The sequence below is a fragment of the Pseudomonas syringae group sp. 26L6 genome (genome assembly GCF_032587815.1).
Classification (GTDB): domain Bacteria; phylum Pseudomonadota; class Gammaproteobacteria; order Pseudomonadales; family Pseudomonadaceae; genus Aquipseudomonas; species Aquipseudomonas amygdali.
The window spans coordinates 170,105-213,539 of record NZ_JAWHPJ010000001.1 but is presented as its reverse complement, the minus strand read 5'-3'; the positions used below and the strand labels follow the sequence as shown (position 1 = coordinate 213,539).

Below are 43,435 nucleotides of genomic sequence, written 5' to 3'. Positions count from 1 at the left end.
TTTCTGGACGCTCCGCGTCCTCTTGACGACGCAGAGCGTCGAGAACTGCATTCCCACGCTGGAGCGTGCGGAACGATAATCGCAACTATCGTGCGACGCTCCGAGTCGTAAAGCCCAATGCTGGAGCGTAGCGATAACCGCTAGCGGTGTTCTGTCGTGCACGTACCGCTTTCTACACCTTCTTGTACAACTGGCTGCCTTCCTGCTTGAAGCGCTCGGCCTGCTCGGCCAGGCCTTTGGCGACATCGACGTCGACTGCTTCGATCCGCTGGTTGGCGGCGTACTCGCGTACTTCCTGAGTGATTTTCATTGAGCAGAATTTCGGCCCGCACATGGAACAGAAATGCGCGACCTTGGCCGAGTCCTTGGGCAGGGTTTCGTCGTGGTACGAGCGTGCGGTGTCCGGGTCCAGGCCAAGGTTGAACTGGTCTTCCCAGCGGAACTCGAAACGCGCCTTGCTCAAGGCGTTGTCACGGATCTGCGCCCCTGGATGGCCTTTGGCAAGGTCCGCTGCGTGGGCAGCGATCTTGTAGGTGATGATCCCGGTCTTCACGTCATCCTTGTTCGGCAGCCCCAGGTGCTCTTTGGGCGTGACGTAGCACAGCATGGCGCAACCGAACCAGCCAATCATCGCGGCACCGATGCCCGACGTGATGTGGTCATACCCCGGCGCAATATCGGTGGTCAGCGGGCCCAGAGTGTAAAACGGCGCTTCGTCGCAGCATTCCAGCTGCTTGTCCATGTTTTCCTTGATCAACTGCATCGGCACATGACCGGGGCCTTCAATCATGGTCTGCACGTCGTGCTTCCAGGCGATCTTGGTCAGTTCACCCAAGGTTTCCAGCTCACCGAACTGCGCCGCATCGTTGGCGTCGGCAATCGAGCCAGGACGCAAACCATCGCCCAGCGAGAAGCTGACGTCATAAGCCTTCATGATTTCGCAAATGTCTTCGAAATGGGTGTACAGGAAGTTTTCCTGATGATGCGCCAGGCACCACTTGGCCATGATTGAACCACCACGGCTGACAATCCCGGTCACACGCTTGGCGGTCAGCGGCACATAACGCAGCAACACACCGGCGTGGATGGTGAAGTAATCAACGCCCTGCTCGGCCTGCTCGATCAGTGTGTCGCGGAACAGCTCCCAGGTCAGGTCCTCGGCCGCACCGCCGACTTTTTCCAGAGCCTGATAGATCGGCACAGTGCCGATCGGCACCGGCGAGTTGCGGATGATCCATTCACGGGTTTCATGAATATGCTTGCCGGTAGACAGGTCCATGACCGTGTCAGAACCCCAGCGAATGCCCCAGGTCAGCTTGGCGACTTCTTCTTCGATGGAAGATCCCAGCGCGCTGTTACCGATGTTGCCGTTGATCTTCACCAGAAAGTTACGGCCGATAATCATCGGTTCCAGTTCGACGTGGTTGATGTTGGCCGGGATGATCGCGCGACCACGGGCGATCTCTTCGCGCACGAACTCGGCAGTAATTTCCTTCGGGATGCTCGCGCCGAAGCTGTGCCCCGCATGTTGCTGGGTCAGCAGGCCAGCGGCACGGGCTTCCTGAAGCTTCATGTTTTCGCGGATGGCGACGTATTCCATCTCGGCGGTAATGATGCCCTGACGCGCATAGTGCATCTGGCTGACGTTGGCCCCCGCCTTGGCCCGGCGCGGGTTGCGCACATGAGCAAAGCGCAGCGCAGTCAGTTCGGCGTCGCTCAGGCGTTGCTGGCCGAAGTTGGAACTCAAGCCCGCCAGGCGCTCGGTGTCGTTGCGCGAGTCGATCCACGGCGAGCGAACATCCGCCAGGCCTTTACGCACGTCGATGATCACGTTGGGGTCGGTGTACGGGCCGGAGGTGTCATAGACCGTGACCGGCGCGTTGATTTCACCGCCGAAGTCAGTCGGTGTGACGTCCAGGGTGATTTCGCGCATCGGCACGCGGATGTCCGGGCGCGAGCCCTGAACGTAGATTTTCTGCGAACGGGTAAACGGCTGTACCGATCCGGAATCGACTTGTGCCGACTCGCTCAAATGGGCTGCATTTTTTAGTGTTGTACTCATCACGGGCTCTCCAGACATCCGGTTGCGGATTTATTGTCGGAGTGACCTGACGTGACGGACGGGTGCACCAGTGCTGGTGCTGAGTATCGAAAGGAGGCGTACGCTGTTCATTTTTTGAACAATCGACCCCGGACGATACTCAAGAGGACTCGCCGGGAGACGAGAAATCTTGTTCCCTACGCAGGCGCTAACCTGATCAGGTTCAACGGGATCCGGTTTAACCGATCTCAGCCTCATAGCAAGGCACCCCGACAAGAACGCGATCAGTCTATGCCGGGGCGCGGTCGCAATGCCAGCCTATTTGCACAGGGCTCGATAAATGGCGCAAATCGCCGATTGTTGCTAAAAGAGTCTGGCTCTACACTCGCTAACCCGGTTTCGCTTAAAACCGTGATTACTTTCTTCATGAACAGGGAATGCCTCATGCTGCGCAAACTTTCGTTGGTTGTGGCCGTTTCGTTTGCGTCCAGCGGCCTGACGTGGGCAGCCGATATGCCACTGCCGACCCAGACAGGTCTGCTGAATGTCTATCAGCAGGCGGTGGACAACAATGCCGACCTTGCGGCATCCCGCGCCGATTACGATGCCCGCAAGGAAGCCGTACCGCAGGCCCGCGCCGGTTTGCTGCCGAACATTTCCGGCAGCGCACAAAGCAACAATACCCGCACCAGTATCGACCAGCCCAGAGCCGTGGCCACCCGTAGCGGTAACGTCTATCAAGCCACCCTGAGCCAGCCGATCTTCCGTGCCGACCGCTGGTTCCAGTTGCAGGCCGCCGAGGCGAGCAACGAGCAGGCGGCACTCGAGCTGTCGGCTACCGAGCAGAACCTGATCCTGCAAGCGGCACAAAGCTATTTCAGCGTGCTGCGCGCCCAGGACAATCTGGCCTCGACCAAGGCCGAGGAGGCAGCGTTCAAACGCCAGCTCGATCAGGCCAACGAGCGTTTCGATGTCGGCCTGTCGGACAAGACCGACGTGTTGCAGGCGCAGGCCAGCTACGACACCTCGCGTGCCAGCAGGATTCTAGCCAAGCGCCAGGTGGATGATGCGTTTCAAGCCCTGGTGACGCTGACCAATCGGGAATACAACTCCATCGAAGGCATCGTGCATACCTTGCCTGTGCTGGCGCCAACGCCAAACGATGCCAAGGCCTGGGTCGACACCGCAGCACAACAGAACCTCAACCTGCTGGCCAGTAACTACGCCGTCAGTGCTGCCGAGGAGACCCTGCGTCAGCGCAAGGCCGGGCATGCCCCAACACTTGATGCCGTGGCGACTTATCAGCGTGGCGACAACGACGCACTGGGTTTCAGCAACCCTAACTACACCGGACGCAATTATGGCGGCGACGTCGAGCAGCGCAGTATTGGCGTGCAGTTGAATATCCCGATCTACAGCGGTGGCCTGACCAGTTCACAGGTACGCGAAGCCTATGCGCGCCTGAGCCAGAGCGAGCAACGCCGTGAAAGCCTGCGTCGTCAGGTGGTGGAAAATACGCGCAACCTGCACCGTGCGGTGAATACCGATGTCGAGCAGGTCCAGGCCCGCAAACAGTCGATCATCTCCAACCAGAGCGCGCTGGAAGCCACCGAAATCGGTTATCAGGTGGGCACCCGCAACATCGTCGACGTGCTGGATGCGCAGCGCCAGTTGTATGCCTCGGTGCGTGACTACAACAACACGCGCTATGACTACATCCTCGACAACCTGCGCCTCAAGCAGGCAGCCGGCACACTGAGCCCGGGCGACCTGCAGGATCTGTCACGCTACCTGAAGGCTGACTACAACCCGGACAAGGACTTCCTTCCGCCCGACCTGGCAACCGCCGCGCAGAAGAACTTCGAGCGACCTGCAAAGCGCTGAGATTGCTGACCGATCTGGATGCTCTGCGCCCGACTTCAAGTCATGCAGCGCGACGCAGATTTGTGACGCGGAGCGTCACCCAAGGCATTCCCACGCTGGAGCGTGAGGAACGATAGGCGTCTGGACGAGCTCAACTATCGTGCCGACGCTCTGCGTCGGCATGCAGTTCTGGACGCTCCGCGTCCTCCGACTCAGCGCCTGCCCATCAACCGCCCGATCCCGTCGAGCAGGCGTTGCAGCGCGCCCTGATTGGCCTTCATCACAGCCAGCCCTGCATCGGCCATGCTGCGAGCCTGCTGTGGCTGGTCGAAAAGCCCCTGCACGGCGGCGGCCAGCGTGGTCGCATCGCTGATTTCTTGCAACGCACCGGCAGTGCGCAGCATGGCGGCAATCTCGAGGAAGTTGAACAGGTGCGGGCCGCTGAGCACCGGTTTGGCCAGCGCAGCAGGCTCCAGCAGGTTGTGACCGCCGTTAGGCACCAGGCTGCCGCCCACAAAAGCGATATCTGCCAGCGCATAGAGAAACAGCAATTCGCCCATGGTATCGCCCATCAGCACCGAGACGTCCGGCGTGACAGCCTGCGCGGATGAGCGCCGAACCGTCGCAAAACCCTGCTGCTGACACAGCGCATGCACGCTGTCGAAACGCTCGGGATGACGCGGCACCAGGATCAGCAGCGCATCAGGATGGCTCGTCAATAACGTGCGATGAGCTGAAAGAACGCTTTCATCCTCGCCTGCATGGGTGCTGGCGGCGATCCATACCGGACGCTGCGTCGCCTGCCATTGCTCACGCAAGTGCGCGGCACGTTCCAGCAATTGCGGGTCGATACTCAGGTCGAACTTGATCGAACCGGTCACTGCAACGCACTCGGGACGCGCGCCCAGATCACGAAAGCGCTGCGCCTCGACTTCTGTCTGCACCGCGAACCAGGCCATTTGCGCCAGCATCGGCCGGGCAAGCTTGGCAAAACGTGCGTAGCCCCTCGCCGAGCGCTCCGAAAGCCGCGCATTGGCGAGCACCACGGGGATCCCGCGCAGGGCGCATTGGTGGATGTGGTTGGGCCACAGCTCGGTTTCCATGATGATGCCCAGCCGGGGCTGCACATGATCGAGAAAACGCCCTGCCGCCCAAGGCAAGTCATACGGCAGGTAGCAATGCTGAATGCGCGGTTCGCTGGCGAACAGCGCCTTGATTCGTTCCGAACCTGTGGGCGTCATGCAAGTCACAGTGATCGGCAGTTGGGGGTATTGCAGCAGCAGCGCGCGAATCATCGGCGCGGCCGCGATGCTTTCGCCCACTGACACCGCATGCACCCAGATACCACCGCGCTGCATGGCAGGCAGGCCGCTGGCGAACCGCTCGCCGATGCGCTGGCGATACGCCGGAGCCTTGCGCGCACGTAACCACAGGCGCAGGGCAACCAGTGGCAGGCCGAGATGAAACAGTAGGGTATAAAGGGTTCTATTCATGGGCGCGGAGTTTATCAGCCCGCCATCACAAGTCGCTAGAATGCGCAGCCTGACGAAAAGGAATGCACCATGAACGCTTATTATCTGCTGGCTATCGCCGTCTGCGCAGAAGTCATCGCCACTACTTCCATGAAAGCCGTGAAAGGGTTCAGCACTCCCCTGCCGCTGTTGCTGCTGATCACTGGTTATGCGATTGCATTCTGGATGCTGATTCTGGTGATGCGCACGATCCCGGTCGGCATCACCTACGCCATCTGGTCGGGCATGGGCATTGTCATGGTGAGCATTGCGGCGTTCTTCATCTACGGCCAGAAACTCGACCTGCCCGCGTTGTTGGGCATGGGCATGATTGTGGCTGGCGTAGCCGTCATCCAGCTGTTCTCGAAAACCGCCGGGCATTGAAAAGCCGATCCTTTATAATGCTCGTACTTTTTGCTCACTGAGGTGCTCATGCCATCGGTTATTTCCACTGACGTGCTGATTGTCGGGGCTGGCGTAGCCGGTCTATGGCTCAACGCCCGGTTGCGTCGTCAAGGGTTCTCGACAGTGCTGGTAGAAAGCGCCAGCCTGGGTGGCGGGCAAAGCCTCAAGTCTCAGGGGATCATCCACGGCGGTGCCAAGTACGCGCTGCACGGTGCGCTTTCCGGTGCCTCCGAGGCCATCGCCGACATGCCGCGCCGCTGGCGTGAAGCTCTCGATGGCAAAGGCGAGCTGGACCTGTCCGGTGTACGCCTGCTGTCCGAGGCCCACTACTTGTGGTCGCCGGGCACCATCGCCGGCAACCTCACCAGCTTCTTCGCCAGCAAGGCGGTGCGCGGCCGTGTGGATCAGGTCAAGGGCGAGCAACTGCCACCTGCACTGCAAAACCCCAAATTCAAGGGCAAGGTCTATCGCCTCGCGGAACTGGTGGTCGATGTACCGAGCCTGATCGGGCGACTCGCCGAGCTGGCCGGTGACAGCCTGATGGCCGGTCAGAGCATCGAGCCGCTGTACGAGGGTGATGAGCTGATCGGGCTGCGCGTCGATGGGCGCGATATTCATGCCCAGCGCATCGTACTCAGTGCCGGCGGCGGCAATGCCGATCTGCTCAATGCACTTGGCGTGTCGCAACCGCAGATGCAGCGCCGCCCCTTGCACATGGTGCTGGTCAAGGGCCCGACCCTGAAACCGCTGTTCGCCCACTGCCTGGGTGGCGGTCCCAAGCCGCGCATCACGGTCACCACCCACCCTGCGGCTGACGGCCAGTGTGTGTGGTATCTGGGCGGCGATCTGGCTGAGGCCGAGGGTGTGTCGCGCGAGCCGGACGCGCAGATCGCCGTCGCCCGCAAGGAGCTTGAAGCCCTGCTGCCGTGGGTCGACCTGAGTCAGGCGCAATGGGCGACCCTGCGCGTGGACCGCGCCGAGCCTGCCCAGTCGGGGCTGGTGCGGCCAGACAACGCCTTTCTCGACAGCCAGCGTCGCCTGATGGTTGGCTGGCCGACCAAACTGGCACTGGCTCCGGACTTCGCTGACCGGGTTCTGTCGCAGCTTTCGAGAGATGGCATTCACCCGACACCGCAGTCACCGCTGGTTGATGTGCCACGGCCGCCGATGGCCATACCTGTCTGGGATGAGCTGCTGCCATGAGCCTGAAAACCCTGCACGACCTGCATCGCCCGCTCGGCAATAGCGGCCTGAGCGTATCGCCCCTTGGCCTGGGTACGGTCAAACTGGGCCGCGACCAGGGCGTCAAATACCCCAGTGGCTTCAAGATTCCCGATGACCAGCAGGCGCAGATGCTGCTGCGCATGGCCCGCGACATGGGCATCAACCTGATCGACACTGCACCCGCCTATGGCACCAGCGAAGAGCGCCTGGGACCGCTGCTGCGCGGTCAGCGCCAGGACTGGGTGATTGTCAGCAAGGTCGGCGAAGAATTCGACAACGGTCAGTCGAGCCATGACTTCAGCGCTGAGCACACCCGCAAATCGGTCGAGCGCAGCCTGAAACGACTTGAAACCGATTTTCTCGATCTGGTGCTGGTGCATTCGGACGGCAACGACCTGGCGATCCTCAACGAGGCCGAGGTGTATCAGACCCTCGCCGACCTCAAGCGCGAAGGCAAGATCCGCGGCTTCGGCTTTTCCGGCAAGACGGTCGAAGGCGGCCTGTTGGCATTGCGCGAGGGGGATTGTGCGATGGTCACCTACAACCTCAACGAGCAAGGCGAGAAACCGGTGCTGGATTACGCTGCCGCCCACGGCAAAGGCATCCTGGTGAAGAAAGCGCTGGCCAGTGGTCATGTCTGTCTGACGCCGGGCACAGACCCGGTGCAGGCCAGTTTTCAGCTACTGTTTAAACATCCGGCGGTAGCCAGTGCTATTGTCGGCACCATCAATCCGTTGCACCTGGCGCACAACGTTGCAACTGCCGCTGCCGTGATTTGCCGTCAAGCCTGATTGAGGCGGCCGACCCCAACGCAAGAAGGAGCCGTTATGCCGCGAACACTGATCCGCAAGAACCCCAGCAACTTCAAGACCCTGCCGCTGTTTGTCGAGGCCACGCCGGAAGGCCTGAGCTACCAGAGCATCGGCATGCCGATGAACTTCGCGCAGACCTTGCAGCGGCGGCGCAAGATCGACGTGCCAGACACCGAACGTTTCTCCACCGAGCTTGCCAATCTGGGGGTGTCCGTTCGCCTTACCGTCAGCTGGCAGAATCGCGATTACTGGGTGCTGGTTCGCCAGCGTCGCCAGGACCGTGGCGACGTCGTACTCAAGCTGATCTCGGGTTATGTGCCGGCCCACGAACTGACCCTGCCACTGCATACCGCCATTCAGGAAGTGGCCGAAGAGTGCATGATCGAAACGCCTCAGGGCTGGCTGAGTGGACTGTTCAAAGAGACCTGGCTGCCTGCGCCATATGCCGCTGCGCTGCATTATCGCGAGGCCATGCCCTTTCGTCTGAGCCCGCTCTCCGGCGCAGCGCGGCCGGTGCGAAGCGGTAGCCTGACACTGCTGGAACGCCCACGGGCTTATGTGCATTTACCCACCGCGTCCTTGCAGCTGATTTACGACATGCGCCTGGAAATCCCCAAGGAAGCGCGCCCGGTCAGCCTTTTCCATGTCGATGAAGTGCTTGAAAACGATCAACTGGTCGCCCGCCTTAACCGCAGCAAACCCGACCTGTACCTGATGCCGTTGGAAAATGGAGTGCCGCTGCCCGAGCTGTACACGCTCAAGCGCGACAAACTGATCCCGGCTGGCACCCGAGGGCTGTACCTGGCCGAAAGTTTCGCCGCGCAGGATGGCTGGATCGTGCGTGAGGAACGAATTCGCTGGAAAGACTGGCTACGCCAGCAGGGCATGGCCCCACCGGCGAAGAAGTCAGGACTGAAACGCCTGACCGGAAAAGCCCGTGAGCTGCTGCACGCCATGAGCGGCAAGCTATGAGCCTCAAGCCTTTTGATTTGCCTTGGCTTACGGCTTGCAGCTAAAAACTATCCCTGCCCGCGGATCTTCTCGACAATTGCCGTAGTCGAGCTGTTTTCCACCAGCCCCAACACACGCACATCGCCACCGTACGCCTGGACGATATCGGCACCGACCACTTGGTCAACGCCGTAATCACCGCCCTTTACCAGTACGTCCGGTTTGACGTGACTCAGCAGATTTTCAGGGGTGCCTTCAGGGAAGCTGATCACCCAGTCCACTGCACCCAACCCTGCCAGCACGGCCATACGCCGGTCGACACTGTTGATCGGACGGCCCGGCCCTTTCAGGCGGCTGACAGACGCATCATCGTTGACGGCAACGATCAGACGATCACCCTGCGCGCGCGCCTGCTCCAGGTAGGTCACATGACCTGCGTGGAGGATGTCGAAGCAGCCATTGGTGAAGACGATTTTCTCTTTGTGCGCGCGCGCATCATCGACCGCCAGCAATAGTTGCTCCAGCCCCAGCACGCCGCGCTCGGAACCTTCCTCACGCTGAATGGCGCGGCGCAGTTCCGGGGCGCTGATGGCTGCTGTACCCAGCTTGCCGACCACAATGCCTGCTGCCAGATTGGCCAGCGCCACCGCATGCGGCAGTTCCTCGCCCGCAGCAATCGCTGCTGCGAGAGTGGAAATTACCGTGTCACCGGCGCCGGTCACATCGAACACTTCGCGAGCGCGGGCTGGCAGATGCAGCGCCTGCTGATCAGGACGTAGCAGGGTCATGCCATGTTCACCACGGGTCACCAGCAGAGCGCCCAGGTCAAGCTCCTGCATCAGCTGCGCGCCTTTGGTGACCAGCTGTGCCTCGTCTTCACAGTGCCCTACGATCGCTTCGAATTCGCTGAGGTTCGGCGTAATCAGGCTGGCACCGCGATAAATCGTGAAATCCTTGCCCTTGGGATCAGCCAACACCGGGATACCGCGTTTGCGGGCAGCCTGAATCAGTGCCTGATGGTTTCTCAGCGCGCCCTTGCCGTAATCGGACAGGACCAGCACCTTGATGCCATCCAGCAGGCTGTAGACCTCTGCACTCAGTGCCAGCGGGTCAGTATTGAACGCCTCTTCGAAGTCGATACGCAGTAGCTGCTGATGGCGACTGATAACACGCAGCTTGACGATAGTGGGCTGATTGGCAATGCGCTGAAAACGCGCCAGCACACCCGCTGCTTTCAGGCTGTTGGCCAGACTTTCTGCGGCCTCGTCGTCACCCGTCACACCGACCAGCGAAGCCGGTGCGCCCAGTGCAGCGATGTTCAGGGCCACGTTGGCAGCGCCGCCCGGACGATCTTCGATTTGATCGACCTTGACCACAGGCACCGGCGCTTCAGGGGAAATACGCGAGGTGCCGCCATGCCAGTATCTGTCGAGCATCACATCGCCAACCACCAGGACAGGGGCCTGATCAAAGCGCGGCATGGATAACTTCATGGAACTACCCGTACTTTAAAAATAGACAGGGGCGGAATCTTAGCACAGGGGTTTATAACCGACAGGCTGTTGAATCACACCGCCCGAAGGCAGGCAGGCCGCAGGGGCCCGCCCGGTGAGAGCGAGGTCAGACTGCGCCGACAGGTGCCGGCTCGTCCAGACCCATGGCATGCAGACGGGCGTAATAGCCGTTCTGTGCCAACAGCTCGGTATGCGTGCCGCGCTCGACGATCTGCCCGGCGTCCATGACCAGAATCATGTCGGCCTTTTCGATGGTCGAAAGGCGGTGAGCGATGACTAGCGTGGTTCGGCCCTTCATGACGTGATCCAGGGCCGCCTGGATGTGGCGTTCGGACTCGGTGTCGAGCGCCGACGTAGCTTCGTCGAGGATCAGCAGCGGTGCGTTTTTAAGCAGTGCGCGAGCAATGGCCAGACGCTGCCGCTGACCACCGGACAGCAGCACGCCGTTTTCGCCCACCTGAGTATCGAACCCCTGCGGCAACTGGTCGATGAACTCTTTGGCATAGGCATCGGCGGCGGCCGCTTCGATGTCGGCACGCGGAGCACCTGCCAGATCGCCATAGGCAATGTTGTTGGCGATCGTGTCGTTGAACAGCGTGACGTTCTGGTTGACCTGGGCTATGTGCCTGCGCAGGTTGCGCAGGCGGTAATCATTGATTTCAACGCCATCGAGCAGGATGTTGCCCATCTCGTGCCCGTAAAAACGCGGTATCAGATTGGCCAGGGTCGATTTACCGCTGCCGGAACGGCCTACCAGCGCAATCATCTGCCCAGGCGCTGCGGAGAAACTGATGTCGTTCAACACCTGACGCTCGGTCTGCGGGTAGAAGAAGCTGAGGTTCTTCACCTCAAGGTGGCCGGTCACGCGATCACGCTCGATGGTGCCGGTATCGACTTCTTCTTCCACGTCCAGTTGTTCGAAGATGCTCTCGGCCCCAGCGACGCCTTTCTGGATCGTCGAACTGACTTCCGACAGCTGGCGAATCGGCTTGGGCAGCAGACCGGCCGCTGTGATATAGGCAACCAGATCGCCCGCGGTGGCATCGCCTCGCAGGAACAGCACCAGAAACATCAGCACCGCCATGGCGCTGTAGATCACCAGTTGCAGCATCGGCGTATAGATGGCACCGGTTTTGGTCATGCGCAGTTGTTTGCGTGTGTTGCTGTCACTGGCCTGAGCGAAGCGGTTCTGTTCGTAGGACTCGCCACCGAAGCTGCGTACCACGCGATAGCCCTGAATGGTTTCCGAGGCAACGTGCGTAACATCGCCCATCGCTACCTGAATCTTCTTGCTCTGCTTGCGGAATTTCTTGCTTGCGCTGCCGACCATGACGGCAATCAGCGGCAGGATGGCGAGCATGACCAGAGTCAGCTTCCAGTTCATCATCAACAGATAGATGAACAGGAACACCACGGTCAGACCTTCACGAATCACCACTTTGATGGCATCGGTGGCGGCACCGGTGACCATCGTGACGTTGAACGTGATACGCGAGATCAGGTGGCCGGAGTTGGTGGTATCGAAGTAACGATTGGGCAGTACCAGCAGCTTGTTGAACAGCTCCACCCGCAGGTCATGGACCAACCCGAGAGACACCTTGGCCAGGAAGTAGTTACCCAGGAAAGAGCCAAGCCCCTGCCATGCGGCGATCAGAACGATCAGCAACGGCACTGCCTGCAACAGTTGCAGCTCACGCAGATAAGGCACATTGGGGAACAGCACGGCTTCAGGGTTGGTCAGGCCATCGACGAAGTATTTCAGGATGCCGGCAAGCATTGGCTGGGTCGAGGCGAAGATCACGAAACCAATGATGCTGAGCAGGAAGATGCCCACATACGGACGCACATAAGACAACAAACGGAAATAGATTTTCACGCTGGAAGTCGAGGACGATTCGGTGGTTGTCATGAGAATCCGTCGTATTAAAAAGAGGCCGAATTGTATCACAGCAGTTTTCGCGGCTGCCTGCTGCGGTAACATAGGCGGCTCGTCCATTCCCAAGGGTTTCTGACCGCTGCTTGAAGCCTGCAAATCCGGCTTCTGTATGACGACCAGTAGCCCTTGGGGCGTAAAAACCGGAGTATCGATGCAAGCGCTTGACCACGCCCATTACCTTGATCTGGTTCAAGGTGCCGAAGTGCTTGAAGCCGATGGCACGGGCGACAAAGTACTACGTCTGCGTGACGGCTCCATGTTGAAATTGTTTCGCCGCAAACGCCTTGTCAGCTCGGCAGCCTGGTATCCCTATGCCCAACGCTTCGCAGACAACTGTGAAACGCTGATCAAACGCGGCATTCCCTGCCCGCGCATACGCTCGGTAAGCCGCATCGCCGAAATCGAGCGCGATGCAGTGCATTATGATCCGCTGGCAGGCTTCACCCTGCGCCAGCTATTGGGCAGTGCGGTGGCCGACGACAAGCTGCGCAGGCAACTGGGAAGCTTCATTGCTCACCTGCATGAAAAGGGCATCTACTTTCGCTCGGCCCATCTTGGCAACGTTATCCTCACACCGGAAGGCAGCCTCGGCCTGATCGACATTGCCGACATGAAAACCTATCGCCGCGCATTGCGCAAAAGCCTTCGCTTGCGCAACTTCAAACACATGTTGCGCTATCAGGAAGATCGCCAATGGCTGCTGGATAACGGCAACCCGGCGTTTCTGGATGGCTATATGAGCGCTCAGAGCCTGTGCGACACCAGCGAACTGGTCCAGGCTATTCAGTAACGCTTTCACTAAAAGAATGGCCGCTTTCGAAGCGGCCATTTTTTATCTTACTGCTGCTGCCTGAGCCGATGCGCCTGCACAATACGGCCCAGCACCATCGTTGCCGGTAACAACACCAGCACCCAGAGCTCATCCGGGTTACCGACCAACTGGCCACCGTCAAAGTTGAGCATCAACAGCGCACAGGCCAGGTAAAGGCCCCAGGCATCACCGTTGCGCAAGGCGTTCCACAGCGTCATCGCCATCACGACCAGAAACATCACCAGCGAAGCCGCGCCGGTGTACAGCCCCAGCGACACGAAAATGTTGTGCGGATGCTGAATGGGCATACCGCCCGTCAGAGTCTGGGTGGTATAAAAATCGACACCACAACCCAGCACCCAGCCGCAGCGACGCCATTCACCGGTCATGATTTCAAACAGCTCGACGCGATAGGAGTCACCTCTGACCATCAGCAGAGCGACCCACTGCTCATCCTTCACAAGCCAGAAACCTATGGCAGCCACAACGCCCGCCACCAGCAAGGCCACGGCAGTGCGCAGTGGAAAGCGGTAAAGCGAATATGCTGTGCAGATGGCAAACAGGAAGGCTGCGCCCACCAGCGCGGTGCGGGTCTGGACGACGAAAGCCGTTAACACCAGAGTAACAAGAACTGCAGACACCGCTTCAATCCAGCGCCGCTCTCTGGCCCATAGCGGCAGTGCCAGGGCGAGGCTGCAAACCAGCCATGCGCTGGTGTAGATCACATTCTCCATACGCCCCGGAAGAATGGCCACACGCTGACCGAACTCGAATTTCCCGGTTACCCAGCTGTAAATGCTGCTGAGCAGAATGTACAGGCAGATGGCCCAGAACATGCCGCGCACGAACAAACCGCGCCGGAAGAAACCGTTTTCCGTAATACCGGCCACGACAAAGACAAACAGGCTGACGTAGACAATATGCTTGTAATACTGGAACTCCTGCGCTTGCAGCGCCGGCACCAGAAAACACGCCATGAATACAGCCCAGGCTATGCCCAGCGGCTCTGCAAACACCCCGGCGCCGCGGTACTTGATCAAGAAGAACAAGCCCGGCAAGGCGGTGAATGCGTAAAACAGATTGTTGGTGATCTTGGCTGACGGGTTAAGAATGAAACTCAGCAGGAAGACAACAATCGCTACGGTGAAATACGTCTGTACTTTGTTGCTGGGGATTGTGATTCGGTCAACTGACATTATTGAGCAACCAACCTGTTACCAGACCAGCAAGCACAGCGATGATCAGCTTGACGCGATCACGACGCTTGCGACGCTGTTTGTCGAGCCGCTCCTGCGGCACCACCACATGCTCACCGAACCCGGTGTGCAATACGGCATCATTTTCCAGAATCAGAGCGTAACGGTTTTGCGACGCGAATAATTGTGAAAGTTTCTTCTCGCCACCATGCTCGGCATACGGTGCATGCTGCTGGTAATCAGCCAGGCGGCGCAGCCCGGGATTGAAGGAAAAACCCTGCCACTCCGGCTTGTGCGAGCCCAGTTTGTAAAACGGGATACCCTCGACCACTTCACGCTCGTTCAGGTAAACGTAAGGGCTGTGGATACGCAGATCATGATTGTAGCTGCGCAACCAGACCTGCAAGGCTTGAGGGTCGTGTTCCAGCAGCGTCATCGACTCTTCGATGAAGTGCGGGCGGTAGAAATCCCAGTCGTCTTCGCAATGGAACACCCAGGACGTTTCGATCAGCGAATAGGCCGCATCGACAGAGCGCATCTGCCCCAGCTTGGGGTTGTTGATGATGAAGCGCGTATGCGGGTGCCAGTGCTCGGGAATGCACGCCTGGACCCGGGCATCGCCGGAGTCTTCGGTAATCAGCACATGGCGTATGGGCGCAGTGTTGAAATGGTCGAACGTTTCCAGAGTGCGCTTCAACAGGTCGAACCGACCACAACTGGTGACAACCAGCGTAATGTCGCTGTTTTCGCTGAATACCATCATTCGTTCCCAATCATTGAATATTCATAATTCCCTACCATCCCAATCGTGACCGCAGGCGGTCGAGCCAGCTCATCGCCGGCATGCTGCGCAGCGGCGAATGCATTGCGTCCACGATGGCTTTTCCAAGGGCATGGAATGTAAAGCGTTCTTCGACCAAAGTCTGCCCATTACAGGATATTTCGCTGGCCAGCACGGTGTTCTCGCGCAACATCGCCAGCTTTTCACGAAGCTGGGGAATGTCGCGATAGAGCACGATGTTGTGCATGTCGACAAAGCCCAGCGCGCGATTTTCTTCAGCGCCCTGATCAAAGGCCAGTAGCACGCAACCGCAGGCCATGGCCTCGAAATTCTTGATCATGTACTCGCCCATGCCGACATCGGCACTGACGAAAAAGCGGATGCGGTTAAGGGTGTCGCAATACTCTTCCCCGGACTTGGTACGCGTGACGAGCAGATTCTCGACCTGCCCCAACTCATCCAGCAACGCCTTGCGGCCGCTGTAGGCCACACTGTTGGTGCTGCCCACGAACGCCAGTTCGATGTCACGCTCACGCGCCTGAAATTGCAACAGGCTCTGGTCATAGCCCTTGGGCACGAACACCGCGTCGAAGCCTTCCTGGCGCAGGCGCTCGCTGACCATGAACCCCGAGCAGATCACCCGCGCCCAAGGCAGCTTGCGATAGTGCGCACTGAACTTACCGGTGTATTTGCAAGGAATGTAGTTCTGGTAGGCATCGTGTTCAAGGATGACCAGGTTGGGAATCGTGCGGATGAAGCCGACCTGACGCACTTCCTGCTTGAAGCGCAGGAAAAACACGATCCGGTCATAACGGCTGACGTCCACTTCGCGGCGGAAATAGCCACGCAGGTTGCGTTGCTCCGCGGAACTCAGCCAGCGCACATCGCATTCGCAGTGTGCCGCGATGCCGTCATAGAGACGGTCCAGAATCGCACGCTGCTCTTTCTGGACCAGAAGTAGAACTTTCATGGTTTTCCTTGCAGTACTGCGCCTGCTGAATCAGATGTCACGGCTGCGCCAGAACAACTCGTGTCGTCGCACAGCTTTGCGGAAGAATTCGTTTTCGCCTTCGGCCGGCCAGTGGCGACCGGCCAGAACGCGTTGCAACGTACGGCGCACACGGCGTTTGAACGGCATCGGCGGCAACAGGTCATGCATCATACCCAGCGCCATTGCCTTGTCGCGTTGGGCCGCAACCGATAAGTGCAGGCTGTACGGTACCAGCGGCAGACTGGCATCGAATACCGGCGGCAGGCTGATGCCACTGTAGGCATCGCCCATTGGCCAACGGTCGTTGTCGTGCAAGTGGTTGGCGTAACCGAGCACCACGTCTGGCTGCCATTCAAGACCGGCCAGCGCTTCACGCACGGCTGCCTGGGCACAGATATGGTCGGGATGCGGATCGATGGCCGGGTGCGGCATGACAATAACCTGCGGCCTGGCCTTGAGGACCAGTGCACGCAGGTCGGCGAGCAGGTTATTCCAGGTTGGCAGGCCGTCATCGCCGGGCAATGGCAGCGTATTGAACTGGCGAAACAACCGCGTATCGGTCAGATCCGCCTCACGCGAGGCGACCGGCGTATCCGGCGCAGCCTGCATGGCGGGCAGTTGCAGGCAGAAATAGCCCAATTGCACACACTGCGACTCGGGCACCCCGCCCCAGCGCGCCACGGCGATACTGTCCCAGGCCCGCAAGCGGCCCTTCATGCGCGCAGCTTCGGCGCGCTGCATGCCCATCTGGCGATAATGTTCAGCCTCGATCTCACCGGCGGTCAGCGTGACAATCCAGGCTTCCTCGGCCTGGCTGTAAAGCCCGAACGCGGCGAGCTCGGCATCGTCGGCATGCGGCGCGATGACCATGACACGCTGCTTTCGCGCATCCGCCTGACGAAACAGCCAGAGGCGCGGCGTACCGGCAAGACGACAGAAACGTCCGCGCAGTTGCAGGGCACCCGCAGCCAGCGGCTCGCCAAGACCGGTCAGGTTCAGATAACGCACGCCGCAAACGCCACGCTCGAAGGCCTGCCGGTCACTCAAGGCCTGCCCCTGCAACTCCACCACCGGGTCGAGAAAACGTCCCAGCCAGGTGCTTTTTACTGTCAGTGCCAGTATCAATGTTTCGTCGCCGTTCAGTTGCACGGCGGGGTCGATCAGCAACGTGCCACCGTCCAGACGGACGCCTGGTACTTCGCTGTCGGCCGGAAAACTGTACTGATAGTCGTCGGTGGGTGAATAAAACAGATGATCGGCAAACCAGGCTTCATGGGCGACCCATGCGCAAACAGCCACGAGCGGCACCAGCCACCAGACCGTCAACACGCCGATGGCAATCAACAGCAGCAGGCCACCCAGTAACGCCAGCCGCTTGTTACGGCGATGGCGCTTGAGCAACTGTTGCTTGCGACTCAAATCTGGAACACCGGAACGGGGTTGCACCATCGGTCCTTGTACTCGCGGTCGGCACGACCAAAGGAAAAACGCAGTGATTTGCCCAAGGCGCGGGCGTTCTCCCAGGCGGACTGGGTATTGACGAAACTCAGCACGCTGCCTGGGCTGAAGTCCCGGGTTTCGGGATCGACACCGCCGTTGACGTACTCGATGCTGACCCACTGCGGCGCTTCGACGCGATACACCAGTTGAATGGCAATCGGCGCATCGTTGAGAAACACCACCGAACCGATCAGCAGTTCACGCAGCAATTCGATGACCTCGGCCTTGTGCCGGGCACCGGTGGCCTCAAAGCCCCAGCGACGCTGAAACAGATCGCAATACATACTCGCCAGCTCGGCGCTGCTGAACTCGCTGACAGGTCTTACCGTACCGCCAGCCTCCTCCAGCAAGCGAAGTTCACGACGCTGGTTGTAACGAAATTTCTTGGACAGTTCTTCGGGCGTACGCGCCATCGCCAGCGATTCGGTCTGCGGCCTGAAGGTGCTGATGCGCCCCTCGTTGAGCGCAGACACATAGCGGGCACGATGGCGGACCGGGACCTGAATATCGTCGGCCACCGGCAAAATCAGTTCGGCGTTGCCCAGATCGAACAGGCCTTTCTTGCCGTGACGCTTGAGTTCGTCCTTGGACAGCGCCAGCGAACGCCCCCAGGTGGCAATCGCTGCCTTTACTTCGCCGCCCTGCTCCCAGGCCAGATAACGCACAGCAATACCGGAAAATTCCGACAGGCGCGCAACGACCAGCGGATGAGTGGCTACGCTGCCACCCAACCGTTGCCATGCCTGCTCGTAAGCAGCCGCGTCGATCTGCACCCAGCCACGCTCGCGCCAGCCTTTGAATCGATTGAGCATCAGGCCCCCGCCGTCAGGCTGGAGACTTGCGGCAGCCGCCAGAAGACATCGCGCACAGCATGATCGGAAAAGCGTTCGCGCAAACGCAGCAACATGCGCTCGGCGCAGTCCTGACGCTGCTCGGCGTCAAGACCGGCCATGTGTACCAGGCCGTGCGCCAGGCTGTGAACATCACCCAGCGGGAACAGCAGACCCACGTCTTCGACCACTTCCTTCGCGCCGCCGCAGGACGTTGCAACCAGTGGCACACCGGCCACCATCGCCTCCAGAAGGACCATACCGAACGGCTCGTGGTCAGAGCTCAGGGCGAATACATCGAACGCCTTGAAGTAGCGGCGGGCGTCAGGCACCTGCCCAAGAAACAGCACGTGCGGACCAATGCCCAGCTCCAGCGCAAGCGCCTTGAGGTTTTCTTCCAGGCGGCCCTTGCCGAGAATCACCAGCTGGCTGTTCTCGGGAAGATTGGGCAGCGCTTCGGCAAAGCCGCGCAACAGCGTGGCCTGATCCTTGTCCGGATGCAGGCGACCGACGTTGGCGACGATCCAGGCCGAGGCAGACAGACCCAGCTCTGCGCGGGCATCTTCAGCGGAAAACTGACTGCCCTGCAGTTGCTCGACGTCGATCCGGTTGTACAACGTCTGAATGCGCTCGGCCGGCCACTTGGGCAGGCTGCTGCGCATGTCGTCGCGGACCGCATCGGAAACACCGAGTAGGCTCAGGCGCTTGCGAAACAGGTTGGCGAACAGCTTGCGACTGCGCCGGTGGTAATCGCCGAACGCATGATGCACACCGATCACCGGTAACTTCGTCGCCAACAGGGCGATGTACACCGGCTTGAAGCGGTGCGCGATGCAAAAGCTGAACGAGCGCGTCGCGGCAATTTTGCGCAGGTCACGGATGGCACCCAGCTTCAGGCCACGAATGGCGCTGGAGCTGTATTCCATGAACAGCACTTCGTCCGAGCCGCAGTCGGCGACTACGTCGGGGTCGGCGGCGCCGGTCAGAAACACCGTCGTCACCCGATAGCCCTTGCCGGCAAACAGACTGGCGTATTGCCGTGCGCAGTCCAGAAACGGCCCATCATAGCCGTGACAGAACTGCAGTACGTGACGTTCAGCCGAGCGTGTCATAAGCCTCGACGCCCTCTTTGACCACCAGGATGTCTTCCATGATCAGGTACTCGAGGTCCGAGCCGAAGAACATGTTCAGCGCATCGGTCGGCGAGCAGATCATCGGTTCGCCACGGCGGTTGAGCGAGGTGTTCAGGGAAACGCCATTGCCGGTCAGTTCTTCCAGCGCCTTCATCATGTCGTAGTAGCGCGGGTTGTATTCGCGCTTGAGCACCTGGGCACGGGAAGTGCCGTCTTCATGGACGACTTCCGGAACACGGGTTTTCCACTCTTCCGCCACTTCGAAGGTGAAGGTCATGAACGGTGCCGGGTGATCGATCTTGATCATCTGCGGCGCGACGGTGTCGAGCATCGACGGGCAGAAAGGCCTCCAGCGCTCGCGGAACTTGATCTGATGGTTGATACGGTCGGCTACCCCGGTAACGCTCGGGCAACCGATGATCGAGCGACCACCCAGCGCACGCGGACCGAACTCCATGCGTCCCTGGAACCAGGCAACCGGGTTGCCCTTGACCATGATTTCGGCAATCCGCTGTGGCGTATTGTCGATCTGACGCCAGACCGGCTTGCTCGGGTGCCGAGCACAGGCCGCGATCACGTCTTCGTTGCTGTACGCCGGGCCAAGGTAGACGTGTTCCATCTTCTCGACCGGCACACCGCGAGCGTGGGACACATAAGCCGCGGCACCAACCGCCGTACCGGCATCGCCGGACGCAGGCTGCACGAACAGTTCCTTGACTTCAGGACGGGCAATGATGCGCTGGTTGAGTTTGACGTTAAGCGCACAGCCACCGGCGAAAGCGATCTTGCCGGTCTCCTTGAGGATGTCACCCAGGTAGTGATCCATCATCTGCAACGCGAGCTTTTCGAACAGTGCCTGCATGCTCGCGGCATAGTGAATGTAGGGCTCGTCGGCTACGTCGCCAACGCGTTTCGGGCCGAGCCACTCGATCAGCTTCGGCGAGAAGTAGAAGCCCTTGCCGTTCTCTTTATAGCGACGCAGGCCAATGACATTGGCCAGCTCGGTATTGATGATCAGCTCGCCGTTCTCGAACGTGGCCAGACGCGAAAAATCATACTTGCTGGCATCGCCGTACGGTGCCATGCCCATCACCTTGAATTCGCCGTCGAGCATCTCGAAACCGAGGAATTCGGTGATAGCGCCATACAGGCCGCCCAGCGAGTCCGGATCGAAGAATTCCTTGATCTTATGGATCTTGCCGTTTTCGCCATAGCCGAAGAAGGTCGTGGCGTACTCACCCTTGCCGTCGATGCCCATGATCGCGGTTTTCTCGGTGAAACCGGAGCAGTGGTAGGCGCTGGATGCGTGGGCCAGGTGATGCTCGACCGGCTCGATCTTGATCTTTTTCGGATCGAAGCCCAGTTGCTCGAGGCACCAGACGATCTTGTTGCGGTAGCGCTTATAGCGGCGGTTGCCCATCAGCAACGCATCAAGGGCGCGATCCGGCGCGTACCAGTAGCGCTTGGCGTAGTGCCAGCGGGCCTTGCCGAACAGGCTGATGGGGGCGAACGGAATTGCAACCACGTCGACGTCCGAAGGCTTGATGCCTGCCTGTTCCAGACAGAACTTCGCCGACTCGTAGGGCATGCGGTTCTTCGCGTGTTTGTCACGAACGAAGCGCTCTTCTTCAGCCGCTGCTATCAGCTTGCCGTCGATATAAAGCGCTGCGGAAGGATCATGGCTAAGGGCGCCGGACAGGCCAAGGATCGTCAATGCCACTAGGGTCTAGCCTCTTTAGTCTGCATGCAGGCGCATTGCGCCCGAGAAAAGGTGTGCCCCCGCACAGCGGGCTGAGGGCAGCTAAAGGGCGGGATTATAACGTAATGACCAAGGATTGGCTCGACGCGCTGAAATGTCATCGGGGATGCCCGCCAGACGGCGTAGGAAACATCTCTTTCTCAGCATCAATAACTATCTACGACCTGACGCCCGTTGCTTCTGATTAATTGAGGCCCATCGTCGCCGGCCCGACGGCCGTCGCTCAAACCTCAGCGCCTGAAGCGCGCAATGGAACGCCTGTCATGACACAAACACTGTCCTCTTTGGCTATAACGCCTACACCACTGAAACCTGCCGATACCTGGCCTGCCGCCTCCGCCGCACTGAAAAGGCTCGATGAACTGCGCACACTTCTGGCCATCGAGCTGAAGGCCCAGCCTGGCCCGGGCGAAGCGCTGTTGACTGCGCTTGGCGGTTCCGATGTTTCTGAACGGGAACTGGAAATATTCAGCCTGCTGCAACAGACCGATGACTACTGGACAGACCCTGGCAAAAACGCTGAAAGCCGCCGCGACCGGCTTGTACCTGCCTTGCAGCGAGCCTTGCGTGATGAAGCCAGCGTCAGGATTCACGAGCGTGATCTGGAGAGTGGCTATCTTGTCTGCCTGCCGGACTCGCCCGATCAAAGCCCGGCGCTCACTTACGCCTCGCTGCATGTGCAACTGCACGATGACGAACACGTTGAAATGGCAGGCGCGCTGGCGATATCCGAGGAACAGGGACGCACGCTGCTGATGTTACCCGGGCTCGGTATCATGGGCTTTGCCACGCAGGCCCTGATGCTCGCAACCCTGACGCGCTGGCTCAACACAGCGACGTTGCAGGATGCTCTTCTGAACACGATGGAAAGGCGTCATCAAGATCAGCTTTTCAAGATCATCCAGGACGCCGACCTTTACCTTGAGCCATTCAAGGCTGAAGACCTGCAACTACAGCCGGTCACCACCCCCCCCTTCATGCATGCCCTGGATCGCCTGCTGAACAAGCAGCGCAATGACATTCGCCATGCGTGCGAACGACCTGATACTGAAGACCGGGCAACACGTCAGGCGCTGATTCAGGCAGCCATCGACATGCGCCGCCTGCTTGGCCCTGCCTACATGCTCGAACTGCGCGAACTGACCAACAGGCAACGTCAGTATCATCGAAGCCTGCCGGACTGGATGAAGATAGCCAGCGAAGCCGACCTGCAGACCTATGCCTGGCACTTGCGACACTACGATGAGGCGCATGCAGCGATGCTCAGCGTACTGGGCATCGCGGCCTCTCCAGAACATTTTGCCGAAGCACGTTTGCGCACCCGGCTGGCCGATGACCTGGGCCATGACCTGGACCCACGCGCATTGACCATCGACACGCGGCGCACGCTGCCATCCACGAGCGAGACCTACCGCGTGACATGCTCACTGGTCGAGCTGGCACTCTATGGCCTGCACCCGGAAGACGAGAGTGCAGGCTCGGACTTTATCGATCACACCGTTATCACTCTTGATGGCAAACCGCTTGATGCAGCCTGCTCGGCATTGAATCCGGCTTACCTTGCCGGAGTGATCGATGAGCTCGATCTGCGGGCGGAGTTTGGCGAGTTTCAACGCAAGGCTTACCAGCAAGAGCACAACCGGCAAATGCTCTGCGCACTGGCGCGAACCCGACTGACCGCGCAGGGTTGGGCGGCGAAGATGCAGGGGCATATCCAGCCCGGTGATTTCGCCATGGTCGCGGCACTGACCGGCCCGGCAGCGCGCGCATCCGATCCAGCATTGCGTGTACAACAGATCAAACTCAACAACCGCAACGTGATGGCCAGATTGCTGGTGTTTCGCAAGCAGGGTGCCGAGGGGCGTACGCAGCGGCTGATCATGGTCGCCACCGATGCACCCGGGCAGCAGTACTTCAAAGCCTTCGACACTGAAACCCAACTGCTGCACGAGGTGGTCGGCTGGACTGCTTCGCCATCAATGGTCAACTACCTGCTCGATCAGGTGGAAGTGGATGCCCGTGCGGCACTGGCAGAGCAACTGACGGCACTGGCACTCAAACCCCAGCCTTCGAAAGACTTCATTCAGTTTATTGATCATGCGGACTGCGAGTCGGCCTTGCGCCGCTTTACCGACGAACAGACCCGCATATTGCTTTCCGAACAGGCCAGGCATACGCCGGACTGGTACCTGCGCGCCAGTCGCGCCCAGCGCCGGGAACTGTTGGCCCTTGAACAGGCCATTGGCGGAGCGCTCGACAACTATCAGGCGCAGCCACACACGGGAGTCAAGCCATTCCAGGATTACGTACACCAACGTGCCAGCCAGCAAATCGGCAAGCTGCTGAACGTACCAGCCGGCACGGTAGACCCCGACCTGATCGTAATTACTACCGAGCGCGAAACACTGACCTACACCGACATGCTGCTCAATGGCTATGACGACAGCATTGACCCCTTGCGTGCTTCCGCAGCAACCAACGCGACGTTCAGCGGCCCGGAAGGCATCGACGTGAGCGCGCTGTCAGCTGCTGCCGTTGCAGGTTCGGTGCGCGGTCAGTGGCTGGCGGACGAGTACATTGCCTTGATCAGAAACACCCTGCTGAACAGCGAAAGCGAAGGCTATGCCTATCGTCGCCAGTTCAGCGTGATGATCACGCAACTGCAGATGCAGGCAGCGGCATTGCGCAGCGTGCTGAAAGGTCATATCGAAGCAGCGCACTATGCGTGGTTGAAACAATCTCTGGATAACGCCCACCTTGACGACACCGCCTCCCGCGAGCGATATCCCCTCTACCCGCTGCAAGTGCATGTGGACAAACCGTTTATCGCCTCGGGGCTGACCGGCGTCGATCAACTGGTCATCCCCAGCACGCTGCTCACCCACGTCGAAACCGTGCAGGGCTGCCTGGTGATCCTGCCGACACAGACTCGCCATGCTGCGCTGCTCTACACGCCACAGGCGCCTGACGGTATCGAGTTTCGTCTGTTCAGCGACTTTGTGCGCTCGCTCGTTAGCGAAGGCATGATCGATTACTACAAGGATCGCTGCCGGATCAAGACGCGCCGAACCTTGTCGTTCTTGCTCCGCGACATGCAGCAGGGTAAGGCCAACAAACCTCCGGTCATTCCCAAGGCATTCATTTCAGACTTCGCCGATACCTGTTTCAACAGGCCGCTGGAGCGCAGGTTGCGTGATGTGGAAGAGACCACCACCGGCCGCAACGACATGCTCGTCCGGCTGATCCGGGTCAGCGTCGAGATAATTGCTACCGCCTTGACCCTGCCGTTCCCACCGGCAAGCTTTGCGGTTGGCAGCCTGCTTTCATTGCATGACAGCGGGCAGGCAGTTGCCGCCTTGACTGAAGGCGACCAGCAACGCGCTGCAACATACATGCTCTCGGCACTCTTCAACGGCATCGGCGCAGGCAGCGACTTGTTGGTTGGCATTAAGGGCTTCGGCGGCGTATTGCATCAGCTTGAGCACGGTCATCAATCAGCGCCGGTCCTGCGCTCGTTCCAGCGCCAGTCCTCGCTGCCGCGTTACGAGGACCTGTACCCGGTTGAACTGCAGGAGCAGGTTTTTCTGATCGGCAAGCCCAACGCCCATGGTCACGCTGCAGTTTTCCATGCACCCCACGTCGCCTCGGCGCCCCCGATGGCAACCGGTCAGTTCGCCCTGCGAGAAGCCGCTGGTGCCTGGCAGCCACTCCTGCCACCGCCCAACGCCTTGGCGCGCGCGCCTTCCGGGCTGCGCACCGACCTGGCAGTCGACGTTTCGCTGGATAACGTGCCACGTATCACCGACGGCCACGCGAAAGGCGTGTACGCACTCAACGGAAAAAATTACATCAGGTTGTCAGGCAACACCTTTCAGGTTCAATACGATGCGCATCTGCGCTGCTGGCAGATCATCGATCCGGCCAATCCATTCGCATTCTTCGGCAAACAGCCGGTTCGCCTGAATGAACAGGGCCAGTGGCTGGTCGTCGACCGGCGCTTGCGCGGCGGCGGGCTGGACGGTCCGGGGAACTATAGGCCACTGCCTGAAGATGCCGCCGCAGGCTCGCTCAACACGTTGATCGACTATGAGATGCCAAGCACCATGAGAGCGCATCTGGACATCGTCATCAGCAAGGAAGTCTTTGACCCGACCGGCGCAGGTCTGGAAATCTATTTCGAGACCTATTTCACGGAAATACGCCAGACCTTTACAGCGTTTCGGGAAAAGCTCTACCAGGACGCTCAGGCATTTTTTGCCCGATTTTCTCCGCCGCCCAGGCCGACACTGCCCGCTTATGGCCTGCCCGGTAGAGTCGAGACGCTGATCGAGCACATCTTCACGCACAGCAACGGGTTGGTTTTCAGCGAGGCCCCAAAGTCGGTAGCCAGCAAGCGCCTGCTCCTGCTTAACATGCCTTTGCTGGCAGAACAGCGTGTCGAGGTCCTGTACATCGAACACCTGCTCACCGACAAACACCTGCTTAAACTAAACAGATATCGCCATCTGGGCAAAAAGAGTCGCTCTGGCTCTCATGAGCTCAAGTACTACCTGCACGACGTCAATCGCGGCGCCTTGAACAACTCGAGCAGCGAATACGACTACTACCACCTGATCAAGGAAGCCCACCGTCACGGCATCGAAGTGCGCCCGTTCAGCTCGTCGATAAGCTACCCGTTTTTCGGCCATTCGGTGCTGGCCGCCGCTGATGATCCGGCAGCGGCCAGCAAAATGAGCAACTTCTTCGGGCACAGGCTCATCAGCCAGGACATCGCACCCGGCTCTTCCAAACGCTGGGTCGCACTGCTCGACCAGAAACTTGCCACGACGCATGATCAGGCGCCCGGCATTGCCGAGATGCAAGGAGTCGTCAGTGTGCATGTTCAGGACATACCGGCAGGACGCCCGACCCGCATAAGTGAAGGTACCAACGGGCCGCATCAAAACACGCCGACTCGCTGTGACTTCACCATTGCGTTTGCCGACCCTGCACTGCCGGGCGTTCCGCTGCCCCCCGCCACCCCTGTGGATGACATGCTGATCCGCGAGCTGAGGGGCTCCGTTGCCGAGGGCGAGCATTGGGCGGGCCAGTACGGGTTTGTCCACGGCGAAAACACTACCTGGCTACGCGTACCACCCGAAGAGTGGACTGCCGACAGCCCGATGACAGCGATCCAGCAATCCTTGGCCGACGCGACCTATGAGATGCCGCTTGATACCAGAACGACGCTTCATACATTGGCGAACTTCGAAAGGAAAGGGCTCGACATGGAGTATTTCTTTGAAGACACAAAACTCGACACTGTTCGCAATACGTTCGCCCAGCGCCGCAAAAATCTGCAAAAGGACGCCGCCACGATCAGATCAGCCCAACTGCCACCTCGCCCGACATTGCCAGCCATCGAGCCACAGACGAGCACGGCGGGGCTGCTTGAAACCCTGTACCGTCACACGGAAGGCATCGTTATCGGCGAGTCGCATTTTTCTGTTTCGAGCAAGAAACTGATCATCGACAACCTGCCATTGCTGGCGCGGCAAAACGTCAAGACGTTGTACATGGAGCACCTGCTGACCGACCTGCATCAGGCGGACCTGGATCGTTTCTTCGAAACCGGCCAGATGAGCAAAACGTTGCTGCATGACCTGAAAATCCTGGACCGTGGGCATCACACCGACCCGGACAAGGTCTATAACTTCGAACAACTGATCATCAAGGCGCGGCAGTACGGCCTGGAGGTCCGCGCTATCGACTGCGCAAGCAGCTATCACCTCAAAGGTATTGCCAGGGAAGAGTCCATCACCCGCCAGCAGATGATGAATTACTTTGCGTCGCGCACAATCCGCAGGCATCAGGACGTGATGGGTTCCCACAAATGGATCGCGCTGGTGGGCAACAGCCATTCCAATACCTACCAGGGCGTGGTACCCGGTATTGCAGAACTGCAAGGAGGGATCGGTCTGCGGGTTATCGATGTGGCACCAGGGAAATCGACCGGCGTAGTACCGGATCCGGGAGAGCTTGTTACGGGAGGCATAACCAATGAACAGGTCTACATCAAGGGCGATTACCGAGTGGCTATGGAAGTGTCGCGCCCAGAGTCAGCCAGGCTCTTAAGCATTGACCAACGCCTCTTCAAGCCGGGAATGTTTCTGGTGCAACAGGGCGAAGGCGATTTGCAGACCATCGTCCATCGTGCTCGTGACACATGGATTCATCGCACACCGGTGCAGCGCAATGCCGAGGGCAAACTGTATCTGGAGCGTGTGCGTTGGCCGCGTATCCACCTCAAACCCTTCGACGACATGGACGCGCTGGTGACGGCCCTCGAGGCGATGAACCTCACCCGCATTGCCTGAGAGGCCAGGCTCAGTCTGGCGTGATCTTCGGCAAGCGCTGCTCCAGTATCTGGTGCAGCGCACTCTGCACCGGCCAGTTGCGCATAAACCGCGCCCGGTCACGCGCGTAGGCTGCTGCAAAGGACGATTGAGAACTGTGCTGCTGCATGGCATCCAGGTCGATCATCGCCCAGCGATCGGTGTGCCAGAACAGGTTATGCCCCTTGAAATCACCATGACTGATACGCGCCTGGATAAGCTGTGCGAACAGCGTGTCCAGCGCCAGCAGTTCGGCCTCTGGTGCATCACCGGTTGCCACATGGGGAGCGAAGCGCTCGATGATGTCCGGTCCCTCGATAAACTCGGTCACCAGCCAGGCTTTGCTGCGCAAGCCGAGAAAACGCTTTTCCTGAACTGCCAGCGGTTTTGGCGTGGCGATGCCGAGAAACATCAGGCGGTTACCTTCGCGCCATGAATGCCAGGCCCGGCTGGGACGCCAGAAGCGCTTGAGCCAGTGACTGAAATTCTTGATGTTGTAACGCTTGATGACCAGCGTACGACCACTGATTTCGACACGGCATACGCTCGCAGCGCCACCGGTCTTGTACAGATGCCCCTTGTCGAGCAGGGCATCAGCCTGATCAAGTACCGGCAGCATCGCGGGTTCTTCCTCGCGACGAACAGCACGGAACACCGAAGCGCTGTCCTCGACGCTGAACAGACTGCAATCGCGCACGGTCTTGCCCATGAAGTCCTTGAGCCGCCAGCTGCGAACCTTGTCGATCTGCTTTTGCAGCGCCTCCATCGGCAAACCATGTTCGGCGTTGCTCAACAGGTAATGCACCAGCAACTCTTCAGTGAAGGGCTCGAAAGACCTGGGCAACTGGGCGAAGAACACGCCGAGGTTTTCCAGCACCTTTTGCCGGGACAACGGTTTGCCGGCCTGCTCGGCGCGAATGCCGGCACCATCAATCAGGTACAGCCGGCCTTGGTGGCGCAGCAGATTGTCCAGATGCAGATCTTCCTGCCACAAGCCTTTGGCGTGCTGTTGAGCGATGGCGCTCAGCGCCTCGCCGAGCACGGCTTGCTGCTCATCCGCCAGCGGTGGCAGGTCCTGGACAGCATTCCAGGCATCGCCCAGGCTTGACGCCTGCTCCAGAAACTCGAACAACAGCCAGCCACCCTCGCCATCCTGCAAACCGTCGGCCAGCAGCAGCGGAGTGGTCAGCCCCTGTTCGGCAAGCAGACGCACCCCGGCCAGCTCACGCTGAAAGTGCCGGGCCGCCTTGTCGCCCACCAGCAGTTTTGCCAGCACCGTTCGGCCTCGCCAAACGCCTGCGCCCACATAGCGCTGCCCCGGCAATACGCGCAGCAGGGTCAACAATTGCAGTTCAGCCGAACCGGCAGCATCGGCCAGCGTCAGACTCATCGGCAACTCGGGGGTACGTCCGGCATTCTTGAGTTCAGACAAGCGCATCAACGGGTCTCTTTATCATCGCGGTGTTGAAGGTCTCGTTTGTGAGCGCTGCGCTTGCCCAAACGCGCATTCCAGGCATCGACCAGCAAGCTGTCCGGAGTGGCTTGCAGGTATGCCGCCAACAGCTCGCGGCGCTCGGCTTCATGCCACATCGGCGCACGGCGCAGCAGCGGTTCCAGGTCACGGGCAAGATCACGCTTGCCGAAGATCACCGGACGGGTTTTCTCCAGGTCGATCAGTTGCGCCTGATAGCCCTTTCCCACCGCCTGCAGAAAAATATGCTTGGGATAAAAGCAGCCATGAACCTGCCCGGCACCGTGCAGTGTGCGGGCCAATTGGCCGCAGGCGTGAAGTACCGCCAGACGCTGCACGCTCTCCATCTGGTTCCACTGCTGCAACAGTTCGTCGAGATCGGTCCAGCCGTCCAGCGCACGCGTCATGAGGATCGCCCGGCGCTCCCCGTCGACCTTGCGCTCGCCATAAAACACCGCTTGCAGCGCGGGAATGCCCAGCTTGCGATAGCGACTGATATTACGAAACTCACGAGAGAAGGACGGCTCGCCAAACGGATGATGCAACGTGCGAGTCAGGTAATTGCTCTGGCGCTTGAGGTAAAAACCCTGACCCTCCAGGTCGAGGCGGAACACACTGCTCCAGCCGCCGCGCCCGGTATTGGGCTCGTCGACCGCATCGAGCCTGATGTTCCAAAGCGATTCAAAATCAGCCAGGTTGTGACGCGCCAGTAACGGCAGGTCGGCACTGGCAATAAAAACGCTCATTCACGGCCCTCGAAAAAGCTGACGATATGTCGGATACGTTTTTTGTCGGAGGCGTTCAACCGCGTTCGCTGACGGTACTGCAGGTAGAAGCGCAGGCGCTGGGTGGCCGACAAGTGATACTTCGCGACCTTGTCCAGGCACGCCAGATCCTTGGTGATCCGATAGCGCAGCATGAAGCTCCACCAGAATGCGCCATTAGGGCAATCGATGAAAAACAGCCGACCTTCGTCATCAACCAACAGGTTGCGCCATTTCAAATCATTATGTGTGAAATGGTTGTCGTGCATGGTCCGGGTACAGGCAGCCAGCTGGTGACTTACAGCGTCGACCCATTGCTGGTCGGCCAGTCGCGGATCCTTGCGTTGCGCCAGCGCAGACAAGTCTTCGGTATTGGGCAAGCCGCGAGTGATCAGTGCGCCGCGATCATACGCTGCGCCGTTGCGCTCCAGCCCCCAGGCCACCACTTCTGCCGTGGGAATGCCCCATTTGGCAAAACGCTTGAGGTTCTGCCACTCGGACTTGACCCTGGGCTTGCCGATGTAACGGCGCAGGCCTTTGCCCGCACCTACGTAGCGTTTGACGTAGTAGTAAACCCCGGCACGCTCGACGCGGATGACGTCGGACAGCGGGTCGCGGGTCAACTGCTGGCCTTGCAAGGCAAACACGGAATCCAGACTGCCGAAATCCTGCTGCAGAAAAGCGTACTCGGGCTCAAGCTTCCAGCCCGCCATCAGAGTGCATCCCCGTAGCGCACTTTGCGCTGATAAAGCTTCTCGGCCTTCTTCTCCAGCCAAGTCAGCAGCGGCGCCTCCTTGAGCAGTATTTCGCGCAGCGGTTTCTGGAAATAACCCTTGAGAAAACGCAGCTTGTCGCGTCGCGTGAGACCAATGTCCAGCGCTGAAAAGTACAGCGCGGCCAGGTCCTTGTTGCGCCAGCGTGGTGTTATTGCCCGACGCGTCTGGGCACGGTGCAGGTCGATGACCGACAATCTGAAATCGTCAGCGGTGACCGGTGTGTCGGTGTGCAACAGAAAATGACAGATGTAACAGTCGCGATGGTTCACGCCGGCGCGGTGCATCATACCGACCAAACGGGCAACTTCGGCGATAAACGCTCTTTTCAGACGGGGCTCCGGCGGCTCGTTGCGCCAGTTGATACTGACGTCTTCCAGGCTGGTAGTCGGGGCCAGCTCTTCAGTGACAATAAACGAATGCTGCGCGGCAGGGTTGCTGCCACGTTCACCATAGGCCACGGCCGTCATGGTCGGGACGCCGACTTCATGCAGACGCTCGATGGCGTCCCACTCCTTGCCAGCGCCCAGCACTGGCAACTTGGCAGTTGCCAGGTTCTTGGCGATTTCACCCCAGCCGATACCACGGTGGATCTTGACGAAATAACCACGCCCGTCGACCTCGGTGCGCAGCGTGCGGCGTCCTTCAAGCTCGCGGTAGACCTCGCCGCTCAGGCCCTCTACCTCGACGAACGCATCGCGTCCGGCCCACAGGCTCTTGAACGGTTCAGCCAGGAACAGCTTCATCAATAGTGCTCCGCCAGAATCACATCCGCAGCGTGTTGCGGCATGCTGTAAAGGTCCGCTGTGTCAGCAAAGGCCAGGCCATTGCGACCCCAGGCGCTGCGCGCGTCATCATCCTCAAGCATGTCCGACAGGTAGCGATTGAGTTGCACCTGATCGAACGGCTCGTCCAGAACCCGCCCACAGTCAGCTTCGGCTATGTAATGGGCGTACCCGCAGACTGCACTGACCAGAACCGGCAAACCGGCGACCAGTGCTTCAAGCAATACGGTGCCAGTATTCTCGTTGTAAGCCGGATGAATCAGCAGGTCGGCGCCCAGCAGAAAACGCGGAATATCGCTGCGCCCTTTCATGAACGTCACCTGGTCGCCCAGGCCCAGCGCCGCGCTTTGCAACTGGAATACTTTGGGGTCGTCCTGGCCGATTACAAACAGGCGGGTACGCTTTTTGAGCTCGGCAGGCAACGCCGCCAGCGCCTTCAGGCTGCGATCGACGCCCTTTGTCTTGAAACCGGAGCCGATCTGCACCAATAACAGGTCTTCGTCGGCAAGCCCGAATTCCTTGCGAAAGCCAGCACGGATGTCTGGTGCGTCCGGCGGTGCGCGGCGATCCTGGGAAATGCCCGGTGGCAACAAATGAAAGCGCGACGGCGGGGTGTCGTAATGCTTGATGAACAGCGGCTGCTGTACTTCGGAAATCATCAACACCTGAGTTTTCGAGTCTTTAGCAAACACCGCGCGCTCGTAGTCAGCAAAGTGGCGATAACGGCCCCACTTGCGATACAGCGGGCTGCGCAGGTTCTGCGCCTTGTCCTCGAAGCAGCCGTCGGCGGCGTAATACACATCCAGACCGGGCATCTTGTTGAAACCGATCAGACGGTCCACCGGGCGCCTGGCCAGGTCTGCTTCCATCCACGCCGTGAGCTTTTCATTGCGTCGATGATTGAAGAACGCCTTGACCGGCGCTACCAGCACTTCAAAACCGGGCGGCACATCGCCTTCCCAGATCAGGGTGTAGACGCGGATCTGGTGGCCGCGCTGCTGGCACTCCAGCGCAATGCGCATGAAATCGCGTTGCAGGCCGCCAAACGGAAAGTATTTGTAGAGTACAAAAGCCAGTTGCATCAGCCAGGTTCCTTTGCCAGCAACAGCGCGCCCAGTTGGCTCGCTACTCGCTCGGGATTCAAACGAGTGAAGCACATCGGCCACTCGCGTTTAAGGTCGAACCGGCGCTGATCATCGGCGGTCGGTTGGTACGTGCATTTCTTTTGCAGGCAAGGTGTGCAGCCCGGATAGTCGCTGGCCAGATGCACCTGCGACTTGCCATACGCTCCGGTCAGGCCCGGGTTGGTCGGGCCGAACAGGGAAATGGTCGGCACGTCCAGTGCGGCGGCCAGGTGTCCGATTCCGGTATCCACCGCAACGCAGGCCTGTGCGCTGGCCAATACCCGCGCTACACCCGCCAGATTCAATTTCGGCAGCACGTGTGCGCTGTCCAGACCGTCGGCAATGCGCTCGGCGCGTGCCTTTTCTGCCGGGTTGCCCCATGGCAATTGCACCTGCAAGCCGCGAGCCGCCATCAGTTCGGCCAGTTGTCGCCAGTACAACTCGGGCCAGTGCTTGGTGTCCCAGGTTGTGCCATGCAGGAACAGCACGAACGGAGCCTGCAACGTGTCATCCAGAGTCGCCAGCGGCTTGAGGCCGTAGTCGCCCATACCGGACGGCTGTGGATAACCCAATGCCTGAGCGAACAACTGACGCAGTCGTTCGACCGCATGCTGCCCGCGTGGCACTGCAAAAGCGCGGTCATAAAAGCGACTGGCGACCGGTTCGCGTGCCGAGTCGCGGTCCAGCCCCGCCACCGGCGCATCGACATAACGTGTCAGCCAGGCACTTTTGAACAAGCCCTGAGCATCAATCACCAGATCGTAGCGCTGTTCGCGCACCTGCTGTTTGAAGCGCCGCCACTCCCCCGACCTGAAGGTCTGCCAAAGGTGCTTGCGCCAGCGGCGGATCGCCACCGGGATCACCTTGTCGACCGCCGGGTGCCAGGCGGGAATTTCGGCGAAACCCTCTTCCACTACCCAGTCAAAGCGGATGCCGGGCAGCGCTCGCTGCGCATCGGTCAGTGCGGGCAAGGCATGGATCACATCGCCCAGCGAAGAAGTCTTGATCAGCAGTACCCGCAAAATCAGGCGACCTCCACCGGCGTGCTGTTCAGGCGGCTCAGCGCCTGAATCACGGCGTCCGGTTCAAGCAGACGCATACAGTTGTAATGGCCGAAACGGCAGGTACGCTCAAAGCACGGGCTGCACTCGATACCCAGGCGCACCACTTCCACTGCGTCGGCCAGCGGTGGCGTGAAGCCCGGCGAGGTCGAACCGTAGACGGCCACCAGCGGGCGGTTCAGCGCTGCGGCCACATGCATCAGGCCGGAATCGTTGGACACCACCGCGTCGGCACACGAGAGCAGGTCGATGGCTTCGGCCAGCGAGGTTTCACCACTGAGGTTGACCGACTCCTCACGCAGACCGGGAATCAGTTCCTGGCGAATACTCTCGCCGACCGGGTGATCCTTTTTCGAGCCGAACAGCCAGACTTGCCAGCCTTCGCGAATGCTGGCGTCGGCGACTTGTGCGTAATGCTCGGCAGGCCAGCGCTTGGACTCGCCGAACTCTGCACCTGGGCATAGTGCCAGCACCGGACGATCGAGGGTCAGCCCGAACTTGCTCAATGCCGCATCGCGAGTCGCGGTGTCGATGCGCAGGCTGGGCTTGGGATAAGGACGCGGCAACTCGGTGCTCTTGTCGAATGCCAAAGCCATGAAACGCTCGATCATCAGCGGATAGCGCTGTTTGTCGAGGGTGCGCACGTCATTGAGCAGGCCATAGCGGAATTCACCGCGCCAGCCGGTACGCTTCGGTATACCGGCAAAAAAGGGCACCAAAGCGGATTTCAGCGAGTTGGGCAGCAGGATAGCCTGATCGTATTGGCCAGCCAGGGACTTGCCGATCCGGCGACGGGTCGCCAGCTCGAGGGCGCCGTGACCCAGCGGGAAACTGAGCGCAGCACGAACCTGCGGCATGCGTTCCAGTATCGGACGGCTCCATTCAGGGGCCAGCACGTCGATTTCGCACTCGGGATGACGCTGTTTCAGACACTGGAACAGCGTTTGTGCCATCACCATGTCACCGACCCAGCTAGGCCCAACGATCAGAATTTTCATGTTCTATCCAAAAACGACCAGAAACGATCAGGGAGGCCGATCAGACTGCGTGACATTCCCACACAACCTGTCGCCTCCCTGTCATAGCTTTATATAGTGTTGCAGCGGAATATGGCGTTGCCGCGCGGCTCAGCTCAACCCCATCTGCGTCCAGATCCGCATCACCTCACGCCGCTGGGCATGAAACTGATCGCCGCTGACCACGCCCGCCTGCTTCTGCAAAGCCTGACGATGCGCTGCCGAGCGGTACGCCTTGTAGGCTTCGCGCAACAGGCCGGCGTCCGTGTCAGGCAACAGTCCGGCGTCCTCAAGCCCTTCGAGAATCCGTATGTTGTCGGTGTATTGCAGCAGCGCAGGATGCTCTCTGGACCACGCCAAGGCGGCGTATTGCACCATAAATTCGATATCGACGATACCTCCGGCGTCCTGCTTGAGGTCGAACGGCACCGACGCCTCGAAGGCATTGGCCGCCCTTCCGGCTGCTGTCACGCGGGTGCCGAGGTTGTCGCGCATCTTGCCGCGCATCTCGCTGACCTCTGCGCGCAGCTTGCCCAGATCACGCTCGCGCCCCAGCACATCGGCACGGACTTTTTCGAACTGCTCGCCAACATCGCGACTGCCGGTCATAACCCGCGCACGCACCAGCGCCTGATGCTCCCAGGTCCAGGCTTCATTGGCCTGATAACGGGCGAAGGCCCCCAGCGAACTGACCAGCAGGCCGGATGCACCCGACGGCCGCAGGCGCATGTCGACGTCATACAACTGACCGGAGTTGGTTTGCGTGGTCAGCAAATGGATCACCCGCTGCCCCAGACGAGTGAAGAACTGCGCGGTGTCGATCGGTTTGGCACCGTCGGTCTCGGCCTCCAGATCGCCATCATGAATGAACACCAGATCCAGATCGGAGCCGTGCCCCAGCTCGATGCCGCCGACCTTGCCGTAGCCGACGATCACGAAGCCCGGATCGCACAACGTGCCGTCCGGACGTAAAGGCGTACCGTGCCGGGCCACGCTGTAGCGCCAAGCCAGAGCGAGCACCTGATCGAGAATCGCCTCGGCCAGCCAGGTCAGGTAATCACTGACTTTCATCAATGGCAGGCTGCCGGATATCTCGGACGCCGCAACGCGCAGACTGTGCGCCAGCTTGAAATGCCGCAAGGCTTCCATCTGCTGCTCAAGGTCGTCCTCCGGGATACGAATCAGTCGTTCACGAAGCTCGGCCGCCAGCTCTGGTGCCAACGGCGGATTGAACAGGCGACCTTCATTGAGCAGCTCATCGAGCAGCAGCGGGAAGCGTGCGATCTGCTCCGCAATCCATGGGCTGGCAGCGCACAGGGTCAACAGTTGTCGTAATGCATCGGGGTTTTCGGTCAGCAACACCAGATACGCCGAGCGCCGGGCGACCGCTTCTACCAGCGGCAGCACACGCTCCAGCACCAGGTCGGGCTTCTCATGCTCTACCGCCTGAGCCAGCAACCGAGGGATGAACGCATCCAGCCGCTCACGACTCAGACGCTGCATCGAACGCAGGTTGGGACTGCTGCGCAGGCTGGCCAGATTCTTCAGTGCCTTTTCGGCATCGACGAAACCGGCCTGCAACAGCTGGCGACCCGCGGCTTCCTCGTCCTGGGACTCTTCCCACAGGGGCAGCCACTCGCCACCCACCGCGACTTCACTGTCGTCCTGCTGCTCGTCGTCGGGATCCGAATCGGGGTCGGCGATGACCTGACGGAAATGCCAGGACACCCGACTGCGCCAGTACATAAGGCGCTCGTGAAAACTGACCCAGTCGGCAAAGCCCATGATCAGGGCAATGCGTGCCTGATCCTGATCGTTGTCCGGCAACATTTGCGTCTGACGGTCGGCAATCGCCTGAATGGCGTGCTCGGTGTAACGCAAAAACTCATAACCCTCGCGCAGCTCTTCAGTCACCGCCGAAGGCAGATAACCCTGCCCTTCAAGGGTTTTCAGCACTTTGAACAGCGGGCGCTGTTGCAGGCTCAGGTCGCGGCCACCGTGGATCAGCTGGAACGCCTGGGCGATAAACTCGACTTCGCGAATCCCCCCCGCACCGAGCTTGATGTTTTCCGCCATGCCCTTGCGCTTCACTTCCTGCTGAATCAGCTGCTTCATGGTGCGCAGCGCTTCAATGGCCGAGAAGTCCAGGTAACGGCGATACACAAACGGGCGCAACATATCCAGCAGCTCGGCACCTGCGGTCTGATCGCCGCCGACCACTCGTGCCTTGATCATCGCGTAACGTTCCCAGTCCCGGCCCTGATCCTGGTAATACTGCTCCAGCGCGTTGAAGCTGAGCACCAGCGCCCCGGAAGAACCGTAGGGCCGCAGGCGCATGTCGACCCGGAACACGAAACCATCGACGGTTACCGGGTCCAGAGCCTTGATCAGCCGCTGCCCCAGGCGAATGAAAAACTCCTGGTTATCCAGCGCACGCTTGGTGCCCAGCGTCTCGCCACCCTCCGGGTAGGCAAAGATCAGGTCAATGTCCGACGAAAGGTTCAGTTCGACCGCGCCGAGTTTGCCCATGCCCAGAATGACCATGTGCTGCGGCTGCCCAGAGTGACGACCGGTCGGTGTGCCGAACTGCTCGCAGTGCCGTGGATACAGCCATTGGTAGGCCAGGTCGATCGAAGCATCGGCCATTTCCGATAGATCACGGCAGGTTTCGATCAGATCTGCCTGACGGGTCAGATCGCGCCAGATGATTCGCACTTGCTGGCGTGCGCGCTGCCGACGTAGATTACGCCCCAGCTCGTCATCACTGGTGGCGCTCGACAGGGCATCGGCAATCTGACCGCGCAATTGGCCGGCAGAGAGGCTACGCTCCAGCTCGCCCGAATCGGCCAGTTGCAGGAGCATCTGTGGGTCACGGCAAACTTGCTCGGTGACAAAATCACTGGCGGCGCAAACCCGGTCGAACGCCTTGCGGCGCGCTTCCGGCCAGGCCTCGAAAGACGCCAGCGCGTCCTCCGACAAAGCAGTGAGCGCGGCCTGGAAAGTCTGGCGGGCACGGGTAATCAATGGCAGCAGAATGGCCGGAAATTCAGCCAGTAAAGGTAGGCTCATGGTCTATCCTTGATCGGCGTGCAAACGCCCGTCTGTCATGACGGCAAGACACGTCTGCCAGCACCGCTTGTCGAACAAAGGTTATAAATTGCTGGAAAAATCAAATTAGAAGCATAAAAATCCGCTTTTTCCCTGCAAGATATTCAATAGCAATCAACAGTAACGTTTTAAGTTACAAGACAACAGGAGCGATTGAGTCGCTTCTCTGTAGTTTTACTACTGGGTCCGATACTCGGAGGGCTGAAATCGTCGTCGATTTGTAGTAAAACTACACGCCGCCGGATCCCACCCTCCGGTAATCCAAGAATTTATGTCGTCTGCCCACAAGGCCAGTCGCAAACTCAGGCAACCGATTCTGGAAGCCTTTCCGCCCTGGAGCAAGCCATGCAAGACCTCGATCCCGTCGAAACCCAGGAATGGCTGGACGCCCTGGAATCGGTTCTCGACAAAGAAGGCGAAGACCGCGCTCACTACCTGATGACCCGTTTGGGCGAGCTGGCCACCCGTAGTGGTTCGCAGCTGCCGTACGCCATCACTACGCCATACCGCAACACGATTCCTGTCACCCACGAAGCACGCATGCCTGGCGACCTGTTCATGGAACGCCGCATTCGCTCGCTGGTGCGCTGGAACGCATTGGCAATGGTCGTCAAAACCAACCTGAACGACCCGGATCTGGGCGGCCACATCTCCAGCTTCGCCTCCAGCGCCACGCTGTACGACATCGGCTTCAACTACTTCTTCCAGGCCCCGACCGACGAACACGGCGGCGACCTGATCTACTTCCAGGGTCACGCATCGCCAGGCGTCTATGCCCGTGCGTTCCTCGAAGGCCGTATCACCGAAGACCAGATGAACAACTTCCGCCAGGAAGTCGACGGCAATGGCCTGTCGTCTTACCCACACCCGTGGCTGATGAAGGATTTCTGGCAGTTCCCGACTGTATCGATGGGCCTTGGCCCGATCCAGGCGATCTACCAGGCACGCTTCATGAAGTACCTGGAACACCGCGGTTACATCCCGGAAGGCAAGCAGAAAGTCTGGTGCTTCCTGGGTGACGGCGAGACCGACGAGCCGGAATCCCTGGGCGCCATCGCTCTGGCCGGTCGCGAGAAGCTCGACAACCTGATCTTCGTCGTCAACTGCAACCTGCAGCGCCTCGACGGTCCGGTTCGCGGCAACGCCAAGATCATCCAGGAACTCGAAGGCGTGTTCCGTGGTGCTCAGTGGAACGTCACCAAAGTCATCTGGGGCCGTTTCTGGGACCCGCTGCTGGCCAAGGACGTCGACGGTATCCTGCAACGTCGTATGGACGAAGTCATCGACGGCGAATACCAGAACTACAAGGCCAAGGACGGCGCGTTCGTCCGCGAGCACTTCTTCAACTCGCCTGAACTCAAGGCAATGGTTGCCGATCTGTCCGACGACGAGATCTGGAAACTCAACCGTGGTGGCCACGATCCGTACAAGGTTTATGCGGCCTACCACGAAGCCGTCAACCACAAGGGTCAACCAACCGTGGTTCTGGCCAAGACCATCAAAGGTTATGGCACCGGCGCCGGCGAAGCGAAAAACACTGCACACAACACCAAGAAGGTTGATGTCGACAGCCTGCGTCACTTCCGTGACCGTTTCGACATCCCGGTCAAGGACTCCGAACTCGAAGCCCTGCCGTTCTACAAGCCGGAAGAAGGCAGCGCCGAAGCCCGTTACCTGAGCGAGCGTCGTGCTGCGCTGGGTGGCTTCGTACCTCAGCGCCGCGCGCAGAGCTTCAGCCTGCCGACGCCGCCACTCGATACCCTCAAGGCCATCCTTGACGGTTCGGGCGATCGTGAAATTTCCACCACCATGGCTTTCGTGCGCATCCTGGCGCAGCTGGTCAAGGACAAGGAAGTCGGTCAGCGCATCGTGCCGATCATCCCGGACGAAGCCCGTACCTTCGGTATGGAAGGCATGTTCCGCCAGCTGGGCATCTACTCGTCGGTCGGCCAGCTCTACGAGCCAGTCGATAAAGAACAGGTAATGTTCTATCGCGAAGACAAGAAAGGCCAGATTCTCGAAGAAGGCATCAACGAAGCGGGCGCCATGTCCTCCTTCATCGCTGCCGGTACTTCGTATTCCAGCCACAACCAGCCGATGATTCCGTTCTACATCTTCTACTCGATGTTCGGTTTCCAGCGTATCGGCGACCTGGCATGGGCTGCTGGCGACAGCCGCACCCGTGGTTTCCTGATCGGCGGCACCGCCGGCCGTACCACGCTGAACGGCGAAGGCCTGCAGCACGAAGACGGTCACAGCCACATTCTGGCGTCGACCATCCCGAACTGCCGCACCTTCGACCCGACTTACGGTTACGAACTGGCAGTGATCATCCAGGACGGCATGCGCCGGATGTTCGAAGAGCAGCAGGACGTTTTCTACTACCTGACCGTGATGAACGAGTCCTACACCCAGCCAGCCATGCCGGCCGGTGCGGAAGAAGGCATCGTCAAGGGCATGTACCTGCTCGAAGAAGACACCAGGGAAGCGGCGCACCACGTCCAGTTGCTGGGCTCGGGCACCATCCTGCGTGAAGTTCGCGAAGCGGCGAAGATTCTCCGTGACGAGTTCAACATCGGCGCTGACGTCTGGAGCGTTACCAGCTTCAACGAACTGCGTCGCGACGGTCTGGCGGTAGAGCGTAACAACCGCCTGCACCCTGGCCAGAAGCCGGAACTGAGCTATGTTGAGCAGTGCCTCAACGGTCGCAAAGGCCCGGTCATTGCATCGACGGATTACATGAAGCTGTTCGCTGACCAGATTCGTCAGTGGGTTCCAACCAAGGAGTATAAAGTCCTGGGCACCGACGGTTTCGGCCGTAGCGACAGCCGCAAGAAGCTGCGTCACTTCTTTGAAGTCGATCGTCACTTCGTTGTGCTGGCAGCCCTGGAAGCTTTGGCGGATCGTGGCGATATCGAACCTAAAGTGGTGGCGGAAGCCATCGCCAAGTTCGGCATCGATCCTGAAAAACGCAATCCACTGGACTGCTAAGAGTCTGCTTCAAGAGCGCTGATCAGAGCGTAAACAGCCGAGGATGCGGAATTTACCTACCGTAAATGAGCATCCAACGCTGTTTCGTTGTAACTGAACCAGCGTATTGGTGAGTGAACAGGTTCTCCTAAGGAGAGACATAGTGAGTGAGTTAATTCGTGTACCCGACATCGGCAACGGTGAAGGCGAAGTCATTGAATTGATGGTCAAGGTCGGTGATCGCATCGAAGCCGACCAGAGCATTCTGACGCTGGAATCAGACAAGGCGAGCATGGAAATCCCTGCTCCCAAGGCTGGCGTCATCAAGGCCATGAAGGTCAAGCTGGGCGACCGCCTGAAAGAAGGCGACGAGCTGTTCGAGCTGGAAGTGGAAGGCGAAGCGGCTGCCGCTCCTGCCCCCGCAGCCGAACCTGCCGCGGCCCCAGCTGCTGCCGAAAAACCGGCTGAAGCTGCACCGGCACCTGCCGCTGCGCCTGCTCCGGCAGCCAGCGCCAGCGTTCAGGACATCCACGTGCCGGACATCGGCTCGTCGGGCAAGGCCAAAATCATCGAGCTGATGGTCAAGGTTGGTGACTCCATTCAGGCTGATCAGTCGTTGATCACCCTGGAATCCGACAAGGCCAGCATGGAGATCCCATCTCCGGCAGCAGGCGTTGTCGAGAGCATCGAAGTCAAGCTGGACCAGGAAGTCGGTACCGGCGACCTGATCCTCAAACTGAAAGTCGAAGGCGCAGCGCCCGCCGCAGCTGCGGCACCTGCTGCCAGCGCACCGGCTGCCGCTCCTGCCAAGGCTGAAGCGGCTGCACCGGCCGCTGCTCCAGCGCCGAAAGCCGAAGCAGCACCTGCTCCGGCTGCACCGGCCAAAGACGGCGCCAAGGTTCACGCAGGCCCGGCTGTTCGTCAGCTGGCACGCGAGTTCGGCGTCGAGCTGAGCGCGGTCAGCGCCACCGGCCCACACGGCCGCGTGCTGAAAGAAGACGTTCAGGTTTACGTCAAGACCATGATGCAGAAGGCCAAGGACGCTCCGGCTGGCGGCGCAAGCGGCGGCTCGGGCATTCCGCCGATCCCGGAAGTCGATTTCAGCCGTTTCGGCGAGATCGAAGAAGTACCGATGACGCGCCTGATGCAACTCGGCGCTTCGGGTCTGCACCGCAGCTGGCTGAACATTCCGCACGTCACGCAATTCGACCAGGCCGACATTACCGACCTGGAAGCTTTCCGTGTTGCGCAGAAAGGCGCTGCCGAGAAGGCTGGCGTCAAGCTGACCGTTCTGCCTCTGCTGCTCAAGTCCTGCGCCCACTTGCTCAAGGAGCTGCCGGACTTCAACGCCTCGCTGGCACCAAGCGGCAAGGCTGTGATCCGCAAGAAGTACGTGCACATCGGCTTTGCCGTGGACACCCCGGATGGCCTGCTGGTACCGGTTATCCGCGACGTCGATCAGAAGAGCCTGTTGCAGCTGGCCGCTGAAGCCGCAGCACTGGCTGAAAAGGCACGTAACAAAAAGCTGACTGCAAACGACATGCAGGGCGCGTGCTTCACCATCTCCAGCCTCGGCCACATTGGCGGCACCGGCTTCACGCCGATCGTCAACGCGCCGGAAGTGGCAATCCTCGGAGTTTCCAAGGCCACCATCCAGCCAGTCTGGGACGGCAAAGCCTTCCAGCCAAAACTGATGCTGCCGCTGTCGCTGTCCTACGATCACCGCGTGATCAACGGTGCAGCTGCCGCCCGCTTCACCAAGCGCTTGAGCGAATTGCTGGCGGATATCCGCACAATCCTGCTGTAAGCCAGGCAGGCCCGTCCCCGGACGGGCCTTGCTATACATCTTTGCGAGCTGCCACGCTCGAACCTCAACCCCGCCTTCCAGCGGGGATTTTTTTGCCTGACTCTCGCGCCCACGCTCCGCGCTCATTGCTGGATTCTGTGGGAGTGACCGGGGCGGCGATCCGCATTGCTCACGACCCATCTTCGGGGCTTGTACGGGCCCCTTCGCGAGCAAGCTCGCTCCCACGACCTTTATCGCGGTGCCAGGTCTGACTGGCGGGTGATACACTACGCGACATTTTTGTTTTGCAGGTTCACCGTCGTGACTAACACCGCTTTCAATTCTCTGCCCCTGTCTGCTGCCATGCTGGCTAACCTGGAGTCGCTTGGTTACGCCGAAATGACACCGATTCAGGCGCAGAGCCTGCCGGTGATCCTCAAGGGCATGGACCTGATCGCGCAAGCCAAGACCGGCAGCGGCAAGACCGCTGCGTTCGGTATCGGCCTGCTCAACCCGATCAACCCGCGGTTCTTCGGTTGCCAGGCACTGGTCATGTGCCCGACCCGCGAACTGGCGGATCAGGTGGCCAAGGAAATCCGCCGCCTGGCGCGCTCGGAAGACAACATCAAGGTGCTGACCCTCTGCGGCGGCGTGTCTTTCGGCCCGCAGATCGGCTCGCTGGAGCACGGCGCGCATATCATCGTCGGTACGCCTGGGCGTATTCAGCAACATTTGCGCAAGGGTTCGCTGGTGCTGGACGGCCTGAACACGCTGATTCTCGATGAAGCCGACCGCATGCTGGACATGGGTTTCTACGACGCCATCGCCGACATCATCGAGCAGACCCCGCAACGCCGTCAGACCCTGCTGTTCTCCGCGACCTACCCGGTCGGCATCAAGCAGCTGTCGTCGAAATTCATGCGTGACCCACAGACCGTAAAAGTC

Annotated in this window: 29 protein-coding genes and 1 riboswitch (1 of these 30 only partly in view); of the genes, 10 read left to right on the top strand and 19 right to left on the bottom strand. The window is 59.9% G+C overall.

What is annotated here, in order from left to right:
* Window positions 1-172: 172 nt before the first annotated feature.
* Window positions 173-2,062 carry a phosphomethylpyrimidine synthase ThiC gene (gene thiC / locus RYA97_RS00850; RefSeq protein ID WP_005743016.1) on the bottom strand — a complete coding sequence of 630 codons (1,890 nt, stop codon included), beginning with the start codon at window positions 2,060-2,062 and terminating at the stop codon, window positions 173-175.
* A gap of 156 nt (window positions 2,063-2,218) precedes the next feature.
* A riboswitch (TPP riboswitch) is annotated at window positions 2,219-2,323 on the bottom strand.
* A gap of 162 nt (window positions 2,324-2,485) precedes the next feature.
* Between thiC and RYA97_RS00845 the strand changes: the two genes are divergently transcribed.
* Window positions 2,486-3,925, top strand: coding sequence for a TolC family outer membrane protein (locus RYA97_RS00845; protein ID WP_004654543.1), 1,440 nt, complete (start codon window positions 2,486-2,488; stop codon window positions 3,923-3,925).
* A 191-nt stretch (window positions 3,926-4,116) separates the two neighbouring features.
* On the opposite strand, the gene waaA is transcribed toward RYA97_RS00845, so the two are convergent.
* Window positions 4,117-5,397 carry a lipid IV(A) 3-deoxy-D-manno-octulosonic acid transferase gene (waaA, locus tag RYA97_RS00840; RefSeq protein ID WP_005743018.1) on the bottom strand — a complete coding sequence of 427 codons (1,281 nt, stop codon included), beginning with the start codon at window positions 5,395-5,397 and terminating at the stop codon, window positions 4,117-4,119.
* Window positions 5,398-5,466: 69 nt separating this feature from the next.
* Between waaA and RYA97_RS00835 the strand changes: the two genes are divergently transcribed.
* Genes RYA97_RS00835 through RYA97_RS00820 form a run of 4 tightly spaced genes read left to right on the top strand, consistent with a single transcriptional unit; the run spans window position 5,467 to window position 8,828 of the window.
* Window positions 5,467-5,799 carry an SMR family transporter gene (locus RYA97_RS00835; RefSeq protein WP_002551789.1) on the top strand — a complete coding sequence of 111 codons (333 nt, stop codon included), beginning with the start codon at window positions 5,467-5,469 and terminating at the stop codon, window positions 5,797-5,799.
* Between the two features lie 48 nt (window positions 5,800-5,847).
* Window positions 5,848-7,023: an NAD(P)/FAD-dependent oxidoreductase gene (locus RYA97_RS00830; protein ID WP_117140132.1), complete on the top strand. Its 1,176-nt coding sequence runs from the start codon at window positions 5,848-5,850 to the stop codon at window positions 7,021-7,023.
* The gene (locus tag RYA97_RS00825) at window positions 7,020-7,835 is read left to right on the top strand and encodes an aldo/keto reductase (protein WP_005743020.1); all 816 of its coding nucleotides are present in this window, start codon (window positions 7,020-7,022) and stop codon (window positions 7,833-7,835) included. Before RYA97_RS00830 ends, RYA97_RS00825 begins: the two co-directional genes overlap by 4 nt.
* A gap of 36 nt (window positions 7,836-7,871) precedes the next feature.
* On the top strand, window positions 7,872-8,828 hold the full coding sequence (locus tag RYA97_RS00820; protein WP_002551786.1) for a hypothetical protein: 957 nt from the start codon (window positions 7,872-7,874) through the stop codon (window positions 8,826-8,828).
* Window positions 8,829-8,875: 47 nt separating this feature from the next.
* Here the strand turns inward: RYA97_RS00820 and hldE are convergent, their stop codons facing one another.
* Both hldE and msbA read right to left on the bottom strand, forming a co-directional pair.
* The gene (gene hldE, locus RYA97_RS00815; protein WP_002551785.1) at window positions 8,876-10,300 is read right to left on the bottom strand and encodes a bifunctional D-glycero-beta-D-manno-heptose-7-phosphate kinase/D-glycero-beta-D-manno-heptose 1-phosphate adenylyltransferase HldE; all 1,425 of its coding nucleotides are present in this window, start codon (window positions 10,298-10,300) and stop codon (window positions 8,876-8,878) included.
* A 127-nt stretch (window positions 10,301-10,427) separates the two neighbouring features.
* The gene (gene msbA, locus RYA97_RS00810) at window positions 10,428-12,230 is read right to left on the bottom strand and encodes a lipid A export permease/ATP-binding protein MsbA (protein ID WP_117140131.1); all 1,803 of its coding nucleotides are present in this window, start codon (window positions 12,228-12,230) and stop codon (window positions 10,428-10,430) included.
* A 178-nt stretch (window positions 12,231-12,408) separates the two neighbouring features.
* On the opposite strand from msbA, the gene RYA97_RS00805 reads away from it, so the two are divergent.
* Window positions 12,409-13,047 carry a toluene tolerance protein gene (locus RYA97_RS00805; RefSeq protein ID WP_005778844.1) on the top strand — a complete coding sequence of 213 codons (639 nt, stop codon included), beginning with the start codon at window positions 12,409-12,411 and terminating at the stop codon, window positions 13,045-13,047.
* 47 nt (window positions 13,048-13,094) lie between these two features.
* Here RYA97_RS00805 and RYA97_RS00800 read toward each other — a convergent pair whose 3' ends face one another.
* The 7 genes from RYA97_RS00800 to RYA97_RS00770 are packed head-to-tail and all read right to left on the bottom strand — an operon-like array spanning window position 13,095 to window position 21,219.
* On the bottom strand, window positions 13,095-14,264 hold the full coding sequence (locus tag RYA97_RS00800) for an O-antigen ligase family protein (RefSeq protein WP_054994580.1): 1,170 nt from the start codon (window positions 14,262-14,264) through the stop codon (window positions 13,095-13,097).
* Window positions 14,254-15,027 (bottom strand): glycosyltransferase family 2 protein, encoded by a 774-nt coding sequence (locus tag RYA97_RS00795; protein ID WP_005778841.1) that lies wholly within the window; start codon window positions 15,025-15,027, stop codon window positions 14,254-14,256. Before RYA97_RS00795 ends, RYA97_RS00800 begins: the two co-directional genes overlap by 11 nt.
* A 31-nt stretch (window positions 15,028-15,058) precedes the next feature.
* The gene (locus RYA97_RS00790; protein ID WP_117140130.1) at window positions 15,059-16,015 is read right to left on the bottom strand and encodes a glycosyltransferase; all 957 of its coding nucleotides are present in this window, start codon (window positions 16,013-16,015) and stop codon (window positions 15,059-15,061) included.
* Window positions 16,016-16,045: 30 nt separating this feature from the next.
* A complete protein-coding gene (locus RYA97_RS00785) occupies window positions 16,046-17,455 on the bottom strand; it encodes a PIG-L family deacetylase (protein ID WP_010206905.1) in 1,410 nt (469 codons plus the stop codon).
* A complete protein-coding gene (locus tag RYA97_RS00780) occupies window positions 17,452-18,348 on the bottom strand; it encodes an antimicrobial resistance protein Mig-14 (protein ID WP_005731093.1) in 897 nt (298 codons plus the stop codon). The genes RYA97_RS00785 and RYA97_RS00780 overlap by 4 nt, the downstream gene beginning before the upstream one ends.
* Window positions 18,348-19,478, bottom strand: a complete 1,131-nt coding sequence (locus RYA97_RS00775) for a glycosyltransferase (RefSeq protein WP_005778837.1) — start codon at window positions 19,476-19,478, stop codon at window positions 18,348-18,350. The genes RYA97_RS00780 and RYA97_RS00775 overlap by 1 nt, the downstream gene beginning before the upstream one ends.
* Entirely contained in the window at window positions 19,462-21,219 is a 1,758-nt protein-coding gene (locus RYA97_RS00770) for a carbamoyltransferase (RefSeq protein WP_002551776.1), read from the bottom strand. Before RYA97_RS00770 ends, RYA97_RS00775 begins: the two co-directional genes overlap by 17 nt.
* A gap of 302 nt (window positions 21,220-21,521) precedes the next feature.
* Here RYA97_RS00770 and RYA97_RS00765 point away from each other — a divergent pair, with 302 nt between their 5' ends.
* Window positions 21,522-27,614 carry a membrane-targeted effector domain-containing toxin gene (locus RYA97_RS00765; protein ID WP_057413660.1) on the top strand — a complete coding sequence of 2,031 codons (6,093 nt, stop codon included), beginning with the start codon at window positions 21,522-21,524 and terminating at the stop codon, window positions 27,612-27,614.
* Window positions 27,615-27,624: 10 nt separating this feature from the next.
* Here RYA97_RS00765 and RYA97_RS00760 read toward each other — a convergent pair whose 3' ends face one another.
* From RYA97_RS00760 to glnE, 8 genes are all read right to left on the bottom strand, one after another.
* The gene (locus RYA97_RS00760) at window positions 27,625-29,070 is read right to left on the bottom strand and encodes a lipopolysaccharide kinase InaA family protein (RefSeq protein WP_117140129.1); all 1,446 of its coding nucleotides are present in this window, start codon (window positions 29,068-29,070) and stop codon (window positions 27,625-27,627) included.
* Window positions 29,070-29,849, bottom strand: a complete 780-nt coding sequence (locus RYA97_RS00755; RefSeq protein WP_005743032.1) for a lipopolysaccharide kinase InaA family protein — start codon at window positions 29,847-29,849, stop codon at window positions 29,070-29,072. The genes RYA97_RS00760 and RYA97_RS00755 overlap by 1 nt, the downstream gene beginning before the upstream one ends.
* Entirely contained in the window at window positions 29,846-30,580 is a 735-nt protein-coding gene (locus RYA97_RS00750; protein ID WP_005743033.1) for a lipopolysaccharide kinase InaA family protein, read from the bottom strand. Before RYA97_RS00750 ends, RYA97_RS00755 begins: the two co-directional genes overlap by 4 nt.
* The gene (gene rfaP / locus RYA97_RS00745) at window positions 30,580-31,386 is read right to left on the bottom strand and encodes a lipopolysaccharide core heptose(I) kinase RfaP (RefSeq protein WP_005743035.1); all 807 of its coding nucleotides are present in this window, start codon (window positions 31,384-31,386) and stop codon (window positions 30,580-30,582) included. Before rfaP ends, RYA97_RS00750 begins: the two co-directional genes overlap by 1 nt.
* The gene (locus RYA97_RS00740; RefSeq protein WP_002551770.1) at window positions 31,386-32,507 is read right to left on the bottom strand and encodes a glycosyltransferase family 4 protein; all 1,122 of its coding nucleotides are present in this window, start codon (window positions 32,505-32,507) and stop codon (window positions 31,386-31,388) included. The genes rfaP and RYA97_RS00740 overlap by 1 nt, the downstream gene beginning before the upstream one ends.
* Entirely contained in the window at window positions 32,507-33,571 is a 1,065-nt protein-coding gene (gene waaC / locus RYA97_RS00735; protein WP_005778825.1) for a lipopolysaccharide heptosyltransferase I, read from the bottom strand. Before waaC ends, RYA97_RS00740 begins: the two co-directional genes overlap by 1 nt.
* 2 nt (window positions 33,572-33,573) lie before the next feature.
* Window positions 33,574-34,608 (bottom strand): lipopolysaccharide heptosyltransferase II, encoded by a 1,035-nt coding sequence (waaF, locus tag RYA97_RS00730; protein ID WP_002551768.1) that lies wholly within the window; start codon window positions 34,606-34,608, stop codon window positions 33,574-33,576.
* Window positions 34,609-34,737: 129 nt separating this feature from the next.
* On the bottom strand, window positions 34,738-37,695 hold the full coding sequence (gene glnE / locus RYA97_RS00725) for a bifunctional [glutamate--ammonia ligase]-adenylyl-L-tyrosine phosphorylase/[glutamate--ammonia-ligase] adenylyltransferase (protein ID WP_004666430.1): 2,958 nt from the start codon (window positions 37,693-37,695) through the stop codon (window positions 34,738-34,740).
* A gap of 384 nt (window positions 37,696-38,079) precedes the next feature.
* Here glnE and aceE point away from each other — a divergent pair, with 384 nt between their 5' ends.
* The 3 genes from aceE to dbpA all read left to right on the top strand — a co-directional run.
* On the top strand, window positions 38,080-40,725 hold the full coding sequence (gene aceE, locus RYA97_RS00720; protein ID WP_002551766.1) for a pyruvate dehydrogenase (acetyl-transferring), homodimeric type: 2,646 nt from the start codon (window positions 38,080-38,082) through the stop codon (window positions 40,723-40,725).
* A 142-nt stretch (window positions 40,726-40,867) separates the two neighbouring features.
* Window positions 40,868-42,511: a dihydrolipoyllysine-residue acetyltransferase gene (gene aceF / locus RYA97_RS00715; protein WP_004666432.1), complete on the top strand. Its 1,644-nt coding sequence runs from the start codon at window positions 40,868-40,870 to the stop codon at window positions 42,509-42,511.
* Between the two features lie 300 nt (window positions 42,512-42,811).
* Window positions 42,812-43,435: the start of an ATP-dependent RNA helicase DbpA gene (gene dbpA / locus RYA97_RS00710; RefSeq protein ID WP_316891686.1), read on the top strand. 756 nt of this gene lie beyond the right edge of the window; the window shows 624 of its 1,380 coding nt (coding positions 1-624); its start codon is at window positions 42,812-42,814; its stop codon lies off the right edge, out of view.

Bases quoted from the DNA above. Each gene is read 5' to 3' on its own strand.
- thiC (WP_005743016.1), bottom strand. From the start codon at position 2,062: ATGAGTACAACACTAAAAAATGCAGCCCATTTGAGCGAGTCGGCACAA.
- RYA97_RS00845 (WP_004654543.1), top strand. From the start codon at position 2,486: ATGCTGCGCAAACTTTCGTTGGTTGTGGCCGTTTCGTTTGCGTCCAGC.
- waaA (WP_005743018.1), bottom strand. From the start codon at position 5,397: ATGAATAGAACCCTTTATACCCTACTGTTTCATCTCGGCCTGCCACTG.
- RYA97_RS00835 (WP_002551789.1), top strand. From the start codon at position 5,467: ATGAACGCTTATTATCTGCTGGCTATCGCCGTCTGCGCAGAAGTCATC.
- RYA97_RS00830 (WP_117140132.1), top strand. From the start codon at position 5,848: ATGCCATCGGTTATTTCCACTGACGTGCTGATTGTCGGGGCTGGCGTA.
- RYA97_RS00825 (WP_005743020.1), top strand. From the start codon at position 7,020: ATGAGCCTGAAAACCCTGCACGACCTGCATCGCCCGCTCGGCAATAGC.
- RYA97_RS00820 (WP_002551786.1), top strand. From the start codon at position 7,872: ATGCCGCGAACACTGATCCGCAAGAACCCCAGCAACTTCAAGACCCTG.
- hldE (WP_002551785.1), bottom strand. From the start codon at position 10,300: ATGAAGTTATCCATGCCGCGCTTTGATCAGGCCCCTGTCCTGGTGGTT.
- msbA (WP_117140131.1), bottom strand. From the start codon at position 12,230: ATGACAACCACCGAATCGTCCTCGACTTCCAGCGTGAAAATCTATTTC.
- RYA97_RS00805 (WP_005778844.1), top strand. From the start codon at position 12,409: ATGCAAGCGCTTGACCACGCCCATTACCTTGATCTGGTTCAAGGTGCC.
- RYA97_RS00800 (WP_054994580.1), bottom strand. From the start codon at position 14,264: ATGTCAGTTGACCGAATCACAATCCCCAGCAACAAAGTACAGACGTAT.
- RYA97_RS00795 (WP_005778841.1), bottom strand. From the start codon at position 15,027: ATGATGGTATTCAGCGAAAACAGCGACATTACGCTGGTTGTCACCAGT.
- RYA97_RS00790 (WP_117140130.1), bottom strand. From the start codon at position 16,015: ATGAAAGTTCTACTTCTGGTCCAGAAAGAGCAGCGTGCGATTCTGGAC.
- RYA97_RS00780 (WP_005731093.1), bottom strand. From the start codon at position 18,348: ATGCTCAATCGATTCAAAGGCTGGCGCGAGCGTGGCTGGGTGCAGATC.
- RYA97_RS00775 (WP_005778837.1), bottom strand. From the start codon at position 19,478: ATGACACGCTCGGCTGAACGTCACGTACTGCAGTTCTGTCACGGCTAT.
- RYA97_RS00765 (WP_057413660.1), top strand. From the start codon at position 21,522: ATGACACAAACACTGTCCTCTTTGGCTATAACGCCTACACCACTGAAA.
- RYA97_RS00760 (WP_117140129.1), bottom strand. From the start codon at position 29,070: ATGCGCTTGTCTGAACTCAAGAATGCCGGACGTACCCCCGAGTTGCCG.
- RYA97_RS00755 (WP_005743032.1), bottom strand. From the start codon at position 29,849: ATGAGCGTTTTTATTGCCAGTGCCGACCTGCCGTTACTGGCGCGTCAC.
- RYA97_RS00750 (WP_005743033.1), bottom strand. From the start codon at position 30,580: ATGGCGGGCTGGAAGCTTGAGCCCGAGTACGCTTTTCTGCAGCAGGAT.
- rfaP (WP_005743035.1), bottom strand. From the start codon at position 31,386: ATGAAGCTGTTCCTGGCTGAACCGTTCAAGAGCCTGTGGGCCGGACGC.
- RYA97_RS00740 (WP_002551770.1), bottom strand. From the start codon at position 32,507: ATGCAACTGGCTTTTGTACTCTACAAATACTTTCCGTTTGGCGGCCTG.
- waaF (WP_002551768.1), bottom strand. From the start codon at position 34,608: ATGAAAATTCTGATCGTTGGGCCTAGCTGGGTCGGTGACATGGTGATG.
- glnE (WP_004666430.1), bottom strand. From the start codon at position 37,695: ATGAGCCTACCTTTACTGGCTGAATTTCCGGCCATTCTGCTGCCATTG.
- aceE (WP_002551766.1), top strand. From the start codon at position 38,080: ATGCAAGACCTCGATCCCGTCGAAACCCAGGAATGGCTGGACGCCCTG.